Source organism: Rhodococcus sp. NPDC055024, from assembly GCF_053608585.1.
The window spans coordinates 1-57,671 of the sequence record NZ_JBSGVT010000001.1; the positions used below are offsets into that span (position 1 = coordinate 1).

52 protein-coding genes, 1 tRNA gene and 2 pseudogenes (1 of these 55 running past the window's edge) are annotated in these 57,671 nt (G+C 61.5%); 26 read left to right on the forward strand and 29 right to left on the reverse strand.

Translation table 11 applies throughout. The features are described 5' to 3' along the window. Nucleotides 1-50: 50 nt before the first annotated feature. Nucleotides 51-527, reverse strand: coding sequence for a GatB/YqeY domain-containing protein (locus tag ACWF6P_RS00005; protein ID WP_230816530.1), 477 nt, complete (start codon nucleotides 525-527; stop codon nucleotides 51-53). Between the two features lie 132 nt (nucleotides 528-659). Between ACWF6P_RS00005 and ACWF6P_RS00010 the strand changes: the two genes are divergently transcribed. Further along, nucleotides 660-1,628: a metallophosphoesterase gene (locus ACWF6P_RS00010; RefSeq protein WP_200312921.1), complete on the forward strand. Its 969-nt coding sequence runs from the start codon at nucleotides 660-662 to the stop codon at nucleotides 1,626-1,628. Nucleotides 1,629-1,682: 54 nt separating this feature from the next. Then, nucleotides 1,683-1,756: transfer RNA gene (locus ACWF6P_RS00015), tRNA-Pro, on the forward strand. A gap of 247 nt (nucleotides 1,757-2,003) precedes the next feature. Here ACWF6P_RS00015 and ACWF6P_RS00020 read toward each other — a convergent pair. From ACWF6P_RS00020 to ACWF6P_RS00035, 4 genes are read right to left on the reverse strand one after another with little or no spacing between them, the layout of a single operon-like run. Beyond that, the gene (locus ACWF6P_RS00020) at nucleotides 2,004-2,462 is read right to left on the reverse strand and encodes a YbaB/EbfC family nucleoid-associated protein (protein ID WP_452619507.1); all 459 of its coding nucleotides are present in this window, start codon (nucleotides 2,460-2,462) and stop codon (nucleotides 2,004-2,006) included. Continuing rightward, nucleotides 2,459-3,028 carry a hypothetical protein gene (locus tag ACWF6P_RS00025; RefSeq protein WP_452619508.1) on the reverse strand — a complete coding sequence of 190 codons (570 nt, stop codon included), beginning with the start codon at nucleotides 3,026-3,028 and terminating at the stop codon, nucleotides 2,459-2,461. Before ACWF6P_RS00025 ends, ACWF6P_RS00020 begins: the two co-directional genes overlap by 4 nt. Next, nucleotides 3,025-4,773, reverse strand: coding sequence for an alpha/beta hydrolase (locus ACWF6P_RS00030; protein ID WP_452619509.1), 1,749 nt, complete (start codon nucleotides 4,771-4,773; stop codon nucleotides 3,025-3,027). Before ACWF6P_RS00030 ends, ACWF6P_RS00025 begins: the two co-directional genes overlap by 4 nt. Then, on the reverse strand, nucleotides 4,774-5,082 hold the full coding sequence (locus tag ACWF6P_RS00035) for a hypothetical protein (RefSeq protein ID WP_452619510.1): 309 nt from the start codon (nucleotides 5,080-5,082) through the stop codon (nucleotides 4,774-4,776). Nucleotides 5,083-5,314: 232 nt separating this feature from the next. On the opposite strand from ACWF6P_RS00035, the gene ACWF6P_RS00040 reads away from it, so the two are divergent. After that, nucleotides 5,315-5,638, forward strand: coding sequence for a hypothetical protein (locus ACWF6P_RS00040; RefSeq protein ID WP_452619511.1), 324 nt, complete (start codon nucleotides 5,315-5,317; stop codon nucleotides 5,636-5,638). 33 nt (nucleotides 5,639-5,671) lie between these two features. On the opposite strand, the gene ACWF6P_RS00045 is transcribed toward ACWF6P_RS00040, so the two are convergent. Both ACWF6P_RS00045 and ACWF6P_RS00050 read right to left on the reverse strand, forming a co-directional pair. Continuing rightward, nucleotides 5,672-6,883 carry an SIR2 family protein gene (locus tag ACWF6P_RS00045; protein WP_452619512.1) on the reverse strand — a complete coding sequence of 404 codons (1,212 nt, stop codon included), beginning with the start codon at nucleotides 6,881-6,883 and terminating at the stop codon, nucleotides 5,672-5,674. A 404-nt stretch (nucleotides 6,884-7,287) separates the two neighbouring features. Next, nucleotides 7,288-8,844 carry an acyl-CoA synthetase gene (locus ACWF6P_RS00050; protein ID WP_452619513.1) on the reverse strand — a complete coding sequence of 519 codons (1,557 nt, stop codon included), beginning with the start codon at nucleotides 8,842-8,844 and terminating at the stop codon, nucleotides 7,288-7,290. Between the two features lie 189 nt (nucleotides 8,845-9,033). Between ACWF6P_RS00050 and ACWF6P_RS00055 the strand changes: the two genes are divergently transcribed. Then, the gene (locus ACWF6P_RS00055; RefSeq protein WP_452619514.1) at nucleotides 9,034-10,065 is read left to right on the forward strand and encodes an ABC transporter substrate-binding protein; all 1,032 of its coding nucleotides are present in this window, start codon (nucleotides 9,034-9,036) and stop codon (nucleotides 10,063-10,065) included. A 57-nt stretch (nucleotides 10,066-10,122) separates the two neighbouring features. On the opposite strand, the gene ACWF6P_RS00060 is transcribed toward ACWF6P_RS00055, so the two are convergent. Continuing rightward, nucleotides 10,123-10,557 (reverse strand): MarR family winged helix-turn-helix transcriptional regulator, encoded by a 435-nt coding sequence (locus ACWF6P_RS00060; RefSeq protein WP_378445719.1) that lies wholly within the window; start codon nucleotides 10,555-10,557, stop codon nucleotides 10,123-10,125. 162 nt (nucleotides 10,558-10,719) lie between these two features. Here ACWF6P_RS00060 and ACWF6P_RS00065 point away from each other — a divergent pair, with 162 nt between their 5' ends. Together ACWF6P_RS00065 and ACWF6P_RS00070 are read left to right on the forward strand one after the other, a co-directional pair. Further along, a complete protein-coding gene (locus tag ACWF6P_RS00065) occupies nucleotides 10,720-12,336 on the forward strand; it encodes a DHA2 family efflux MFS transporter permease subunit (RefSeq protein WP_378445718.1) in 1,617 nt (538 codons plus the stop codon). Between the two features lie 104 nt (nucleotides 12,337-12,440). Further along, on the forward strand, nucleotides 12,441-13,109 hold the full coding sequence (locus ACWF6P_RS00070; protein WP_452619515.1) for a DUF6891 domain-containing protein: 669 nt from the start codon (nucleotides 12,441-12,443) through the stop codon (nucleotides 13,107-13,109). Nucleotides 13,110-13,114: 5 nt separating this feature from the next. Here the strand turns inward: ACWF6P_RS00070 and ACWF6P_RS00075 are convergent, their stop codons facing one another. The 3 genes from ACWF6P_RS00075 to ACWF6P_RS00085 all read right to left on the reverse strand — a co-directional run bounded on the left by ACWF6P_RS00075 (nucleotide 13,115) and on the right by ACWF6P_RS00085 (nucleotide 16,467). Beyond that, on the reverse strand, nucleotides 13,115-14,881 hold the full coding sequence (locus tag ACWF6P_RS00075) for a cholesterol oxidase substrate-binding domain-containing protein (protein ID WP_452619516.1): 1,767 nt from the start codon (nucleotides 14,879-14,881) through the stop codon (nucleotides 13,115-13,117). Between the two features lie 97 nt (nucleotides 14,882-14,978). Continuing rightward, entirely contained in the window at nucleotides 14,979-15,782 is an 804-nt protein-coding gene (locus tag ACWF6P_RS00080; protein WP_007732353.1) for a metal-dependent hydrolase, read from the reverse strand. A gap of 220 nt (nucleotides 15,783-16,002) precedes the next feature. After that, nucleotides 16,003-16,467: a hypothetical protein gene (locus ACWF6P_RS00085; RefSeq protein WP_003943487.1), complete on the reverse strand. Its 465-nt coding sequence runs from the start codon at nucleotides 16,465-16,467 to the stop codon at nucleotides 16,003-16,005. 167 nt (nucleotides 16,468-16,634) lie between these two features. Between ACWF6P_RS00085 and ACWF6P_RS00090 the strand changes: the two genes are divergently transcribed. Continuing rightward, complete coding sequence (locus ACWF6P_RS00090) at nucleotides 16,635-17,339, forward strand: response regulator transcription factor (protein WP_452619517.1); 705 nt, start codon at nucleotides 16,635-16,637, stop codon at nucleotides 17,337-17,339. Continuing rightward, on the forward strand, nucleotides 17,336-18,715 hold the full coding sequence (locus ACWF6P_RS00095) for a sensor histidine kinase (protein WP_452619518.1): 1,380 nt from the start codon (nucleotides 17,336-17,338) through the stop codon (nucleotides 18,713-18,715). Before ACWF6P_RS00090 ends, ACWF6P_RS00095 begins: the two co-directional genes overlap by 4 nt. Here the strand turns inward: ACWF6P_RS00095 and ACWF6P_RS00100 are convergent. The 7 genes from ACWF6P_RS00100 to ACWF6P_RS00130 form a co-directional block, all read right to left on the reverse strand. Next, nucleotides 18,612-19,601, reverse strand: coding sequence for an LLM class F420-dependent oxidoreductase (locus ACWF6P_RS00100; protein ID WP_007732341.1), 990 nt, complete (start codon nucleotides 19,599-19,601; stop codon nucleotides 18,612-18,614). The genes ACWF6P_RS00095 and ACWF6P_RS00100 overlap by 104 nt on opposite strands. A gap of 6 nt (nucleotides 19,602-19,607) precedes the next feature. Further along, nucleotides 19,608-20,294 carry an HAD family hydrolase gene (locus tag ACWF6P_RS00105; protein ID WP_452619519.1) on the reverse strand — a complete coding sequence of 229 codons (687 nt, stop codon included), beginning with the start codon at nucleotides 20,292-20,294 and terminating at the stop codon, nucleotides 19,608-19,610. Between the two features lie 269 nt (nucleotides 20,295-20,563). Next, nucleotides 20,564-22,015, reverse strand: coding sequence for a catalase (locus tag ACWF6P_RS00110; RefSeq protein WP_452619520.1), 1,452 nt, complete (start codon nucleotides 22,013-22,015; stop codon nucleotides 20,564-20,566). Between the two features lie 31 nt (nucleotides 22,016-22,046). Next, nucleotides 22,047-22,601 carry a Fur family transcriptional regulator gene (locus ACWF6P_RS00115; protein WP_452619521.1) on the reverse strand — a complete coding sequence of 185 codons (555 nt, stop codon included), beginning with the start codon at nucleotides 22,599-22,601 and terminating at the stop codon, nucleotides 22,047-22,049. 112 nt (nucleotides 22,602-22,713) lie between these two features. Next, nucleotides 22,714-23,472 (reverse strand): cupin domain-containing protein, encoded by a 759-nt coding sequence (locus tag ACWF6P_RS00120; RefSeq protein WP_452619522.1) that lies wholly within the window; start codon nucleotides 23,470-23,472, stop codon nucleotides 22,714-22,716. After that, nucleotides 23,441-25,060: an AMP-binding protein gene (locus tag ACWF6P_RS00125; RefSeq protein ID WP_452619523.1), complete on the reverse strand. Its 1,620-nt coding sequence runs from the start codon at nucleotides 25,058-25,060 to the stop codon at nucleotides 23,441-23,443. The genes ACWF6P_RS00120 and ACWF6P_RS00125 overlap by 32 nt, the downstream gene beginning before the upstream one ends. Continuing rightward, on the reverse strand, nucleotides 25,054-27,024 hold the full coding sequence (locus ACWF6P_RS00130; protein ID WP_452619524.1) for an alpha-ketoacid dehydrogenase subunit alpha/beta: 1,971 nt from the start codon (nucleotides 27,022-27,024) through the stop codon (nucleotides 25,054-25,056). The genes ACWF6P_RS00125 and ACWF6P_RS00130 overlap by 7 nt, the downstream gene beginning before the upstream one ends. A gap of 279 nt (nucleotides 27,025-27,303) precedes the next feature. Between ACWF6P_RS00130 and ACWF6P_RS00135 the strand changes: the two genes are divergently transcribed. The 9 genes and pseudogenes from ACWF6P_RS00135 (at nucleotide 27,304) to ACWF6P_RS00175 (ending at nucleotide 37,464) form a co-directional block, all read left to right on the forward strand. Further along, complete coding sequence (locus tag ACWF6P_RS00135) at nucleotides 27,304-28,221, forward strand: alpha/beta hydrolase (RefSeq protein ID WP_452619525.1); 918 nt, start codon at nucleotides 27,304-27,306, stop codon at nucleotides 28,219-28,221. A 72-nt stretch (nucleotides 28,222-28,293) separates the two neighbouring features. After that, nucleotides 28,294-29,592, forward strand: a complete 1,299-nt coding sequence (locus ACWF6P_RS00140) for a sugar ABC transporter substrate-binding protein (RefSeq protein ID WP_452619526.1) — start codon at nucleotides 28,294-28,296, stop codon at nucleotides 29,590-29,592. A 17-nt stretch (nucleotides 29,593-29,609) separates the two neighbouring features. Further along, nucleotides 29,610-31,139 (forward strand): sugar ABC transporter ATP-binding protein, encoded by a 1,530-nt coding sequence (locus tag ACWF6P_RS00145; RefSeq protein WP_378445706.1) that lies wholly within the window; start codon nucleotides 29,610-29,612, stop codon nucleotides 31,137-31,139. An 8-nt stretch (nucleotides 31,140-31,147) separates the two neighbouring features. Beyond that, the gene (locus ACWF6P_RS00150) at nucleotides 31,148-32,161 is read left to right on the forward strand and encodes an ABC transporter permease (RefSeq protein WP_452619527.1); all 1,014 of its coding nucleotides are present in this window, start codon (nucleotides 31,148-31,150) and stop codon (nucleotides 32,159-32,161) included. Then, nucleotides 32,158-33,009 carry a mycofactocin-coupled SDR family oxidoreductase gene (locus ACWF6P_RS00155; RefSeq protein ID WP_452619528.1) on the forward strand — a complete coding sequence of 284 codons (852 nt, stop codon included), beginning with the start codon at nucleotides 32,158-32,160 and terminating at the stop codon, nucleotides 33,007-33,009. Before ACWF6P_RS00150 ends, ACWF6P_RS00155 begins: the two co-directional genes overlap by 4 nt. A gap of 49 nt (nucleotides 33,010-33,058) precedes the next feature. Continuing rightward, nucleotides 33,059-33,892 (forward strand): mycofactocin-coupled SDR family oxidoreductase, encoded by an 834-nt coding sequence (locus tag ACWF6P_RS00160; RefSeq protein ID WP_020905939.1) that lies wholly within the window; start codon nucleotides 33,059-33,061, stop codon nucleotides 33,890-33,892. A 26-nt stretch (nucleotides 33,893-33,918) separates the two neighbouring features. Continuing rightward, on the forward strand, nucleotides 33,919-34,221 hold the full coding sequence (locus ACWF6P_RS00165) for a hypothetical protein (protein ID WP_452619529.1): 303 nt from the start codon (nucleotides 33,919-33,921) through the stop codon (nucleotides 34,219-34,221). 696 nt (nucleotides 34,222-34,917) lie between these two features. Beyond that, nucleotides 34,918-35,964, forward strand: a pseudogene (locus tag ACWF6P_RS00170) (RCC1 domain-containing protein); the annotation flags it as partial. A 318-nt stretch (nucleotides 35,965-36,282) separates the two neighbouring features. Then, entirely contained in the window at nucleotides 36,283-37,464 is a 1,182-nt protein-coding gene (locus ACWF6P_RS00175) for a cutinase family protein (protein WP_452620419.1), read from the forward strand. 311 nt (nucleotides 37,465-37,775) lie between these two features. Here the strand turns inward: ACWF6P_RS00175 and ACWF6P_RS00180 are convergent, their stop codons facing one another. From ACWF6P_RS00180 to ACWF6P_RS00195, 4 genes are read right to left on the reverse strand one after another with little or no spacing between them, the layout of a single operon-like run. After that, a complete protein-coding gene (locus tag ACWF6P_RS00180; RefSeq protein WP_452619530.1) occupies nucleotides 37,776-38,423 on the reverse strand; it encodes a hypothetical protein in 648 nt (215 codons plus the stop codon). Then, nucleotides 38,407-40,122: a GMC oxidoreductase gene (locus ACWF6P_RS00185; protein WP_452619531.1), complete on the reverse strand. Its 1,716-nt coding sequence runs from the start codon at nucleotides 40,120-40,122 to the stop codon at nucleotides 38,407-38,409. Before ACWF6P_RS00185 ends, ACWF6P_RS00180 begins: the two co-directional genes overlap by 17 nt. Further along, nucleotides 40,119-41,603 (reverse strand): flavin-containing monooxygenase, encoded by a 1,485-nt coding sequence (locus tag ACWF6P_RS00190; protein ID WP_452619532.1) that lies wholly within the window; start codon nucleotides 41,601-41,603, stop codon nucleotides 40,119-40,121. Before ACWF6P_RS00190 ends, ACWF6P_RS00185 begins: the two co-directional genes overlap by 4 nt. Further along, complete coding sequence (locus ACWF6P_RS00195; RefSeq protein WP_452620420.1) at nucleotides 41,600-42,124, reverse strand: TetR/AcrR family transcriptional regulator; 525 nt, start codon at nucleotides 42,122-42,124, stop codon at nucleotides 41,600-41,602. Before ACWF6P_RS00195 ends, ACWF6P_RS00190 begins: the two co-directional genes overlap by 4 nt. A gap of 192 nt (nucleotides 42,125-42,316) precedes the next feature. Between ACWF6P_RS00195 and ACWF6P_RS00200 the strand changes: the two genes are divergently transcribed. The 5 genes from ACWF6P_RS00200 to ACWF6P_RS00220 all read left to right on the forward strand — a co-directional run bounded on the left by ACWF6P_RS00200 (nucleotide 42,317) and on the right by ACWF6P_RS00220 (nucleotide 46,098). Beyond that, entirely contained in the window at nucleotides 42,317-43,021 is a 705-nt protein-coding gene (locus tag ACWF6P_RS00200) for a response regulator transcription factor (protein ID WP_452619533.1), read from the forward strand. A 168-nt stretch (nucleotides 43,022-43,189) separates the two neighbouring features. Then, complete coding sequence (locus ACWF6P_RS00205; RefSeq protein WP_452619534.1) at nucleotides 43,190-43,456, forward strand: response regulator transcription factor; 267 nt, start codon at nucleotides 43,190-43,192, stop codon at nucleotides 43,454-43,456. Between the two features lie 152 nt (nucleotides 43,457-43,608). Next, complete coding sequence (locus ACWF6P_RS00210) at nucleotides 43,609-44,652, forward strand: sensor histidine kinase (protein ID WP_452619535.1); 1,044 nt, start codon at nucleotides 43,609-43,611, stop codon at nucleotides 44,650-44,652. Further along, the gene (locus ACWF6P_RS00215) at nucleotides 44,649-45,680 is read left to right on the forward strand and encodes a hypothetical protein (RefSeq protein ID WP_378537028.1); all 1,032 of its coding nucleotides are present in this window, start codon (nucleotides 44,649-44,651) and stop codon (nucleotides 45,678-45,680) included. The genes ACWF6P_RS00210 and ACWF6P_RS00215 overlap by 4 nt, the downstream gene beginning before the upstream one ends. 112 nt (nucleotides 45,681-45,792) lie before the next feature. Then, nucleotides 45,793-46,098 (forward strand): hypothetical protein, encoded by a 306-nt coding sequence (locus tag ACWF6P_RS00220; RefSeq protein WP_452619536.1) that lies wholly within the window; start codon nucleotides 45,793-45,795, stop codon nucleotides 46,096-46,098. Between the two features lie 6 nt (nucleotides 46,099-46,104). Here ACWF6P_RS00220 and ACWF6P_RS00225 read toward each other — a convergent pair whose 3' ends face one another. The 4 genes from ACWF6P_RS00225 to ACWF6P_RS00240 are packed head-to-tail and all read right to left on the reverse strand — an operon-like array spanning nucleotide 46,105 to nucleotide 50,943. Further along, nucleotides 46,105-47,016 (reverse strand): hydroxymethylglutaryl-CoA lyase, encoded by a 912-nt coding sequence (locus ACWF6P_RS00225; RefSeq protein WP_452619537.1) that lies wholly within the window; start codon nucleotides 47,014-47,016, stop codon nucleotides 46,105-46,107. A gap of 1 nt (nucleotide 47,017) precedes the next feature. Then, nucleotides 47,018-48,232: a CaiB/BaiF CoA transferase family protein gene (locus ACWF6P_RS00230; RefSeq protein WP_452619538.1), complete on the reverse strand. Its 1,215-nt coding sequence runs from the start codon at nucleotides 48,230-48,232 to the stop codon at nucleotides 47,018-47,020. 36 nt (nucleotides 48,233-48,268) lie between these two features. Beyond that, nucleotides 48,269-50,035, reverse strand: coding sequence for a multicopper oxidase family protein (locus ACWF6P_RS00235; RefSeq protein ID WP_452619539.1), 1,767 nt, complete (start codon nucleotides 50,033-50,035; stop codon nucleotides 48,269-48,271). A 56-nt stretch (nucleotides 50,036-50,091) separates the two neighbouring features. Next, the gene (locus ACWF6P_RS00240; RefSeq protein ID WP_452619540.1) at nucleotides 50,092-50,943 is read right to left on the reverse strand and encodes an alpha/beta fold hydrolase; all 852 of its coding nucleotides are present in this window, start codon (nucleotides 50,941-50,943) and stop codon (nucleotides 50,092-50,094) included. A gap of 67 nt (nucleotides 50,944-51,010) precedes the next feature. On the opposite strand from ACWF6P_RS00240, the gene ACWF6P_RS00245 reads away from it, so the two are divergent. Both ACWF6P_RS00245 and ACWF6P_RS00250 read left to right on the forward strand, forming a co-directional pair. Then, nucleotides 51,011-51,787, forward strand: coding sequence for a TetR/AcrR family transcriptional regulator (locus ACWF6P_RS00245; protein ID WP_452619541.1), 777 nt, complete (start codon nucleotides 51,011-51,013; stop codon nucleotides 51,785-51,787). 48 nt (nucleotides 51,788-51,835) lie between these two features. Then, nucleotides 51,836-53,134 carry a DUF222 domain-containing protein gene (locus tag ACWF6P_RS00250; RefSeq protein WP_452619542.1) on the forward strand — a complete coding sequence of 433 codons (1,299 nt, stop codon included), beginning with the start codon at nucleotides 51,836-51,838 and terminating at the stop codon, nucleotides 53,132-53,134. A gap of 89 nt (nucleotides 53,135-53,223) precedes the next feature. Here ACWF6P_RS00250 and ACWF6P_RS00255 read toward each other — a convergent pair whose 3' ends face one another. Together ACWF6P_RS00255 and ACWF6P_RS00260 are read right to left on the reverse strand one after the other, a co-directional pair. Next, nucleotides 53,224-54,156 (reverse strand): oxygenase MpaB family protein, encoded by a 933-nt coding sequence (locus ACWF6P_RS00255; protein ID WP_452619543.1) that lies wholly within the window; start codon nucleotides 54,154-54,156, stop codon nucleotides 53,224-53,226. Further along, nucleotides 54,149-55,946: pseudogene (locus ACWF6P_RS00260) on the reverse strand (acyl-CoA dehydrogenase). The gene ACWF6P_RS00255 and the pseudogene ACWF6P_RS00260 overlap by 8 nt, the downstream one beginning before the upstream one ends. Nucleotides 55,947-56,084: 138 nt before the next feature. On the opposite strand from ACWF6P_RS00260, the gene ACWF6P_RS00265 reads away from it, so the two are divergent. Both ACWF6P_RS00265 and ACWF6P_RS00270 read left to right on the forward strand, forming a co-directional pair. Further along, nucleotides 56,085-56,726: a TetR/AcrR family transcriptional regulator gene (locus ACWF6P_RS00265; RefSeq protein WP_378445687.1), complete on the forward strand. Its 642-nt coding sequence runs from the start codon at nucleotides 56,085-56,087 to the stop codon at nucleotides 56,724-56,726. A gap of 43 nt (nucleotides 56,727-56,769) precedes the next feature. Further along, complete coding sequence (locus tag ACWF6P_RS00270) at nucleotides 56,770-57,111, forward strand: Imm51 family immunity protein (protein ID WP_138871542.1); 342 nt, start codon at nucleotides 56,770-56,772, stop codon at nucleotides 57,109-57,111. 62 nt (nucleotides 57,112-57,173) lie between these two features. On the opposite strand, the gene ACWF6P_RS00275 is transcribed toward ACWF6P_RS00270, so the two are convergent. After that, nucleotides 57,174-57,671: the 3' end of an aspartate-semialdehyde dehydrogenase gene (locus ACWF6P_RS00275; protein ID WP_283306612.1), read on the reverse strand. It continues 537 nt past the right edge of the window; only the last 498 of its 1,035 coding nucleotides appear in the window; its start codon lies off the right edge, out of view — the gene reads right to left on this strand; the stop codon is at nucleotides 57,174-57,176.

Below are 57,671 nucleotides of genomic sequence, written 5' to 3' on the forward strand. Positions count from 1 at the left end.
ATCTCCGAGTGATTCGGAGATCGCGGCCGTTTTCGGTTCTGGAAGCGCTTCTACAGGCGGGACTTCACTGCTGCAGAGATACGTGCGCCGTCGGCCTTGCCCTTGGCCAGAGCGTTGGCGGCCTTGATGACCTGGCCCATCTGACGCATACCGGGACGCTCACCGAGCTCCTCGGAAACCTGAGCAAGGGCGGTGTCGACGACATCGACAAGCTCGGCGTCGGTCAACGGCGTCGGCAGGTACTCGTCGATAATCTGAGCTTCTGCGCGCTCTTTCGCGGCAAGCTCACCGCGACCGTTCTCGGTGTAGATCTCGGCTGATTCGCCGCGTTTCTTCGATTCCTTTGCAAGGACTTTGATGATCTCTTCGTCGGTGAGGACTCGTGCTTCCTTACCGGCAACCTCTTCGGTCTGGACGGCTGCCATGAGCATCCGAAGGGTGGCTGTACGTAGCGGATCCTTCGCCTTCATGGATGCAACCATGTCGGTTCGGAGGGTGGCTTTGAGCGATGGTGTCGTGTCGGACATGGTGGAAACGCTACGCGCTCGGCGTTTCGATCGTGCCGATAGTTACCTCCGCCCGGACACAATTCTCTGTGAAATAGCTGTAAAAGGCGGCGAGAGCGACGCAGAAGAACGCCACACCCGTATCCTTGAGAGGTGTCTTCCCAGTTCCGCACCAATCTGACCCGCACCGCACTTGGTGCCGCGGGCGCCGCTGCACTAGGGATCGGGTACGCATCCGGCATCGAACGCAATGCATTTGCACTGCGTGAGGTGACGATGCCAGTCCTGGCGCCCGGTTCGTCGTCGCTGCGGGTCCTCCATCTCAGCGACTTGCACATGATGCCGAACCAACGGTTGAAACAGAATTGGTTGCGTGAGCTCGAAGGCCTCGACCCCGACCTCGTGGTCAACACCGGCGACAACTTGTCGCACCAGCGCAGCGTTCCGGCAGTGGTCCAGGCGCTCGGAGATCTGTTGGCTCGACCGGGTCTGTTCGTCTTCGGCAGTAACGACTACTTCGCCCCGAAACCGAAGAACCCACTGAGCTACATCTTCAACAAGGACAAGCGCATCACCGGGGATCCTCTCCCCTGGGGCGACCTGCGTGCTGCGTTCACCGAACGTGGATGGCTGGACATGACCCACGTGCGCCGCGAACTCGAAGTGGCCGGTATTCGCATCGCGGCCGCCGGCGTCGACGATCCGCACCTGAAGCGCGATCGCTACGACACCGTCGCCGGAACACCCAATCCCGTCGCCCAACTCAAGCTCGGTCTGACGCACTCGCCCGAACCGCGAGTTCTGGACCGGTTCGCCGACGACGGCTACGACCTCGTGCTCGCCGGCCACACGCATGGTGGTCAGCTGTGCCTTCCGTTCTACGGCGCACTGGTCACGAACTGCCAGATCGACCGATCCCGGGTAAAGGGGCCGTCCAAGTGGGGCGCGCACACCCAGTTGCACGTCTCCGCGGGCATCGGCACTTCGCCCTGGGCGCCGGCACGCTTCTGCTGCCGCCCCGAGGCAACTCTGCTCACCCTGGTTCCGGCTACCAGGCGCGAACCCGAGCATGTCTCCGCGCACAGTTCCACAGAGTCTCCAGCGTCGGTTCTACGCAACTGACCTGCGGATTTAATGTCGGTCGACTCGGTAATGTAAGCTAACCGAGGTTCGACACGGGGTGTGGCGCAGCTTGGTAGCGCGCTTCGTTCGGGACGAAGAGGTCGTGGGTTCAAATCCCGCCACCCCGACAGAACTAGAAGGCCCTTGACCCGCCGATACGGTGGTCAAGGGCCTTCTTTTTGTTCATGCAGCAGGATATGCAATAGCGACGTACTGCACGAGGGCAGCGCCCCTGGCCGCAGCCTCGCGTTGCATCGTCGGACTCACGCGCCAGCAGATGTCCACCGTCGTCGTGATCGTCAAACCAAAGATCGGGCACCCCCGGCTCCTCCAGTACTGCTTTGCGGTTCGCGGTGCGGTGCCCAGGTTCTAGGTTCAGGCACGTCGCATGAACGAACCGCCGTCGAAGGGTAGGTCGCAAGCACGCGGAGCGTGCGGTAGGTCGTCGTCGACCGGTGCGCGGTCAGCTCGCCGCAGCACGTGAGCTTCGGGTACGGCAGGTGGCTGATCGAACGCATCCACTGCATTGAACGCATTCATTGCCCCGGCGACGCGAGGATCGCGGAAGAGTGGGGCGCGCAGTTCTTGCGCCGCCTCCGCTGCTGCCGCCGAAGCCGTTCGGTGGGCCGCTGCGATCGCGGTGGAAAGTGCAGCCGCCCCGCCCCTGAGGCAACTCTCGGTCAGGTGCAGGTCGGTAATCGCGCCGTACGCATCAACCTCGACGCTGACGGCCCCGCCTCCACCATCTGCGCGGGCGCGCACCTTCCCGACCTCGACGTCGACTTGGCGAGCGAGGACGGTCAACTCCGGAAACGAGGATGCGGGCCCGCTCAAGGCTGATCGATCTGCACGGGCGCGTCCGGATGATCCGACGCGGCAGGTCGGGGGAAACACGGCGACGACCCGCTCAGGCCCGCTCCGCGTGGATGCTCGTCGAAGACCATCCGATATCCATCCGGCAAAACAGTTTCGGTGCTCGTCGTGCCCCCGGCGGAGTCGTACGTTCGAAACTTCCAGCCGCGCTCAGTCCACAGACGGCGGATCGTATCGCCGAAACCTGGAATGCTCGCGGCGTCAGAAGACTCGAGGAAATACATCACGCCGTAGTCCACGGATGTGTCCGTGGACAGATTGCTGTCGTTGCATGGGACGGTGCCACCCGGATCGAGGACGACGCGCCCATCCAAGTCGGAATACCTGGTCAGATATGCCCCGGCAGGCAGGGCCGCGATGGTTTCGGTCAGGTATTCGATCACCTTGGCCTGTGCCTGCGGGCGGGTCAGATTCACGTTGGCTTCCATCACTTTTCCGTTCTCCGTCGTCGTGCACGCAGACAGCAGCACTGCCACCGCGATACTGCTCGCGCCGAGTGCTTTACGGCGTCGAGTTGCGTTGGTCATGGCGCTCCTAGTCCGGCGATCACGTGGCCCATACCGGCAAGAGCCGGATTGTTGTTTTCCCAGTACTCACTGTGCGCGGCTGGGCTGGGGAGCTCACCGAGCAGACCCGCGTCGATCCCGGTCCCGGGTGCGGCTTCGACGATGGTGGCACCGAATCCGATCAATGGAAGATCGTTCGCGGGATTCGCGCCGTGCGAGAGACCGCCGAACACGTCCCCGATCATCGGAACCGGATCGTTGGCCGCGGCGGTGGCGTATACGTGGCCACCGACATGTCCGGGATCGATGCCGTCGAGGGAAAGTCCCTCGACCCGGTCCATCCCCACTCCGGGACTACCTACGAAAAACAGATCGTTCGCGTCGATTGATCGTCCGCCCGAGGCCGCAGCACCGATCACGGTCGATCCGTAACTGTGTCCGATAACCGTGTTGTGCGAAGGCACACCATCGTGGGACGCGCGAAGTCCGTCTTGGAACCGGCCGAGCGATCCGGCGCCGCCGTCGGCATACCCGTCGAGTCCTGCTTGTGGGATCGTTTGCGGCGCATCGTATCCGTACCAGGTCGTCACGGAGGTCGATCCCTCGATCCCCGCGAACCGTCGCTGGTTTTCCGCCGAGTTCAACATCATTTGGGAGCGGTCGATGTCGCCGCCGATTGTTCCCAGGTGGCTGCCGGTACCAGGTACGAATGTTGCGACGTTCGTCGCGGTATCGGGATTGTTCAGTGCCACGATGGCGCGGCCTTTGCCGTCGACGCCGAGCAGGTACTTCTCCGAATCACCCTCCTGGGCGAGAGCGGGGTCGATCTGGTCGGCGAGGACGCCGTATCCGTCGAGACGCTGCTGAAGGTCCACGCGTTGCTGCTGCCACTGCTCGTAGTCGCGGCGCGCCTGCTGGTCCGCCTCGTCCACGTTGCCTGCATCTGACGGAATGTTGCGCCCCTGGACCCAATCGGGGTGCTCACCGTCGAGGACGGAGAGTTCGGTCGACGTCGACGATTGCAGTTTGCCGAGGTTGATCCGGTTGAAATGATCGCGATCTGCGGCCGGCATCCCGTCCCGGTTCCCGATTCCCGGATCGAACGACGCGAGAGCATCTTTGTCGCTCGGGGACAGTGATTCCCAGAATTCGTTGAACTCCCTCGCGCCGTCCGGAGGGAACGCGTTGCCGTCCAGGATCGCGGCCACCTCCGCGCTCATCGTCGGCTGGACGCCTAGTGGCTGTACGAGATCGGTGAGGTCTCCTGCTGCCTTCGACAAGGCCGCGGCAGCATCCTCGTCGAGGCTTCCCGCCGTGTGCAAGGCAGGAATCAGTCGGGCCTCGAAGCTGCGTGCCCTCTCGTCGAACGCAGCCTGCCCCAAGATGTCGAGGGCGGTGTTACCGCTTCCGTATCGAGGTGCGCTCACCCGGCCGTCGTCGGCGACAGCCATCCCCTCCGCGATCGCATCGTCGGCGATCTCGATCACCGCCGCTCGCGCCGGCCCCAACGCGGCAGCGGCTTCACTCAGCGCGTCGGCTTCGGCGAATACTCCGGTGGTGATCTGTGTCGCGGCGATACTGTCAGCAAGGGATCGCGCCGACGCCGCGGCCGAGGCTTCGCCTGTCCAGTGATCGAGCGCGGAGTCAACCGCGCGGTGCGCTGATTCCACAGCGTGCATGAAGTCGCGGTTCTTTTGCTCCAATGCTGTTGCAGCGGTGGCGAAAACAGTCGGATCCCAGGCGCGGACCTGGGAGATCGTCGCCATCTACACAGCCGCCTGGTAGGCGGCCAGCCGGTTCCGGAAGGCGTCCTCGACAGCGTCGTAGCTGCTCGCGCTGGATTGCGCGGCGTCAGCCATCGACGTCAACATCGCCGAGGTAGCGCGGTATCCGGCGGTAATCGGGTCACCGGCCCGCGCGGCGGCCGGGCCGCTAGCCGAATCCGGCATCGCCGCAGCCGCGTCAGCGAAAATTCCGGACACGTCGATGCCCGCAATCACGACACTTTGGTCTCGCACGGCTTCGGCCAACGCTCGTAGCAACTCGGCATCTGCTTGCAGTACTTCGTTCCCCACCCAAGCCCCCCGGCTTCGAATCGACATGCGAAAAAGCAGCGTAGCAGCGCATTGCCTGGAACCCTTGCCAGTTGCCGCACTGCCGAACATGGCGGACCCCTGCAGCCAATCCAGCGACGCCACTCCGACACCGGAGTAACTCGCTCGACGCAGCGACGAGTAGAGCCGTTCGGCCAGCGCGAGACGTTCACTATCCTGACGTCAGCAACTCCCCCGACGATAAGGTGAAGCCGTGGCATCCGAACCAGACTTTGCGCACAATGACATGGCGAGCCGTAGCCGACGCGAGAAAGCTGTCGGCCTTGCCAAGTTCGCTTGGGACCGCGATATCAGCAGTGCAGAATTGCTCGACATGCCCGACGATCGGCTGCGCAAACTCGCGCGGGCGGCCGGCGCCAATCCGCCGAGCACGCGGGAGACTTGGACTATCGCCGCCAGGCTGCTCGACGAGAAATCCTTGTGGTCAGCCGCTAACCCAGACCGTCCCGAGGCTCAGCGCGAGCATCCGGACGAGAAGATCATGTGGGTGAAGAAGCCGATCGAGCCCTGGCTGTGACAGCCGAATTCAGCGCAGCTGTGACAGCCGAATTCAACGTCGCCGTGACCGCGATTGAGAAACTCGCTGATCCTCCTTTATCGATTGCGACCAAGGAGTAGCACCGAGTTCGTCGAAAACTGCTTCCAAGCTGCTCCACCGCTCACGGTGCTCGTGCGGCAAGGATCTGATGACGTCCGCGGCCGCCCTCAGATTTTCTGCCAAACCGATTTCTCCCTCTTCGAGCAACCCCTTGTAATTCGTATCCAACAGGTACGGAGCGTCGACGCTCGTCAAAATCGCGAGCTTGTCCAGGAATATCTCGAGGTCACGTGCAGCCACTTGCTGATCCAAGGAATCCGAAACAGCAACGTAGTCGAAGTCGTTCTTCCACAAAGCAGTTCGAATTTCGTCCCGCTGCAGTGTGATTACGGTGCCCAAAGTTCGTGGGCGCTTGTTCCGTGCATCGAGTGCCAATACTTCATGTGCTAGCCGGAGCACATTGTCATCGGTCATAGATGCTCCGACAACTATGAGATGTCCGGTTGCCATGAGCGACTGAACGATCGAGCCCAACGGACGTCGTTCTGCGTCGTATCTGACGAAGTCTCGGCGACTCAAGACGATGCTGGCCGCGTCAGCCACATCGCCGTGCAATTTCAGTACCCACGGAACTCCCGCGCGGGCTTCTTCTCTCGGAAGTACAGAGACCGAGTTTTCGCCGTGCGCAGATTCAAATGCGCGTTCGTACAACGCATCGTAGTTGGTCGTAACCACTTTTTTGACTCGCAGAGACGCCAGAAGACAATGCGACAGTGTTGGTTTGATATCAACGCCAGTCAGCTGAACAACGCGTTCGCCCAGGTCGTTAGATCCGTCGTCCTCCGTTTGCAACTCCTTCGACAGAAGTTGCGCACGGTCGAGGACATTGAGCTCAGCAAATTCCGCGCTGCTCACACCCGGCAGCTCCTGGTGACGAATTGCCTCGAGCAGATTGTCCCACGACGGCAATCCGGCGGGAATGCTGACTCCTGCACCCAACAACAAGGAGGCTTCACCCGCGTGCAACCTATCGGCCAATTGCTGGACCTGCGGAGGGATGCCAGCACTCAACAAGTGTCCCCGCCGAATCGATTGATACGCGGCGTAATCGGCAGCATTGGCAACTACAAAGGCGATGTCGAAGTCGTATTTGTCAGCACATTCCACCGCAGTCTCGATCAACGCTTTGATGACATGGCCCCGAACCATCGCCTGCCCGCCCAAACCCACCCCGAAGGTCGGCAAAGCAATGAGTGGTTTGACTCGACGACCTCCGGGCTGAATATCAGCAGATGCAATCGCGTCGAGGACCTCGTGAACGCCGTCCACCAGCCGGGGCACCGATCCCCGAGAAGCGACGTTCAACAGCCACGCCGGCCGCCCTTCCTTCGGGAATGCGCGGACCCTGTTGCCCCCTGCCGGTGCGCTTTCCACTGGACTCGTGAGGCCGAGCACCGGCCACCAATGCTCACGAGGCACGAAGTTGCCGCTCGTCGACACGACCGCCGCATCCCAGTCCACTGATTCGAGACGTCCTCGGACGACAAAAACATGACCAGCACCTGCATCATTCCCAGTCACACATACTCCCCACTTGTACCAATTACAGGTTCCGGGACACTACATGCTCATACTCCCGCTACGGTTTCGCGAGCCCAACGGTAGTCGGCCTTACCGCTGGGTGAGCGGAGGATGCTGGGTACCAGCACGATCGACCGGGGAATCTTGTACCCAGCCACATGGGTGCGGCAATGCTCCGACAATGATTCCGTCGCAACATCTTCGAACCCCGGTCGAACCTGCACCACAGCTGCGACCTTCTCGCCGAATCGCGTGTCGGGCGCGCCCGCTACCAAGGCGTCGAAAACTGCCGGGTGAGTTTTGAGTGCCTGCTCGACTTCTTCGGGATAAACCTTCTCGCCTCCGGAGTTTATGCACATCGAACCGCGCCCGAGCAGCACTATGGTTCCGTCGGCTTCCATCGTGCCCATATCCCCGAGTACCGCCAGACGCACCCCGTCGACGACGGGAAAAGTTGCAGCAGTCTTCGCGGGGTCGTCGAAGTAGGCCACGGGAACATGGCCTGCCCTGGCGATGAATCCGACTTTGTTCGAGCCTGGTTCGATGCGACGGAATTCGTCGTCGACAAGAATCATGTTGGGGTTGGAGCGAATTCGCTTGGAACCGTCTTCTCCGAATTCGACGACGCCGTCGTTGCCGGATTCCGAAGCACCGAATGCATCCTTGATCACCAGCCCTGGCAATCGGGTTGTCAGTTCTGCCTTGAGGTTCGGGGAGAACAATGCGCCACCCGAGCCGATCAGTTGGAGAGTCGAAAGGTCGTAGCGCCCTTCGCTTGCGGCGATGGCGTCGGCAATCGGTCGAGCAATCGCGTCGCCGACGACGGTGATTCCGGTGATCTTCTCGGCCTCGACCAGTCGCAGCACTTCCATCGGATCGAAGCTGCGGGTCAGCACTCGGGGAGCTCCCATGAGAAATGCCGTGAGCAGTGAATAGATCGCGGCTCCATGCATGAGCGGCGGGATGAGTAGCAGCACAGTCGGATCGGTGTTCGCTACAGCCGCATCCACAACCTCTTCGAGACTTCGACGCGGCGGCCCGCTGAGGTTCGCTCCGGACAGCGCGGCGAAGAAGAAGTCCTCGTGCCGCCACACCACACCCTTGGGCATTCCGGTTGTACCGCCGGTGTAGATGATGAAATGGTCGTCGTTGCTGCGAGGGCCGAAGTCGCGGGTATCGGACTGCGCCGCAAGGGCGTTCTCGTAGTCGTCGCCGACGATCAGCACGTGGGTGATCTCCGGACACTGCGGAACCACGGCCAGTGCCGTCGGCGCGAATTCTGCCTCGACCAGCAGTGCCACCATCTGGGAGTTGGTGTAGATATACGACAGCTCGGCATCCGTGTAGCGAAAGTTGACGTTGATCGGTACCGCTCTGATCTTCAAGCAGGCAAGGAGCGATTCGACGTACTCGACGCAGTTCCGCATGTGAATACCGACATGCTGGCCCGGTTCGACGCCCACCGACTGCAGATGATGTGCGAGCCGGTTCGATCGCAGTTCGAGTTCGGCGTAGCTCAACCGCACGTCTTCCAGAATCAAGGGAACCCGATCGGGGATCGCATCGGCAACGGCCTCGAACAGATCGGCAATGTTCAGGGTCATCGAAATCCTCACTACACGCGTCTTCGCTTACCAGTACAGGTCTTTCGCGAAGCTAACACGTTGCTCGCACCCTGTTGTCCGAATTGCGTGGAGGTCCCGCTGAGCGAGACCTGACGCGCCCTTCACCTGGTGTCGGCAGTGCGGATACCTCCCTGACCAAGCCATATGGACAGAAGGTAGGGTAGCCTAATGCACTCACGCACCACTCTCCGTAGCCGCACGTCGGTCCGGGTCGCCATGGTTGCCCTGGCGACTGTTTTTGCCGCTACGGCCTGCGGCTCTTCCGACGCCGGCGGCAACGCAAACGGCAACACCGATGTCGCGACCGGCGGCAAGCTGTTCAGCACCGCCGACACGGAAACCGCGAAGCTCGGCAGCGATGCCGCGCCCGGCGAGTTCCCACGCACCATCACCCATGCTCTGGGCGAGACAACCCTCGAGGCCAAGCCCACCCGTGTCGTCGTCCTCGACAGCGGCGAACTCGACGAGGTCCTCTCGCTCGGGATCACCCCGGTCGGCATCGCCAGCCCGGAAAGTGCCGCCGGTCAGCCGTCGTACCTGGCCGACAAACTCGTCGGAGTCCCCGACGTGGGCACGACCAACAACCTCAACCTCGAGGCGATCACCGCGCTGCAGCCCGATCTGATCCTCGGCAGCAAGCTGCGTCAGGACAAGCTGTACCCACAGCTGTCTGCGATCGCACCGACGGTCTTCAGCATCCGCCCCGGCTTCCCGTGGAAGGAGAACTTCCTCCTTGCCGGTGACGCACTCGGCGAGGAGACCAAGGCTGAGCAGGTTCTCAACGACTACCAGGAGCACGCCGACAAGGTCCGTGAGTCGATCGACGGTTCCCCGACAATCTCACTGGTTCGCTTCATGTCCGGGAAGCTGCGCTTGTACGGCAATCTGTCGTTCATCGGCGTCATCTTGAAGGACGTCGGTCTGCCCCGCCCGGCGATCCAGGACATCAACGAACTGGCCGTCGAGGTCAGCCCGGAAACGATCACCGAGGCAGAAGGAGACCGAATCTTCTACTCCAGCTACGGAAATCCCGCCGACACCGGCCAGACCACCGTTGTGGCCGGACCGCTGTGGGCCAGCATGGACGCAGTCAAGGAAGGCCGCGCCACCGAGGTGAGCGACGAGACCTGGTTCCTGGGCCTCGGCCCGACAGGTGCCGGCCTGGTTCTCAACGATCTGCAGGCCAAGCTCGGCAAGTAGCCGTCACCCAAGCCAAGACCGCCGCTCGACTCTCCGGAGTCGAGCGGCGTTTTTTGTTCAGCGGTTGTCCTGCTCGAGGTGTTCGTTCATCGTGGAGTGCAGGTCGACGAGAAATTCCTCGAATCGACTGAGAAGTTCGGGCGGGTACTTCGCCATCATGGCGTCGAGTCGCACGGCAAGGGGCCCGAAGAACTCGTCCGCCAGATCCTGCACGTGCGCACTGCTGTGCAGCGTGACCACGCGGCGGTCTGCATTCTCGCGGGTCCGGACGATATGCCCTGCCTTTTCCAGGCGATTGAGCAACGCGGTGGTTGCGCCCGACGTCAGCGAGATCCGCTCGCCGAGGCGGGCAGGCGAGAGCGGCGCGCCTTTCTCCTCGGCCGCCGTGATTTCCATCAGTGCAGTTGCGTCGGTGGAATGGAGGCCGAGCCACGACGCGAATCGATGGCTGAATTCGGTGAACGTCCCACCGTACGCACGGAATTCATCCATCAGCCGCTCCCGCTCCACGGAGATGTCGCGCGGTGCCTCCACCTCGGTGATCCCACCTTTCCTGTGCCAGACGGCGGCCGGTCGAGCCCAGCGCGCACGTTGACAACTTACCGCCTCAAATATACCTTCATTATGAAGTTACTTCACAATGGAGGTTTATTCGTGAACATCTCACCCACCACCCGCAAGTGGTTGGGCCTGATCGCCATCGCACTCGGCGTGGCACTGATCGTCGTCGACACCACCATCGTCAACGTCATAGTCCCCTCGATCATCGAAGATCTCGGGATCAATTCCGTTCAGGCTCAATGGATCCAAGAGTCCTACGCAATCGTCTTCGCGGCGCTCCTGCTATTGGTCGGCAGAGTTGCCGACCTGGTCGGCGCCCGTCGCATCTTCATCGCCGGTGTCGTCGTGTTCGGCGCAACGAGCCTGCTGGCCGGACTGGCACCGAACGGCGGCCTGCTCATCCTGGCGCGATTCCTGCAGGGCGTCGGCGCGGCCATGATCCTGCCCACCTCACTGTCACTTCTGAACGCGATGTTCACCGGCAAAGCGCGCGGTCAGGCCTTCGCGGTCTGGGGTTCCACCATCGGCGCTGCATCCGCCCTCGGCCCACTGCTCGGCGGCTGGCTTGCCGAACATGCCTCATGGCGTTGGGCATTCGGGATCAACATTCCGCTTGCTGCGCTCATTCTCATCGGCGCAGTGCTGTTCATCGCCCCCTCGCCGCGCACCGCAGGGCGCATCGACGCCACCGGAGCGGCGCTGTCCATCGCCGGGCTCGGACTGCTGGCCTTCGGCCTCGTCGAGGGACGGACGTACGGGTGGCTGACCACGAAGGAACCCTTCGATCTGTTCGGACTTTCATGGTCCAGCGGACCGTCACCGGTTCTGGTCGCGTTGGTTCTCGCCGTCATCTCGCTCGGTGCGTTCGCCTACCGTCAAACCATGCTCACCCGCAGCGACGATCCGTCGCGGGCGCTGATGGACGTGCGGTTGTTCTCCATCTCGTCGTTCCGCAACGGCAACATCGCGACGCTGATCATCGGACTCGGCGAGTTCGGAATCGTTGCAGTGCTTCCTCTCTGGCTTCAGTTCACGCTCGGATACAGCGCACTCCAGGCCGGACTCGCGCTGGTTCCCATCGCCATCGGCAGCTTTGTCGCCAGTGGTGCGAGCTTCGGGCTGGCATCGAAGGTCTCGCCGTTGGGCTTGGTCCGTATCGGTCTGGCTCTCGAAGCGCTCGGTCTCGCCGGTCTCGGATTCATCGCTGCAACAGACAGCCCCTGGTGGACTATCGCCGCAGTGCTGTTCTTCTACGGCATCGGTGTAGGTTTCGCGACGGCGCAGGTTACCAACGTCGTGCTCGAGGAGATTCCCGAGCAGAGCGCCGGTCAAGGCTCCGGCATTCAGAGTGCGTTCCGCCAACTCGGATCGGCACTGGGTATCGCCGTCCTCACCACGGTGTTCTTCAGCACTCTCAATTCCACGCTGAACAGCGACCTCACCGAATCCGGTGTCGACCAAGCTCAGGCTGATCAGTTGACGCGGGCAGTCACCGACAGCGCAGGCGCCGCCATCGACTCACTGGCCGGCTCACCGAGCACTGCTTTCGTTGCCGACGCCGCCCAGTCTGCGATGACTCACGGCATCACACTCGGCGGATACCTTGCGGCCGGATTTGTCGTGGTGGGCCTGATCGCCACGGCGCTCATCCCGAACAAGCCGGCCCCGTCGACCGAGGAGGAAACGAAAGCAGCAGCTGACGTCGCCTGACGGTCGGATCGGTGCAGTACGGTGCCGGTATGCGATTGCCCTGGTCACGGTCAGCACAGTCACGGTCAGCACAGTCACGGTCTGCACAGTCACGGTCAGCACCGGTGCTCAGTGAGGCTGACATCGTCGCCGTACGTGGGCAAGCACGCGAACTGGTACTCCCAGGTTTCGCGACGTTCGAAGAAATCTGCGAAGCCGCCCGAGACTGTGTCGAGGGCGGCTTCGAGAACGACGAACTCGGCAGACAGATCGATGCGGTAGTGCGTGCGGTCTGGGACCACAGACTGGTGGAGCAGACGCAATGGACAGCTCCCGGCGACTTCGAGCGCGTATCCGCGGCCTTCGCTGATCTCGAGCGCAACGGCGTCGTGGCCCGGATGAACTTCACCTGCTGCATGCAGTGCGGCACTACCGAAATCGACGACGAACGCACGCCGTCCGAACCTGACGAGAACGGGTATCCCTTTGCTCAGTGGGCGTACACGTTCTTCCACATGCAAGATGCGGAGCGTCTCGGCGACGAGCCGTCCGATCTCTACTTGTCCTACAGTGCGTTTCGTCCGGCCCATGATCTCGATCCCGCGCTGATCGCCGCTGCCTTCGGCGGCGACGAAACCGCCAAGGCACACATGATCGCGCACACCGATCAGACCGTCGGGCACCAGGTAACCGACGCACTCCGAGCCCAGGGACTGAGCGTCGACTGGAATGGTGACAACAATCAGCGTATCCGCGTCACCGACGTAATTTGGCGCAAACCGCTCCCGCAGTAACAGATTCAGCTGGGTGGCAATACGCGGTCGAGAAACGTATTGCTGAATACACGGTGCGGGTCGTGTTCGTCGAGAGTGGCGAGAGCGAAGCCCCAATTCCCGTCGCCACCGGCACGGAAGGTGGCAGGCACTGTGCTGGTGAGGAATTCGTCGTCCTGGTATGCCGCCTGATCGGTGAATGCCCACCCCTTGGACCACTCCGGACGGAAGGTCGCGTAATCGCCGGAGTAGTTCGCGACCATCCACCGTTCCATTTCGCGAAGGAACGCAGGCAATCCCGCGGTGCCGGGAATCGAGACTACGTTCATCCAGATCGCTGTGTCCCAGTCCTGACGATCCGCCCGCGGCCGCACCGCTGACAGGTCCGGCACTCCGGCGCTGTCGACCAACACCTCGCCGTCATCGTCGACACCGCAGAGACGCACTTCGAACGGCATGTTGACGGGATACTGCCCCAGCGACGCGTAGTGCGTCATTCGTTCGTTCAGCCAACTCGTCATCTCGTGGACGACTCGGCCGATGTTGGACCGCTTGGTGATCACGGCCCCGCCCCCGGCTACGACGCGCAAGGTCGTGTGCCGGAGGTAGAACAGAACGTCTTTCGACCAACCCCAGAGATCGTCGGTGTCGGTCAGCACCAATCCTGCTGCTACAGCTCCGAACTGGGAGGCACCGAACAGTGGTGTCGCAGCTTGAAGACCCTGCGCCACCATCCCCAACGGGGTGGTGACTTCTTCGGGAATCGCGTCGGAGAAGAAGTAGTTGTACGGCCCGCTCACTTCTCGAGACTCCGGCGGTTTGACCGCGGTCGGTGTCCAGACCTTGAGCCACGGTGTTGGCGTGAACGGGAACCAGATCGCTTCCACCCGCCCGGATTTCTCGACGAAACTCTCGTAGGTACGTCCTGGCGAACCGGGAGCAGCAAAGAGTTCTTGCCACGGAATGTCGGTGAAACTCTGGCAACGCAGCCGATAATTCTCCCCGGCTTGCAGCGTCACGGAGGTGACGAAGGTTCGGCCCAGGTGGGTCAGGAAAGCCGTGATCTTGTCATCTGATCGGTGAAAAGTCTTCAGCGCGTAGCGATTGCTGCCTTCGTCCCACGCCACCACCGTGATCTCGGCGATCAGGTTGCTCAGCGATCCGTACGACTGACCAGGGGTGATCGTCTCCCCCGCCGCCGGATAGGTTGCCCCGTGGGCGCCGATCGCCAGCGCCCCGGCGATGGACAGCTCACCGATCGCCGGAGAGTTGGCCCAGCCGAGCCCCTCCCGCTCGAGCGCTGTCAAAATCGCTTCGATGCTGGCCCCGGCGCCCGCCGTGACTGTTGCGGGCGTGCCGTGCTGCACCACAACCGAATTCAAGTTCGTCATCGTGTCGACCAGCAGAACTCGATCCGAAGGCGCGCCAGGCACCACCGTCAACGGACTCCACCCGTGCATCGTTCCGCGCGCACGCACCGTGTAGCCGTTGTCGAACGCCCAGTTGGCGAGGGTGACGACGTCGTCGCTGTGACGCGCCGTCGCCGTCCACACGCTGTCGAGCATGATTTCTCGCGACCAGTTGACGTATGCCTGCTGTGACAGCGGAATGTCCGACGGAAATCCGGGCGGTGGCGCGATGGTCGATGCCGAGCCCCAGGGAACTGCTCCCGCCGGCGCCCAAGCAAGACCCGTAAGCGCGGCAGCACCGGCACTTGCTGCGAGAAATCCGCGTCGGCTCACACCGCCTTCTCCGGAGCTGTGCTCTGCCTTGCGTTCTGTTTGATGCACCACTGCCCACTCCGTCAGCCGACTCGGTTCATGTCAGGGACGAACGTAGAACAAATATGATTACGATGCCAGTGGTTCCGTAATAAAAGTTTTCCGACGCCTACTGCACCATCGGAGCGAACACGGCGTAGATCGCTTCCGGGGCGCCGTCGAACGCACTGATGATCAACCAGGCAGTCAGAACCGTGAGAGCCGGCCCAATCAAGATCTTCTCGAGGTTCCCACCTGCACGGATGGACAGAAATGATGGCAGCCGTTGTTCCCACCATCGCTTGCCGCCGAGCGGGATCAGGGGTGCAAGAAACGGCACTCCCTCCTTGGTGATCGCATCGCCGAGACAGTGCGTGGCGCAGCCCAGTGCCACCGCAACACCTAGCCCGGTGGATCCGGCCTCGCTGGGATACCACTGCCAGGTGAGGGCGGAGAGCACCAACGCAACGGCAGAAACCGCGAGCCATCCCTTCTCCTTCGCCAATTCACCCGCCAATCCTCGGATCGCCAACCCGAGGCAGAAGAACAGCGTGATGATGATGGCGGGCTTCCCGAACTGAACCACCAGCGCCGAGACCCCGGCACCGAGACCCGCGGCAAACAGTGCGGTGTGTGTGAGAGTCCGATGCCCACCACGACGCTTGCCGTCCTTCTTGCCTTTCGTAATGCGGTAGAAGGTCACCGAAATTGCGTCGATGCCCTTGGCCAGAGCCTTGCTGAGCGGACCGAATGATCGGGAAACCGTGGACTGACCGGTATCGAGGTCGGGAAGCAGGGCGGCTCCGGCGCACACCCCGGCAAAGGTCAAAGTTTCCGCAGTGGATGTGGGCCCTCCCCAGTCGAGAGGCAACAACTCTGCAACCACCAACCCCACAGCAGCACCGGACATCGCGTGGGTGGGGCCCATGACCATGAAACACAACACCTTTCGAAACGCGCCCCGCGCCAGGCCGTACCGCACCCGTAGCAAGACACCACACACATGACGCCATCGGCGACGGTCCCGGCATGCTCGCCGAGACCGCCCCGAACGTAGCAAGTGCTACCGACAGGCTTGACGAACCTCCAGACCCGGTTGAGTACGGGCGTACCGTTCCAGGTCAAAGCGGTTCATGCGGAGCTTTTTTCGCTCGTCAGCCCGCGGCAACCGTGCATGACAGGGCAACGCCTTCCTCCAGCGGAGCGACGCCGGCCATGTCGAGCACCTCTGCCGGAACACCCTCGGTCGTCGGAGCCCACTCGACGGTCGGCAACGCCGGCACACCTTCACGCGCAACGAATGTCGCAGCTTCGCTCGGCACTTCGATAGTGACTGCGGCCGTACCGGCCTCCTCCGCGCGCACAACCTTGCCCTCGTCGATGAGCTTCTGCAGCTCCTCGTCGGAAATCGGCGCCGCGACACCACACGCTACTTCGGGAGCCACACCCAACTCGGCCGGAGCGGTCGCGATCGATCGCACCGCCACCGGCGACCCGTCGGAAATGGGGTTGGAAGCCCAGGCGATTCCCGGTGCCACGGCCATACCGAGGACCGCCACGGACGCCACCACCACACCGGTCCGGCGGGCCCGCTTGCCGTTCACTTTCAATCGCGTCATCGTTGTTCTCCTTGATCGAACGTTCTCGAATTCTCGGCGCGGTCGCATCCGAGAAACCCGAGGTTATGAAGCCAACACTGCAGATCTGTTGTCGGTTTCTTAGGAGTTGATGAGAATGCGGCGGCCCCCGCTCCGAGCGGGGCCCCAGGCCTTGATCCGATGGCACCATGGCTGGGGTGAGTACACGCGAGCGCATCCTGATCGTTGACGACGACGCGAAGGTTCTGAATTCGCTCGAACGTGGACTTCGATTGTCGGGCTTCGACACGGCAACTGCTGTCGACGGACGGTCAGCTTTGTCGTCGGTGAACAAGCAATGCCCGGCTGCGCTGGTACTCGACGTCAACATGCCCGGTCTCGACGGCGTCGGGGTCGTGACGGCATTGCGCGCGATCGGCAACGAGGTTCCGATCTGCGTACTCAGCGCCCGAAGTTCCGTGGGCGACCGCATCGCGGGGCTGGAAGCGGGCGCCGACGACTACCTCACCAAACCCTTCGAGTTGGCAGAACTGGTCGCCAGACTGCGCGCTTTGCTTCGACGCACGACGCGGGCCACCCCTACCCTCGATCACCCGATCACCGTCGGCCCTCTCACCGTTGATCTTCGTGGGCACCGAGCACACATCGACGGTAAGCGAATCGAACTCACCAAAAGAGAATTCGATCTGTTGTCCGTGCTCGCCGAGCACGCCGGCATCGTACTGAGCCGGGCACAGCTCCTGCGCCTCGTCTGGGGTTACGACTTCGCTGCCGATACCAATGTCGTCGACGTCTTTGTCACCTATCTACGCAAGAAACTCGAGGTCGACGGGGCGCCTCGCGTGATCCACACCGTGCGCGGAGTCGGCTTCGTCCTGAGGGCCGAGCGATGAAGCGGCCGCTGTCACTACAGACCCGAGTAGCCATCGCCTCGGGCCTGGCCGCTGGAATCGTGATTGCCGCGATCGGAATTGCATTCGCGGTCTTCCTGCGTGTCAACGGATCCGAACAACTGGAACGCACACTCGATTCCGTCACTCTGGGAGTTGCGGCAAGTGCACCGAGCCCGGTGTTCATCGAAACACCCACCGCCACAACACAACCACTTGTCGTCGACCCCGGCTTCAATGCCACGACCATCAGTGCGTTGGCTACCACCGACGTCCGCAGTCGGGATGTTCTGCTGCCCGGTGACAGCGGCGCCGCACTGGCCGTCAGCATCCCCGAAGACCCACTGACCCAGGCAATCCGTGAGCAGCAGGTCCAGGTGGCCGCTGCGGCGGTGGTCGCCATTCTCGCCGCGGCCGGGCTCGGCTGGTTCCTCACGGGCCGCGCCGTCCGCCCCCTACAGCAATTGACCGAGACCACCAGTTCGATCGGCAACAATCTCGACGTCGAAGGACTCTCACGCCGGGCACCGTCGGTACGTGGCACGCGCGAGGCCGAAGAACTGTCCGAAGCAATCCACAGCATGCTCAGTCGCATCGAAAGCGATCGAAGCCGCACCGAGGAGGCGTTGGAGTCGGCACGAGATTTTGCTCGCGTCTCCGCCCACGAACTACGCACCCCTCTGACGTCGATGCGTACCGATCTGGAAGTTCTCGCGACACTGGATCTCACGGAAAGCCAACGGCGCGAACTGTCCAGCGAATTGTTGGAGGCGCAGCGCCAGATCGAGCGCACCTTGACCGATCTGGAGACACTCGCCCTGGGTGAGGTGGCCGATCCCGAGGACTGTGCCGACGTCGACCTGGTGGAGGTTGCCGATCGCGCCGTCGCGGACGCCGGCCGTCTGCACCCGCAGGTCGACGTTCGTTTGAAAGCACCGGAAGAGCTTTCGGTTCAGGCCTTTCCCGCGGGCATCCGTCTGGTGTTGACCAACGCCGTCACCAACTCCGTTCGGCACGGCAATGCCGACGAAGTCGAGATCACCGTCCGATCAGGGGCTGCGACCGGTTCGGCGACGGTATTCGTCGACGACAACGGCACGGTGATCGCGCCGTCGGAACGGGAAGCGATGTTCGAACGATTTGTTCGTGGTACCGGTGCGGGCGACGCCGGAAGCGGTTTGGGTTTGGCCCTCGTCGCGCAGCAGGCACGGCTGCACGGCGGTAGCGCTCGACTCGACAAGAGCCCGCTCGGCGGTACTCGATTGATCTTCTCGATCAACCCAATTCGACGTGCAGAGCCTCGAGCAGCGGCTTGGCCGCCTCGTCGAAGAATCGGTCTTGGGTATCTCCACCGATCTGTACCAGTGCCACATCGGTGAATCCGGCGTCCGTGTATGCCTTGACCGCCTCGACGATCACATCAAGATCGGGACCACACGGAATGCTTTCAGCTACATCCTCTTTACGCACGAACTGAGTTGCGCCCGAGAAGCTCGCCGGCGTCGGCAGTTCGGAGTTCACGGACCAACCTCCGCCGAACCACCGGAACTGCTGATGAGCTCGTGCAATTGCCGTGTCGCGATCAGGATCCCACGAGATCGGAATCTGACCGATGGTCCGGCCTGCGGGAGCCAATCCGTATGCCCGGCCGTGCACATGCTTCCACAGGTGCACCAGTTCCGAATCCGGTTGCACGGCAATCAAATCGTCGGCCATCGGACCGAAACGCTCGACGGACTTGTCACCGGACATGGCCAGCGCCAGGGGAACCGGGTTCTCCGGGAGATCCCAGATCCTGGCGGACTGGACGTCGAAGTACTCCCCCTTCCAGCTCACCAGATCTCCGGCGAGCAGTGCGCGAATGATGCTCACCGCCTCCTGCAGCATGTCCTGCCGAGTGTCGATGGACGGCCAACCCTCCCCGACCACATGCTCGTTCAGGCTCTCGCCACTTCCCAATCCCAGGGTGAAGCGCCCGTCCGCGAGGATCTGGATCGTCGCGGCTTTCTGAGCGACGACGGCAGGGTGGTACCTCACGGTCGGACAAGTCACGTACGTCATCAAGCCGACTCGCTCGGTGGCATGTGCGACTGCTCCCAGCACCGACCAGGCGTAGGGCGCATGCCCCTGCTCGGTCAGCCACGGCGAGTAGTGATCACTCATCACTTCGAAGTCGAAGCCGACTTCTTCGGCCCGAACTGCGTGGCGAACCAGTTCTTTCGGGCCGGCCTGTTCGGTCATCAAGGTGTAGCCGAATCGTGCCATCACTGATCAACTCCTGGTATCGAGGCCTGAAACGAGTTCGGAGACCACACTGCCGTCGAGGTGGTCGAGAAGATCGCGAGCGTCGTCGTACACGGCAGCCGCACCCGCGCCTTCGAGTTCGTCGGTCGACATGCCGCCGCTGCGCACTCCCACAGCCACAACGCCCGCCCATGTCGCCGCCTTCATGTCCCAGACGGCATCCCCGACCATGACCGCATTGCCCGCGTCGACACCTGCCTTCGCGAGCGCGACCTCGATCAGGTCCGGATCAGGCTTGGCCACGTCGACGGATTCCGAAGAAGTGGCGGCGTAAATCATTTCGTCGATGTCGAGCGTCCGGCGCAGCAACTCCAGTTCGTCGTCCGGCGCCGAAGTTGCGAGCACGACGTGCAGTCCGAGCGAGTGAACTCGGCGGATCAACTCTCGTGCTCCCGGCAGTACTCTGAGGCGGTCAGCCGACTGCCGGTAGTACTTGGTGTGAAGCTCCTTGGCCCGTGGCCCGCACCCGTCGATGTCTTCGCCGAGCAACGTCTCCAGTAGTTGGTCTCCGTCCATGCCGATGCTGCGATGCACCCGCCACGCGTCAACCGGGCGACCTACCTCGAAAAAAGCTCGCGACCACGCTTCTACGTGCAGATAGTTGGAATCGACGAGCGTTCCGTCGATGTCGAAGAGAACCGCACCTATTGCCATGGGAATTGACTGCCCAACACCTCGGTTCGCGAAACTTGTGCCCCGAGCATTCTCCGCTCGAGAAGCGGATCATGGAGGGTGCGAACAGCAGAAGTGCACGTCGAACAGGGGTGTCGTCATGGAGTCAGTCGTTGTATTCCTTCTCGCATGCTTCGTCTACTGGTTCGCGCTGCTGTAGTTGGGAAGACGGAAACGGACCGCTGCCGGGAATCGATTTCCCTTGCAGCGGCCCGCATTCCGTACACCTATTCGATTGTCAGGTCAGCGGATCACTGACCTGCGCGTACGCCTTCTTCGACGCGCTTACCCAAATCTGCGTCGACGTTCTTCCAGTACTCGAAGACACGCAGCAGAACTTCCTCGCTGACGCCGGCAAGGGCGTGGCCGACGATGTTGCTCACCAGGCGCTCACGAGCTGCGTCGTCGAGAACTTCGCGGACCAGCGTTCCGGCCTGCGTGAAGTCGCCGTCCTCGGCGTGCTCGATGTATCCGGCGCGCACAGCCTTGCCGTCGAACGCCCACAGGCCTTCGTCACCGGCAGCCGACGGATCGGCATGCGGTCCGCCGTACGAGTTCGGTGCGTACACCGGCGTCGACGGGGAATTGAAGCTGTAGCGCATGGCACCCTCCTTGGAGTAGGAGTTCACCTCGTTCTTCGGGGCGTTGACCGGCAGGTCGGCGTAGTTGGTGCCGATGCGGTAACGATGTGCGTCGGCGTAGGAGAAGACGCGGCCGAGAAGCATCTTGTCCGGGCTGAATCCGATGCCGGGCACCACGTTCGACGGCTCGAACGACGCCTGCTCGATCTGCGCGAAGAAGTTCTCAGGGTTGCGGTTCAGCGTCCACTTGCCGACCTCGATCAGCGGGTAGTCCTTCTGGGACCAAACCTTGGTGAGGTCGAACGGGTTGAAGCGGTACCCCTCGGCCTCGTCGACCGGCATGATCTGAACGTTGAGGGTCCAGCTCGGGAAATTGCCGGCCTCGATGGCGTTGTACAGATCCGCGCGGTGGTAGTCAGGATCGCTACCTGCGAGGCTGTCTGCTTCTGCCTGCGTCAGGAACTCGATGCCCTGATCGGTCTTGAAGTGGTACTTCACCCAGAAGCGTTCACCCGCAGCATTGACCCACTGGTAGGTGTGCGATCCGAAGCCGTCCATGTTGCGCCAGGTCTTCGGGATACCGCGGTCACCCATCAACCAGGTCACCTGGTGAGCGGTCTCGGGGCGCAGAGTCCAGAAGTCCCACTGCATGTCGTGGTCACGAAGACCGGAGCCGGGCAGTCGCTTCTGCGAACGAATGAAGTCGGGGAACTTGATGGCGTCCTTGATGAAGAACACCGGGGTGTTGTTGCCGACGAGGTCGTAGTTTCCCTCTTCGGTGTAGAACTTCATCGCGAAACCGCGCGGATCGCGCCAGGTGTCCGGGCTGCCCTGCTCACCGGCGACGGTGGAGAAGCGGACGAGCGACTCGGTCTTCTTACCCGGCTGCAGGAACGCGGCCTTGGTGTACTGGCTGACGTCGTGTGTGATGACGAGTTCACCGAAAGCGCCGCCGCCCTTGGCATGGACGATGCGCTCCGGGACACGCTCGCGGTTAAACTGCGCGAGCTTCTCGATCAGGTAGTGGTCGTGAAGGAGCACCGGCCCCTGAATACCCGCGGTCAGCGATTCGTCATCACTTGCGACCGCGATACCGAAATTGTTGGTGGTGGGCTTGGTCATGGCGAAGCCTCCTAGCGTTGTGGGCTGGGCGTCAGAGGAGCGGGGCTGCATCCGAGCCGAACGCATGGGCTGCATGCGAGGGGGCCGACTCGGAGGTTCTGGACGCATCAATTCGATTCTGCGAGACCGCGTCCGACTCGGTGTCGGATTCGGCAGAATTCTTCAGGCAATCTTGGCAACGGCCCCAGAACACGACCTCGGCTTCGTCGATTTCGAAGCCGTGATTATCGGAAGGTTCGAGGCAGGGAGCTTGGCCGACAACACAATCGACGTCGACGACCTTGCCGCAGCCGCGACAGACGAGGTGATGGTGGTTGTCACCAGTCCTCGTCTCGAACCGTGCGGGCGAACCCGCCGGCTCGATGCGTCGCAGCAATCCTGCGTTCACGCATGCCTTCAGCACGTCGTAAACGGCCTGTGTGGATACCGATCCGAGCTGCTGCCGCACGAGTGCTGCAACAGAATCGGCGTCTGAATGCGGTTGGGCTGTAACCGCATCCAGCACGGCGAGGCGCGGAGCAGTGACCCTCAACCCGACGGCGCGCAGTTGCGCTCGGGGGTCGAAGTCATGCTCTCCGTTTCGCATGTTTCCCAGTATGCCGCTTTTCTGGAATTAGTCAAGAAAAGGATTGCCTAAGTTGAATCGAGACCGGCGTCACACCCAGTGGCGTCACACCCAGTGCACCGCCCCCGGTTACTCAGCCCAGGACGAACCAGATCGCCTTGACCGTCTCGTCCGTCTCGTTGCGCAACCGGTGGGGAACGTTCCCGACCAGGTGTATCGCTTCACCCGCCTTGAGCAGCCGACGCATTCCGTCGATGTCGATCGTCAAAGTCCCTTCCAGCACGTACCCGTAGTCGTCACCCGAATGGGTCTGCGGTGCATCGCCCGGCGCAGAGTCGGCGCCGGGCTCGTACTCCGTGAGGAGGAACTGGACGTGATGGTTCGCGGGAGTATTCGCCAACCGTTGCCAGCGAACACCCGACCGAAAGGTGAGGCAGTCGGAGATCCGCGGTTCGTGAGTCTTCGTTTCGGATGCGGATTCACGTTCCGGATCGACGCTGTTGCCGAGCAGCACGTCCAACGACAGGTTGAGTTCGGTCGCGATTGCAAAAAGCGTGTTCACCGCGGCCTGACTCTGCCCCAGTTCGAACTGCGACAGGAAGGACGGCGATACGCCGAGCCGCCTCGCCAATTCACGAACCGGGATTCCCTGTCTCGTGCGTTCGGCACGAACCGTCTTGCCTACCGACGTCCCCAAACCGTTGTCCTCCGCCTTCTGTTTGCGCGCCGCCACCTTGGCCGGCGCCGACTTCTGCTGTGCCGACTTCTTCTGCGCCGACTTCTTCTGCGCCGTCGTCTTTTGGGGAGTCGTCTTGCGCGGTTGCGATTTCTTCGATGCAGCCGCTGTCGACTCAGCCGCCTTACGAGGTGGCTTTGCGCCGGTTGCCGTCATGTCCGAACTCGCTTCCGTAGGTCTCGGGGACCGCCTGTGCGGAGCCCAAGCCTAACGCTCGACGCAGGAGAAACTTCTGAACCTTCCCACTCTCCGTCCGAGGAAGCGACGCAACGGTCTCGACTCTCTCCGGAGCTTTCTGAACGGCAAATCCTTCGGACAGCAGGAAGATCCGCAGATCTCGAACGCTTGGCGGATCACCGTCCGGAACAACGAAGGCGCACGCGCGCTCCCCCAGTTCCTCGTCCGGATACCCGACCACTGCCACCTCTCCCACATTGGGATGAGCCTCGAGGGCCCACTCGATGTCGGCAGCGCTGAATTTCTCTCCGCCCCGGTTGATGATGTCCTTGATCCGTGACGTGATCCGGATCTGACCTGACTCGTCCACGGCGGCTACGTCGCCGGTCCGGAAAAAGCCGTCCTCGGTGAACGATTCCGCGTTGATCGAGCTGTCGACGTAGCCGACGAACAGTTCCGGACCCCGCACCAACAGCTCGTCGTCTTCGCCGAGCCGGAATTCGTTTCCGCCGATCACCGCTCCTTCGTCCTCTGCCTGCAGGGCGATGTCACCGAAAGGATCACCCATGACGAGGGTCGGAAGCTCCGTCGATCCGTAGGTACGAACAACCGCCGTCCCCATCACGCGATGGGCTCGACGCACCAGCTCCGGTGGAATCCCGGCCCCACCACACACGAATCGGGTCAGCTGGGATCGTCGATATCCGCCCTTCTCGTAGGCGTCGGCAAGACCACGGAGAAACGGTGTCGCGCTCACGGTGAACGTGCATTGCTCGCGTTCGATCAACGCAACTGCCTCTTCGGGAACCCAGCGTTGCATCAGAACTGTCGAGCAGGCTGCCGCTGCCGGCAGAACTACCGCATACGAAATCCCCGTGATGTGGGGTAGAGGCGAAGGCATGAAGATTCGGTCCTGCGAATCCACGCCGCAATGCGCGATCATGCTCGAACTCTCGGCCATCAGAGTCCGATGAGTGTGCAGCACGCCTTTCGGAGCGGAAGTGGTACCCGACGTGTAGAGAACGAGGGCGACATCGTCGGGATCCGCGCAGTGGTCGGGCCCGTTCGACTCCATCCCGAAGTCCAGGAAGTCGTCGAACGTAGTGCGCCGCAACCCACCTTCGCCTCGAGCCTCCACCAGAAGAACCTCTCGGCCCAGATCACGGAGCGCCGTCCCGAGCTCCTCGACGTGACGATATCCGCGGTATTCCTGCGGGGCGACGATCACCGACGGCTCAGCTTGCTCGATGATGAAGGACAGCTCGTGTGCGCGGTAAATCGGGACCACCGGAAGGAGAATGCCGCCGGCAAGCCACGTGCCCCAGGCCGCAACGACGGATTCCCACCAGTTCGGCAGTTGAACGAGTACCACTTCTCCGGGCTCGAATCCTGATTTATGCAGTGCGCCTGCAAATCTCGTCGACGCGTCCACCAATTCCTGGTAAGTCCACCGCACACTCTCGTCGACAAGGGCCAGTGCTTCGGGATCTCGACGCAGAGCGTCGAGAAGCATCTCAGGCAGCACCCCGCCGCCGGTCATTGCCCGCGGGCGGGTAGCGCTCAGCACGACATCACCCGCCGAACGGCTGCAACGATGTCGTCAGGTCCGACTTCCCACTCACGTTCGAGCACCGGCGCATAGGGCGCAGGCGCGTACCGTGCTCCCACCCGCACTACCGGCGCGTCCAGTGAATAGAACCCGGAATCTACTGCTATAGCTGCGATCTCGGCTCCGACGCCGAAGTCCACGACGGCTTCCTGGGCAATGACCATCCGGTTCGTCCGACTGAATGATTCGAGAATCGTCTCCCGATCGAGCGGAGCAATCGTTCGTAGATCGATGACCTCGGCATCGATCCCTTCCTCTGCCAACGTCTGTGCCGCGACCAAGGCGTGCATCGCCATACGCGACCACGAGACAATAGTGACGTCCGAACCAGGTCTCGTCACCGCCGCCTTTCCGATCGGAACCCGAAAATCCTTGCTCGGCAACAAACTTTTCTTCTCGTACAGCAGACGGTGTTCGATGAACATCACCGGATTGTCGTCCTCGATCGCCGCCCGCAGCAGACCGTACGCATCAGCGCCCGAACTGGGCATGAGAACAGTCAGTCCCGGGATGTGCGCCAACAGTGCCTCGAGACTCTGCGAATGCTGCCCACCCGATGATCTGCCGGAACCGAACTGCGTCCGCACCACCAACGGCAGGCTCACCGCACCGCCCGTCATGAACCGGAGCTTTGCCGCCTGATTCATCAGTTGATCCAGGCATACCCCGAGGAAGTCGAGGTACATCAGTTCCACGACGGGTCTACGGCCTGCCATCGCCGAGCCGACGGCGAGACCCATGATCGCCGATTCAGAGATCGGCGTATCGAGCACTTGCCCCGGATACTTCGCGGCTAATCCCCTGGTAAGACCGAAAACGTTCCCGCCGGCTACATCGATACCGGCAAGAAACACATCCGGATCGGCCGCCAGAGAGTCGTCGAGCGCCGCCTTGAGGATCTTGGACTGCGACACGGCCGCGCCGCCCGCGCCGACACCCACGTCGAGGCGGTCCGGCGGGTAGATGCGACGTGGCGAAAAGATGTACTCCATCACGCTCGACGCCTCCGGTTGCGGCGACGACCGCGCGAAACGCTCCGCCTCGTCGACCACCGCCCTCACTCGCTTGTCCACCAGATCGAGTACTTCGTCCCCGATGCCGAGCTCTCGGAGTCGGCCACGCGTCAGCGTCAGTGGATCGGCCGCGAGAATGTCTCGCGCCATCTCATCCTTGTCGCGGTACACCTGCGGATCGCCCTCGTAGTGCCCGTGCACCCGCAGGGTCGTGACCTCCACGAACACCGGACCACCGCCGCCTCGCACCTGCTCGTACACCGGCCGAATACCGTCGGCGACCGCCTCGACGTCGTTGCCTGCCAGCGTGATCGATTCCATCCCGTATCCCGCTGCGCGCGCAGAGATCGGGACAGGATGCTGATCCACCGTCGAGGAAAACTCCGAGAATCCGTTGTTCTCGCACAGGAAGATGATCGGCAGTTTCCACAGCGCAGCCATGTTCATCGCCTCGTGGAACGCACCGGTCGCAATCGCCCCGTCACCGAAGAACGCCACCACCAGATCGCCCTCACCGCGATCCTTGGCAGCGAAAGCCGCACCGACGGCAATCGGCAACCCCGCGCCCACGATCCCGTTCGCACCGAAGATCCCCAAGCGGGGATCCGCCACGTGCATCGAGCCACCCCGGCCGTTGTTGGCTCCGGTGACCTTGCCCATCAACTCCGCCATCATCCGGTCGGGTTCCAGGCCTTTTGCCAGAACATGGCCGTGCCCGCGGTGCGTCGAGGTGATGACGTCACTGACCCGCGCATGAGTGAGAGCCCCCACGGCGCACGCCTCTTGACCTATCGAAGTGTGAACGAACCCGGGAATGGTGTCGCCCTTGTAGAGCGCCGAGATGCGCTCCTCCATCACCCGGATCAACAACATCTTTTCGTAGGCACACAGAACTTCTTCGCCGTTCACGAGCCGGAACACCTCCAATAATGCTGCGCTCGTTACGAATACATGCGCAGTGGGTGAGCAGGACTATACCGACGGATTTTCCTTGCTGTCCAGTGACACTTGACAAAGGCTGTGAGGTGACTCACGATTACGGAGTACTTCGGATCCGCGACGATCCGCTCGGGGCAGTTGGCACGAGCGAACCGCGTCGATGCCGTAATACGCACGGCGACAGGACCGTCCGTTTTCTTTCGTACCTACTTCCGTTCAGCTTTCACTCGTTACATGAGGAGTCGCGCAATGCGCCGTGAAGATGTCGAATTCTCCAGCGACGGAGTCACCGTTCGCGGGTGGCTGTACCGACCCGACACCGACGACGACGTTCCGGCCGTCGTACTGGCAGGCGGTTGGTGCTACGTCCGCGAATTGGTCATGCCCTATTACGCCGAGGCCTTCGTGACGGCCGGTATGGCTGCGCTGGTCTTCGACTACCGCAGCCTGGGCGTCTCGGACGGTGAGCCCCGCCAACATCTGGACCCGAAGCAACAGATTCGTGACTATCAGAACGCGCTCAGCTTTCTCGAGCGCACTCCCGGCATCGACAACGACCGTCTCGGCGCCTGGGGAATTTCCTACTCCGGCGGCCACGTGATGATTCTCGCCGCGACCGATCCCCGGGTGAAGGCCATCGTGTCTCAGATTCCGGTGATCGACGGGTACCGCAACATGCGTCGGATCCACGGGACCATGGGTTATCGAAAGCTATGGGACGCAATTCTCGAAGATCGCCGACTCCGCTTCGACGATCCGAATCAGCGACTGCACATCGCGCATGCGAGCGAGAACCCCGAGGAAGAACTGTCGTCCTGGCCGTTCCCCGAGACGAAGACGACCTTCGCGGCACTTCAAGCCACCGAAGCTCCTCTCTACCAGAACAGTTCGACCATGGAATCCGTCGATCTCCTGCTCGACTACGACGTCAACTACTTCGTACCCCGGATTCTCGACACGCCGTCGATGATGATCGTGGCCGAAGGCGACGACCTCACGTTATGGGACTTGGAGATCGAGAGTTTCAACAACATCCCGACTCCGAAGAAAGAACTTGTCGTCCTACCGCACACGTCGCACATGACGCTCTACAGCGATCAGTCCAAGCTCGCAGTAGCGGCCGAACACGCTTCCCGTTGGTTCACAACGCATCTGCTGGCGAAGTAGCGAAATCTCCCGTTTCCTCCACACCTCGAGACAACCTCTCGAGCCCCCTCTTGTGAGACCAAGGATGTGATCATGCCTTCGATCGAATCGAAGATCGTGGACGTCGCACGAAACGCGACGTTCTCTCATCCACTGACCCGACGTTCCTTCTTCGCCGCAATGGGCGCAGCAGGCATCACCCTCGGCGCAGTGGCCTGCGGAGCAGGCGGCAGTTCCACCAGTACCGCCGCCGGCGGTGGCGCCGGCGCGGGCAAAGTCCAGGAAAAGACCCTCTGCCAGGTCACAACTCTCTCCAACGACTACTTCGTCGCGTTCTCGGACGGCGGCAAGCAGGCGATGGACGCGCTGGGCGTGGGCATGTCCTCGGTGGAGGACCAGGGCAACGTCAACACTGCGCTGGGACAGGTAGGCAACGTCCGCGCTTCGGGCGGCAAGTCGATCTTCGGTACTCCCGCCACTGAAGCTCAAGCGGCAGCTGTCACGAAAGCCTGCCAGGCAGCCGGGATTCTGTATGCCAGCTCGTACACGGCGCCCGCCTGGTATACACCGGCCGATGCGGACAAGTGGGTCCGCTTCATCACACCGCCGTCCACCAAGATCGCCGTCGCAACCGCCAAGGCTCTGTTCGACAAGGTCGGCGGCAACGGAACTATCATTCATGTTCCGGGGCAGAAGGGTTCGTCTTCCGACGATCAACGGACAGCTGGCCTGAATGCCGCGGCCAAGGACTACCCGGGAATCAAGATCGTCACCGCGTCACCGGGCAACTGGACTTCGGAAGACGCGAGAAAGGCGTTCACGAACATCTTGCCCTCGGTGCCGGACTTCGTCGGGGTGTTCGCGCAGAACGACAGTCAAGCTGCAGGAGTCATCGCGGCACTGGACGCTGCGAAGATCACGGGCAAGATCGTGGTCGGATTCGACGGTAACAAGCAGAACGTCGAGTACATCGCGCAGGGAAAGCAATACCTGACCAGTGCGACGGTCGGCGGACTCACGGCAGGAATTCTCGGTGTCACCATCTTCGATCAACTCAACGGCGTCGACCTGTCTCTGCCGGAGCGATTCCTTTCACAGGGAGCACTCCTGGTGACTCCGGAGATCGCCGACGACGTACTGAAAACCGTGTATGCACCCACACTTCCGTTCGACTGGGCAAAAATGAGCAAGGCCCTGCATCCTGACGACTGGGACCCGCAGACCCTACTCAACCCGATCGATCCGCGGGAGTACTACGCCGGCGTATCGCAGGACCAATACACGCTGAACAGCGCTTGGAACTCTGCAGATATCACCGGAGTACGCACCGAGTACGCGGCTGCATTCCGCTCGGGCCCGTTGCTGCAGTACAAAGACCAACTCGTGGCCTGAGAATGAGTGATACGAAGGTGAGCGACACAGCAACCATCAGCTTGCGTGGGGTCTGCAAGAGTTACGGACCCGTTCACGCCCTCCAGGACGTCTCACTCGACGTCAGCCGAGGTGACGTTCTCGGCTTGATCGGTGAGAACGGCGCCGGAAAGTCAACGCTGATCGGCGTTTTGACGGGAACGGTGCGTCCCGACGCCGGCAGCCTCGATGTCAACGGGACACACGTGGAACTCGGCGACTCGCGTACTCTACGCGAACTCGGAATCTCCGTGGTGGTCCAGGAGCAGTCATTGGTCGATGCACTGCGGGTGTACGAGAACATCTATCTCGGACGTGAGGGCGAGATAGGTGGTTGGGGACCCGGCCGGCGTCGGAGAATGCGCGACGCCGCCCAGTCGCTACTCGACACACTCGGCATCGAGGGGTTGCGCGCCGACGCCGTCGTCGCCGAATTGACCTACCCGCAAAGGCAACTGGTCGAGATCGCACGTGCCTTCTCGCGGATCACCGACGCCACCGAAGCGCCGGTGATCCTGCTCGACGAGCCGACAAGCGCGTTGACCGAGACCGAGGTGGAAATCCTCTTCGCGTTGATCGAAGGGTGGCGCGATCGGGTGTCGTTCATCTTCGTCTCCCACATCCTGCAAGACGTCCTGCGGATCAGCACACGGCTACTCGTACTTCGCGACGGGCGGTCCATCGAAACGCTCTCCGCTGACGGCGTCACGGCCGAGCGACTGCACGAATTGATGGTGGGTAGCGAGCGCAGCGCCGACTACTACCGCGAAGGCGAACAGACCGGAGCACTGTCGACGAAGCCGTTGATCGAACTCCGAGATGCAAGCAGCGCAGGCGAGTTCGAGTCGGTCGATCTTGTTGTGCGACCGGGCGAGGTAGTGGGACTGGCTGGAGTCATCGGTTCGGGGAAAGCGTCGGTGGCTGCAGCAGTCGCGGGTGCGGAGTCGTTGTCGACGGGTTCAATTCACGTCGAAGGTACTGCGCACGAGCACTGGTCGGTTCCCGCCGCCGTGGCAGCTGGAGTCCTGTACGTCCCACCGGAGCGCGCCCAGGACTCCCTGTTCCGCAGCGCATCGATCAGAAACAACATCTCGATCGGCTTCCTCGATCTCCTCCGGCACCCGTGGACGCGGCTACTGCGTCTGCGCACCGAAAGGGAACGGACGACGCAGCTGGCCCGCGCGCTGCAGGTCAAGGCCCCGTCGTTGTCGACGCCCATCGGGGAACTCAGTGGCGGAAACCAACAGAAGGCGATCTTCGCTCGGTGGCAAGGTCGCGAATGCAAAGTGCTGGTCCTCAGCGATCCGACGCGTGGAATCGACGTCGGAACGCGAGAGGAGATCTACGGTTTGGTCCGGTCGATGGCTGCGTCGGGGGTCGGTGTGCTGCTGTGCGCCGAATCCCTCGAAGAAGTGATCGGAATGTCCGACCGAATCGTGGTCATGAAGGACGGAGTCATCAGCGCAGAGCTGGCGGCCCCTGCAGAGCACAAGCCCGCCGAAGTCGACGTGATCAAGCACATGATGTGAGGAATGCAGTGACCCAGACACTCTCGAAGCAATCGCCGGCCAGCGATGCCGCAGCGCCGTCAGGCGCGCGCGGTCTGCTGAGTCGACTCGATCAGCACCGCAACATAGTTGTTCCGACGGTTGCAGTGCTGGTCCTGATCATCTATTTCCATTGGCGCACGGAAAGTTTCATCACTGCGACGTCCGCGCAGAACATTCTCAACCAGATGGCTTTCCTGACCGTGCTCGCGCTTGCCGGCACGTTTGTCATCCTGATCGGTGGTATCGATCTTTCGGTCGCGGCGACTGCCACTCTCGCCGGAATTCTGATCGCCACGTGGATCGACAAGTTCGGTGGCCCGTTGGCAATAGTCATGGTGATCGTCGCCGGGGCCGTGGTCGGACTGGTCAACGGACTGATCACGACAATGCTCAAGGTTCCGTCGTTTCTGGTGACGCTGGGAATGATGTCCGTACTCGACGGAATTTCCAACACCGTCTCCAAAGGCGGTCCTGTTTCCTACAATTCGAATCTTCTCCAGAGCCTGGTGAACGAGTCGATGATTCCCAACGTCCCCAACGGGGCACTGATTGCAATCCTGCTGACCATCGGCGCGACAGTCCTGGCATTCGGTACGTCATTCGGTCGCCACATGTATGCGGTCGGCGGCAACGAACGCGCCGCGGCACTCGTCGGTGTTCGCGTACGACGCACCAAACTTGCGGTCTTCGCGGTCGCCGGAGCCGTCGCCGCGATTGCCGGAATCATCTTCACCGGCCAGGCCAGCACCGGCGTCCCGATGGGTGCAGGCCCCAGCCTGCTCAATTCCATCGCAGCCGTGGTGGTGGGCGGCACCGCACTGTCCGGTGGCGTCGGCGGCCCACATCGAACGATCCTCGGCGCTCTCGTGATCGTGTTGCTGAGCGCCGGAATGGACCTGACCTCCGTCGACCCCTACACACAACTCGTCATCAAGGGCATCGTGGTGATTGCCGCAGTTGCCCTCACCATCGACCGACGCCGATACGGAGTGATCAAGTGACCACCAGAGCACGCACCACCGGAAGAGTTTCGGGCAAGGTCGCGTTCGTCACCGGCGCAGCACGCGGCCAGGGCCGGGCACATGCGATCCGCTTGGCCGAGGAAGGCGCAGACATCATCGCGCTCGACATCTGCTCCGACGTCGAAGGCGTTCCGTACTCGCTGGCAAGCGAAGCCGACCTCGCCGAGACCGTCCGGTCGGTCGAGGCCGTCGGTGGACGAATTCTGGCCGAGGTGGCCGATGTTCGCGACTTCACGGCGATCAAGGGTGTCCTCATCCGCGGAGTCGACCAGTTCGGTCACGTCGACATCGTCTGTGCCAATGTCGGTATCAACATCCCCTCGCCTACACACGAACTCACCGAAAGCCAGTGGGGCACTGTCGTCGACATCGATCTCAGCGGCACGTGGCGAACCGCCAAGGCAGCAATCCCCTACCTGATCGAACAGGGCGTCGGGGGCGCGATCATCCTGACCAGCTCGGCGGCCGGGCTCAAGGGATACGGCAACATCGCGCACTACACAGCCGCAAAACATGGCGTCAACGGATTGATGAAAACTCTCGCGCAGGAACTGGCTCCCCACCGAATCCGAGTGAACACCGTCAACCCCACCCAGGTCGACACTCCGATGATCATGAACGACGCCATGTACAAGTTGTTCTGTCCGGACATCGACGAGCCGACCCGGGAGGATTTCGCCCCGTTGTCGCAAGCGATGAATGCGCTGCCCATCCCGTGGGTCGAATCCGTCGACGTCAGCAATGCCGTGCTTTTCCTCGCGTCCGACGAAGCCAGGTACATCACCGGCGTCGCACTGCCCGTCGACGCAGGCGTACTCGTCAAATAGCTCTCCGATCACCCACGTACACAACAATTTCAGCAACAGGAGGATCCCCATGACCGGACGATTCGAAGGCAAGGTCGCATTCATCACGGGTGCTGCTCGCGGGCAAGGGCGTAATCACGCATTGCGGCTGGCGCAGGAGGGCGCGAACATCATCGCTCTCGACTCCGTCAAGGACAACGACACCGTGCCGTACCCCTTGGCCACGGAGGACGACGTCCAGGAAACAATCCGTCTCGTCGAAGAAGCAGGCGGCAAAATCATCTTCTCGCACGCCGACGTGCGCAACTTCGACTCGGTCAAGCTGGCTCTTGAAGCCGGGCTCGATCGCTTCGGTCACGTCGACATCGTCATCGCCAACGCAGGCATCCTCTCCTTCGGGAACGCGCACGAGTTGGACGAGGAGAAGTGGGGCGAAATGATCGACGTCAACCTCAGCGGTGTGTGGCGCACCGTCAAGGCCGCGATCCCCCACATGATCGAACAGGGCACCGGCGGCGCGATCGTTCTCACTGCCTCCGTTGCCGGGCTACGCGCGTACACGGGCGTCGGACACTATGTTTCGGCCAAGCACGGCGTCGTGGGATTGATGAAGACCCTCGCCCAGGAACTCGCTCCGCATCGTATTCGCGTCAATACCGTGAACCCGACGCAGGTCGACACCGAGATGGTGCAGAACCAGGCGATGTACAACCAATTCGTTCCCGGCACCGACAATCCGGGTCGCGACGACTTCGCCAAGGCCTCCGGCGACATGATCCTCTACCCGATCCCGTGGGTCGAGAACGACGATGTCACCAACGCCGTCAAATTCCTCGCCTCCGACGAAGCGCGTTACATCACCGGCGTCGCGTTGCCCGTGGACGGCGGCGTGCTGGTCATGTGAGTGACCGACCAGTTCAGGAGACTCTCGTGAACCGAATGACGAAGATGCCACCTCAGCTCTGTGGAGGGACGAGCGTCGCAAACACCCACGAATGCCAGGTTCGACGTGCCAAACGCTCGCGAAACCGTGGATCGTATGCGGACGACCTCATCGACTTCGCAATCCTGTGGCGCCCGTGGAACGGCGCCGCTGCCGAGGACATCTTCGTCACCTTCGGCCTGTCGCCGCGGACGTATTACAACCGACTGCGATCAGCTCTGAGTGGGCCGGCCGGATCGGACCTGTGCACGGCACTGAAAATGGAACTCGCCCAGCTCGGCCCTGCCTGAACTTCGCCGAGTCTGAAAATTCGACCGCCCTCGCACGCCGGGTGACGCCCGTGGGGCAACATCGAAACCGCGATTGCCACACAGAAACTCACCGATACCTGCACAATATCAACTCGAATTGAACTAAAAACTGTACTGCCGGAAAGCGTCCTCCGCTGCCGCGACTCTGGTGAAAAGTCGACCCCGTTACCCGCGCCACCGACGCCGATGTACGCACCTGAGCAACGCAATCGACTCCTCTATGGTGCTGTTCAAGAAGGGCGAGCATGCAATTCGCTGATGCCGTACGCGTCGGCGCCTGCCTTCGCGTACGGCATCAGCCCTGTTTCGAATGTTTCGGCCGCATAGCAGGGTCGCGCCCGGCTAAGGGTCCGCGTGCCTCCCTGAAATATCAACTCAGCGCTGGTGACGGTCAAGGAGAGCCGCGACCGAACTGCCAACAAAGGGTACCGCCCAACAAACCGTCTTCGAGAACGCTGACCGTTTTTGGCAATGCGCTGCATCGGCTTTGTCCTCTGAACGATGGACGGTGAAATTCAGTTCCCACACCTACCATCAGGGTCTAGTCTGTTGATTCTCGTCTGAGCGCCACGAGGAAGTGTTCGATTGAAAAGAACTGGTCGCCGAAACCCGTTCCGGTGGGTCCCCATCGGAATAGCAACCCTGACAGTCGTTGTCCTTGGCGTTGTCACGAGCATGACTCTCGAAACATCCGCTACAGCCGAACCCAATTCGGCTGTAGCGCTCGGCAATGTGAAACAAGTTACGGCAGGTACGTCGTCGACCTGCGCATTGTCCGATGGTGGAACGGTCAAATGCTGGGGAGCGAACGATCGAGGCCAGCTCGGTGACGATACCGTGAAGAACCGCGTTCGGGCAGGCGTTGACGTTCCAGGGCTGAGTGACGTAACCGCCCTTGTTGCAGCGAGGCGTGGAACTACGATTCCTTCGGACCATGTCTGTGCCCTCGTGGTCGATGGGACAGTGAAGTGCTGGGGCGCAAACAGCAAAGGGCAGCTTGGTGACGGCACCACCACCGATCGGTCGCGTCCTGTGGACGTCATCGGTTTGAGCGGCGCGACTGCGATCTTCTCAGGTGCAGAGAACACTTGTGCCCTAGTTGAAGGCGGTGAGCTTCGCTGCTGGGGCGCAAACCTAAACGGCATATTGGGCGATGGAACAGATATCGATCGTCGTTCACCTACACCGGTTGTAGGGCTGCAGAACGTAACCGATTTGGTGATTGGATCTTATGATGCATGCGCGGTTGTATCTAACGGCGCTGTTAAGTGTTGGGGAGGCATCGTGCCATCACATTTTGGAACCGGTACACCAGATCCCTCAATAATGTTCGAAGGCACTTACATCAGAAAACCCACTGAGGTGCCCCTAGTCTCATCTGTCCGAAAATTGTCTGTGTCCTCGACGGGTGCATACTGCGCACTCCTGGACGATGAGACTGTTCATTGTTGGGGTTCCAGCGACTGGGGCCAACTCGGCAATGGCGATGACAGTGGCACTTCGCCGTCAAATGTTCCCTTTGAAGTCATTGGGTTGACTGGAGTGAAGGCACTAACTGCAGGCGCACAAACTACGTGCGCGTTGCTCACAGATCGGACCGTTAGATGCTGGGGTAGCAACAGCACCGGATCTTTGGGGAACGGAACCTGGGTGTCGACAGCTGTACCGCGAGATGTCGTCGATCTTAATGGGGCAGTAGGGATTAGCCTCGGCGCATGGCACGGATGTGCAGTCACCACAGTTGGCGGAGTGAAGTGTTGGGGTAGCAACATCCCTGAGTCGGGCCTTTCGGGCATGCTTGGATCTGATTTTCGTGGTGGGGCGGCTTCTGCGGTGCCCATTGCAGTCACCTTGGCTGGTGGTGGAACGAGCGTACCGCCGACTGTCATATCTTCGTCTGCCGAACCCGAGCCGACTACGAAGTTCGGATGCGACGACACCACATACTTTCTCGGCGTGCGCGGTTCGGGGGAAGCCCCCCAGTACGGTTCGCTTCGCGATGGCAAATACGGCGATTCGTCTGACCCATATCCTGCCGGAATGATTGCGGAACTGAAATATCAAGCATCCAGCGCCATCTATAACAATGATCGCTCAGCTGCGGGGATGGGCCCGACGGTTCACGCGATTTCAAGAATTATCGCGCGCAATGCTAAGACACGCTTGGTTTCGCTCGGAATTGCGTACCCGGCTGTTCCGGTCCAAATTGGAACCACAAGCTATCCGAACGACTACCGCGAGTCAGTTGAAATTGGATCTGAAAACCTCCTCGACGTATTGCGGACCATCAACGACGAGTGCGATCAGGTCAAGCCCACGATCATAGTTTCCGGATACTCACAGGGGGCGCATGTCATCGAGGACGGACTGGCCAGGATCCAGACTGGCGAACCGGCATTGGGGGGTCTGTTAACCAAGGTCGTACTTATCGGATCGCCAATCCACCGTGCCATCGGAATTGAGAACATCGGGGGCGGGCGAACATCCGGCGCACTGTTTAAAACACGCATGTCTGCCACCGACAGGTTTGTAGATTCGCATCCAAACGTAGTCACGTCGATTTGTCGAATCGGTGATATCGTCTGCGATTCCGCGTTCGCGGACGGACTCGCCGATCCGACTAGTTTCTTCGGCATAGATCCGAACAATAGCCTTGGAAAACGAATTCATACCTCCTACCCCCTAAGCGATATTCGCTGCCCATTCACCAGCCTCCAACAAATGACAACGATATGTGCAGCAAACTCCGCTCTGAAAGCATTGCAGCTACCGTTGGATAGGCGAACTGTGAGCACTGACCCAGGCCCCTCCGTTGACCTTGACCTACAGTACTCAACCCGCCCAGGACAACGGTTCGATTTCATGTACTCCACAAGCGCGGGCATATCGGGACAAGTATCCAAATGGATCAACTGGTTCATGTACTCGACGCCAACAAAACTAGGCATATTCGAGACGACATCCGACGGATTCGCAACAGGAAGTTTCACGATCCCGGGGGATGCTGATCCTGGACCACATACTCTTGTTCTCCGCCGTGAGGATGGAAGCACATTCTCGATCAGAGTAAACGTCGAGCAGCCTGGCCCCTTGTCAGCTTCCCCCATTTTGTTGTCCATTGACGGGGATTACCCTGACATGGAACCATACCCGACCGATCCCGCCGTTCCTGAACAGTCGGGTACCGGTTCGCTTGGCACCGGATCCGTGGGCGGGAATTGATCCCCTGCATGAAAGGAACGCCGATGTCGGCTTGATTCGTCGAAATCACAAAGGGCCGCGTGAATAAACTGCACGCGAAGCAAGACGAGGTTGAGTTGGCGATCCCCGGGAACAAATCCGGGCAGACCACCGTTGAACACCCTGTCGGCGTCCGAACAAGCCCCGGGCCCCACCCCTTTGTCGCTGCGAGCGACCACCCGCCGAGAGGCGCCTGTGGGACGTCGACACCTAACTTTCACACCACACGACCAAGGCCGCCCCGTCACTGACAGGGGCGGCCTTGGTCGCTTTTCCGCGGGTCAAACCAACTACTACCTGTGCTTGGCTGCTCCCGTAGTCATTTTTCCGCCCAGAATCACGACACCGTGATGGGTGCCCGCCGCCAACCAGTCCGGCAGAGTCGGCCCCTCTGCCTCGACGCTCACGCGCGCGTAGCGGAACGATCCCGTCAGCCTTGCCGACGCGATCGCCAGACCTCCACCGGACTCCGGCTGCGCAAATCCCAACGCCCCGGCAATCGGCAGACGCGGCCCGAGCATCCGCGTATCCGAACGCACCCGCCATCCGTCGCCGGTTGCAGTGAATTTCTTCTGCACGTCTCCCTCGAACTCGGCCAGAACCTTGGGTAGTCGCCAGTGGACTCGCCCACCGTGCACCGACGGTTCCGAATCCACCGCGATGAAAGGGACCGCCATCCGCGGCATCGGCCCGATCCGTTTTCCGGGCGCATGCAAGACGGGGCTGGCGAGGATCTCGCGATACGGACCGACCGGAGAATCGAGGTAGTCCACCATCATGGCCACCGTCATCGGAATCGTTCGACCATCCGGGCCGAGCTCGCGTGCCGCCGACTTACTGCGGTGCCACCACAGTGTCGCGTGAACGCGAGCCGGCCACGGTGGCGTATCACTCACCGGCCAGTCGACGCGGTCACTTGTCGATTCAGGCACGCTCCACATCGGACACCTTCTCAGCTCGAATGGTCAGGGGAAGCCGCAAAGCGCCTGGTGCATGCGTCGGCACCACCGGATCGGACGGCAAAGTCGGATCGATACGTACGTATGGCTCGCCGGCCTCCGGGCGGGCGTCCGCCCCACCTTTGTTCGGCCACATCGCGCACGCTCGTTCCGCCTGCGCCGTGATGGTCAGGGAAGGATTCACTCCGAGATTCGCGCTCACCACCGAACCGTCCATGACATGCAGTCCCTCGTGACCGTATGCACGCAGATACGGGTCCACGACGCCACTGGACGCGTCGTCACCGATCGCGCAGCCGCCCAGAAAGTGCGCCGTCATCGGGATGTTCACGATCTCGGCGATGGAACCGCCCGGATCGCCGTCGATCTTCGCGGCCACCTTACGAATAGCTTTATGGCCCTGCGGAATCCACTGAGGAGGCGGATCACCCGGCCCCGGCCTGCTGGTGAGTGAACGTCCGAATCGTTTGGTGTTCTTGGAGAGTTCGAGGGAGTTGTCGTCGGTCTGCATCACCAGCGCGATGACGGTTCGCTCGGACCAGTTCCGCACCGACAACGATCGCAAGAACGCCCCTGGGTGCCGGGCCGCGACAGCCAGGGTCTTCAGCACCCGGGGAGTTCGCCCACCCCCGTCGCTCAGGACGGTCTGCAGAAGCCCTATTGCATTGCTGCCCTTGCCGTATCGCACCGGTTCGATGTGAGTGTGATCGTCGGGGTGAAATGACGATGTGATCGCGACACCCTGCGTAAAGTTCTGTCGACGCGACTTCGACGTTGCGGCCAGTACGGCTTCGGAATTGGTACGTACGACGGCGCCCAGAGTGTCCGACAGGCCCGGCAAGGCACCGGATTCCTTCATACCGAGCAGCAGTCTCGCCGTTCCGTACGTTCCGGCGGCAACCACCACCTGGTCGGCGGTGAACCGAACTTCTCGGCGGCGGACGCCATCCGTTCGCCTCGCCAGCAGGTGGTACCCACCGCTTGCCGCCGGCCACAGGTCGGTGACGGTCGTGAGCGGATGCACTCTGGCGCCCGCTTGCTCGGCAAGATGGAGGTAGTTCTTGACCAGCGTGTTCTTCGCCCCGACGCGGCACCCGGTCATGCATCCCCCACATTCGGTGCAGCCGGTGCGCTCGGGTCCCTTCCCGCCGAAGAACGGGTCCGGCACGGAAACTCCTGCCTCCCCGAAGAAAACACCGACGGGTGTGGACGTGAAGGTCTCCCCCACACCCATTTCTTCCGCTACCTCCTTCATCACCGCATCGGCGGGAGTGAAGGACGGATTGGTGCGAACACCCAACATCCGCTTGGCCTGGTCGTAGTACGGCGCCAGCTCGTCGTGCCAGTCCGTGATGTGCGCCCACTGACGGTCTTCGAAGAACCGCTTGGGTGGCTGATACAACGTGTTGGCGTAGTTCAACGATCCTCCGCCCACTCCGGATCCCGCCATCACCAGCACATCCGGAAGCAGATGGATTCGCTGCACGCCGTAGCACCCAATCCACGGCGCCCACAGATACTTTCGCAGTCGCCAACTGGTTTCGGGTAGCTCGTCGTCGGAAAACCGTCGACCGGCTTCAAGCACCCCGACGCGGTAACCCTTCTCCGTCAGGCGAAGAGCGGCGACACTGCCACCGAATCCCGATCCGACCACCACCACGTCGTAGTGCGTCGTGGTCATGCCTCTACGCTCTCGATCTTGCGAGCCGAGTAGTTCTCACGATCGAAATGCTCAAGCAGCGACCGGAATTTGAAAGTGAATGTCGGCCACTGCACCGAGTTGCGTCCCTCCGGATCGATGTACCAACTCGAGCATCCGCCCTTGTTCCACACGGTGTGCTGCAACTCGTGCTGAATTCCCTTGTTGTAGTGCACCTGCACCGACTCGTTGACATCGAGAGCGTCCAGTCGCTCACGCTTCATAGTGTTCAACGCATCGTTGACGTACTCGGCCTGGGACTCGAGCATGTACACGATCGAACTGTGACCGAGGTTGGTGTTCGGACCGTACATGAGGAACAGATTCGGGAACCCGCTCACCGCAGTGCCTTTGTACGCATTGGGGCTTCCGTTCCAATGCGCGGCAAGCGTCTCTCCACGCTTTCCTGTGATCAGATGCGCTACAGGAGGTTCCGTCGGCGTGAACCCCGTGGCGAAGATGATGGTGTCGACCTTGTGCTCGGCGCCGCTTCCGTCGACCACTCCATTTTCGGTGACCGAGACGAGCCCACTGTCGACCAGGCTCACGTCCGCGCGGTCGAGTGTGCGCAACCAGTCGTTGGACAGAAGCATGCGCTTGCAACCGATCGTGAAATCGGGAGTCAGTTTCCGGCGCAACTCCGGATCTTTCACCTGTCTGCGCAGATGGACGCGCGCGGCCGCCTCGAAGGCAGGCAGCACCCACGTCGCGTGCGACATCGCGGCACCGAGTAGCTCACGGAAGCCGTAAACCCATCCTCGAACCACCTTCTGCGTAGCGGGAATCCGCGAGTACACGGCCTTCTGTGCGGCGGGTAGGGTGCGATCCATTCGCGGGATCACCCAGGCCGGAGTTCTCTGGAACACGGTGACGTGCGCCGCCGGATCGGCAATTTCGGGAACGAACTGAACCGCCGACGCTCCCGTTCCGATCACGGCTACGCGCTCACCACGCAGTTCGTGTTCGTGGTTCCACGTCGCCGAATGGAAAGTGGTACCGGAGAATTGGTCGAGACCGGGAAAGTCCGGAATCTTGGGTGTCGACAACGCCCCTGTTGCGGCGACCAACGTCTTGGCCGTCAAGGACCCTCGAGATGTCCGGACACGCCACAACGCCGCATCCTCGTCCCACACTGCAGCCTCGAGTTCGCAGTTCAGGACTACGCGATCCCCGATGCCGGTGTCTGCAGCCACCTTCTTCAGGTAGGCGTAAATCTCGGGCTGACGAGCGAACGTGTGACTCCAATCTGCGCTCGGCGCAAACGAATACGAGTACAACGCCGTCGGCACGTCACAGGCACAACCGGGGTAGGTGTTATCTCGCCAGGTGCCACCGATATCAGCTCCACGCTCGATCAACACGACGTCCGCTGCTCGGTTGTCGCGAAGCATTCTGGCCGCCAAGCCCATACCCGCGAATCCGGCACCGACGATCAACGTTTCGACATGTTCGGGAAGCTTCACTTCTTCTCCACTCGGGATTGCCAGGCCGGCAACAGTCGCGCTCTGAGCGCGTCGTCGGCTTCGGATGTACGGAAAAGGGCTGAGACGGCAAGCCCACGAACGAGTTCGATGGTGAGTTCGACCGACTCGGAATCGAACCGATCACCGAACAACTCCGCGCTACCGAACTCGAGCGCCTCACTCACCTTGCGTTCGAGGGGCACCGTCGCCGCATGCAGAACGGGATCGGTTCGCGCCGCGACCCACAATTCGAGGGCGGCATAGAACAGCGGCCCGGAAAACGCGTCCGACAGGACCTCGAGGCCTCGACCGCGATCCACTTCAGCGGTGAGGATTTCTTCCAGTCGCTTGTCGACCAGATACTCGACGGCCGCAACGACCAGCGATTCCTTTGTCGGAAAATGATGCAGTTGCGTACCCCGCGAAACGCCTGCGCGGCGGGCGATCTCTTGCGTACTGGTCCGTGCGTAGCCCAGTTCGACCAGCGAGTCGACGGCGGCGTCGAGCAGGCGCCCACGCATCGCGGCAGTTCGTTCGGCCTGCGTACGGCTTACTTTCGCGTCAGAAGTGGTCTCGGTCACAAGACAACTGTAGAGCCGAAACGCAAAACAGTCCAGGCTGACTTCAAAACTTAGCCAGCCGATAACGCCATCCAGACCAACCGGTCAGCTTCCCTGATAACGTCTTCGCATCGAGAGGAGGGGATCGTTCGTATGTCAGAGCAAACTGCATTTCCACATCGCCGCGTAGGGCTGGTCGAAGACCACGAGTCGGTTGCTATCGGCTTGTCCGTGATGCTGAAGGACGAACCAGATCTCGAGTTGGTGTGCATCGCGACCACCGTGTCCGAGCTGCTCGCTCAGAAGGTCGCCTTGGATCTGGCAATTCTCGACCTCCGGCTGGCTGACGGGTCATCACCCAAGAGCAACGTCGAGCAACTGCGGGCAGCCGGGCTCGAGACATTGATCTTCACCGGAGCAGAGAACCCGTTTCTCGTTCGCTCGGCCGCCCGTGCCGGTGTGCTGGGTGTTGTACGCAAATCCGAGCCGACTGCCGTCGTGGTTGATGCGATACGTTCCGCCGCGTCGGGAGGGCAGGTGGTGACGACGGAGTGGGCCGCCGCCATTGACGGGGATCCAGGTCTAGGTGAGGTGGGTCTGAGTCCTCGACAACTCGAGGTACTCGAACTTTACGCATCCGGAGAGAAGGCGGATCGCGTTGCGCGGCTCACCGGATTGTCGCCGCAAACGGTCAACGACTACCTCCAGCGCATCAGGCAGAAATATGCGGCCGCCGGACGGCCGGCCCCCACAAAGACTGATCTGTACAAACGCGCGGTCGAGGACGGGGTGTTGCCGATTCCGGAACGGACGAATTTCGGGAGCAATCTGACATTGACAAACAATGACCTTCAGTAATGAAGCTGTTTCGCTGACAATTACTTTCGCTAAGGCTGCCCCTGGAAATATGGGCATAGGAATTGATGTCTGGGACAAAGGGTCAACTTCGACTTACATTTCTCCTGGTAAGAAGACGGCGCTGTCGGGGAGTCTGTCATTCCGCTATTCGAAAGAAAGACGAAACTCATGAGCGTCACTGTGGAAAACTGCACGGCACAAGAACCTGTCGGACCACACCTTTCGGAGCGCGAAGTCGAGGTTCTCAGGGCGTGGCTACTCAGTGATTCGAAGTCACGCGTCGCTCAAAACCTCTACATAAGCGTGGGAACAGTGGGAACCCACCTGTCCCGCATTCGCGAGAAGTATGCCTACGTTGGAAGGAACGCACCGACGAAATGCGAACTACTCGTGCGAGCGATACAAGATCAGATAGTCACGATCGACGAACTCTGACCCGAGCCACCGACAGCGAACCCGCTACCGCTTCTGACAATATTCTGAGGCTCTTCGGCCGTTTCATCGGCGCCGGCTATGTCTGTTATCTGATATTGCTTGCCCCTGCCATTTCAGACGCCACTGCTCTGTCCGAGTCATGGTGGACGCCCGTGGCTGTGGTCGCGACTTTCGGTAGTGGGTTGGCACTGGGAGCATCGACGTTTCACGCGGACACAAAGTGGGTGAAACGAGCCGCGAGTACCAATGCGCTTCTCTACATTGTGGTCATCTTGCTGTGGTGGCCCGCCTGGAATGGTGAGCACGTCACGGATTTCACCTTGTGGATTACCAATTTCCCCGGTGTAGCCAGCCTTGCCGCAGCTGCCGCTTGGCGGCCGGCCGCTGCCGTCGTGCACCTATTCGTGGCGGCAACACTCGCGCAATTGACCAATCACATAATCCGCACCAGTCCCACCACACACCTGCTTGTTCCCGACCTCGCCTTCGCCTGGACATTTTGCGCGGTATTCGTCGCAGCGGCAGTCATGGCCTTGCGCACCGGCCGAGTACTGGATGCAACCATCGCCACCACTCATGCCGCCGCGGCCGGCGCCGCCGCGGCCGAGGCCAAGTCCGTCGAGCGCGAAAGATTCGACGCACTCATCCACGACACCGTGATGTCCACCCTGCTCGCTGCTTCGAGAAACGATGCCGATCCCTCGGTCGTCGCTCAGGCGCGAAGAACGGTGGCGAGCCTGGACGAACTCCGCTCCGGAACCGACCACGAGACGATCTTCGACTTCGACGGAATTCTCGCTCAGTTACGTTCAGCCGCTTCGGAAGTAGACGAAGGTATCGCCTTCGACCACGCCATCTCCGGTGGAGCTGATCCGAGCGGATATGCACCCGATTCGATTCGAGCGATGGCCGGCGCGATGGCCGAGGCGCTGCGCAACAGCGTCAAGCACGCCGGAAGCAGTGCACGACGGTCGGTCACGGTCACGGCAACCGCGACGGGCCTCGAGGTAGTCGTCGCGGACGACGGCGTCGGCTTCGATCCGAGCTCCGTCGAGACACATCGACTCGGAATCACTGTCAGCATTCGCGGGAGAATGCGTCAACTCGACGGCGGATCGGCAGTCGTTCGATCGTCTCCCGGTCGCGGCACTTCTGTGACGCTCACCTTGAGCGCGCCCGCAACGGTGATGACGTGACCAGACCAGACGGGCGAGATATTCGCGATCTCCTCGGCATGCACAGCCGTGCCGCTCGATTCATGGCTGCATGCTTCGCCCTCACCTGCGTGATCTCGGTCGCCTACACGTCCTCCGACGTCCGAGCCGTCTGGCCGATGGTTCTGGCAATTGTCGTGTGCTCGACTGCGGCATTCACACTCGTTCTGAGCAAGGGCGACCCGATGCCGCTGGGGCAGAGCATTCTGGTGTCTTTGACCGGCGCCGTCACGAGTGGCTTGGTGTTGTCGGTAGTTCCAGTCCCCGTCAACGACATGACTCAACTGTGGATGTTCGGGATGTCGACGGCTGTCTTCACCTTCATGTGCGTTCGTGGGCGTACTGCTTTCGCATGGATTGGGCTTGGGCTCATGGTGTCGGTAACCGCCATCTGGTCCTCCACTACCGGCCAGGGGGCCATGTACGGAGTCTCGTTGACGGTTATCAACGCGGGTCCTGTTCTGATGGCGACCTTCTTCGCGTACACCATCCGCCCCCAGGCCAGGGTGATCTACGAACTCAGGGAGCAGTCCACCCGACGAATTGCCTCCGCATCCGCTAACGCTGCGATTCTCGAGGAACGCGACGCGCAACTCGACAGGCTCGATCTCCTTGCACGCCCGCTTCTCGAACGGATCGGTTCCGGGGTTCCGCTGACATCCGCCGAGCGACAAGAATGCGAACTCCTCGAGGCACAACTCCGAGATTCACTGAGGGCACCTGCCTTACAAGAGACAGATGTCGTCGAAGCGGTGTACTCGGCGCGGAGCCGTGGCGTTGAGGTGGTACTGCTCGACGACCACGGAATGGATGACGCGAACCCCGCTGTGCGCGACCGAATCCACTCGAGCATCGTCCGGGAACTCACCGCGATCACGCGAGGCAAAGTGACTATTCGGATCCTTCCACCACGGCGCACCGCCATGGCCACGATGCTGGTCGACACCGAAGACGTTCGACGAATCGAGTTCGATCACAACGGAATGCAACTGATACGGCAGAAGGGTTAGCGGAGCTCGGCACCGCATCCGTGTCCGTCGATCCGACTACAGACAGCACCGTCGATCCCTAATAGCTTTCGAGGAGAATGAGATTCACCGGGTCGATCACCAGGAGAAAAGAATGATCTTCGAACTGCGTCCAGCACATATCGCTCGCGCCCTCGCCGCGCTGTGCGCACTTCCGATTCTGTGGACCTTCGCAGTCGAGGGAATCACCACGACAACGGAATACGACTACAGCACAGGCGAAGCGTCCTCGTCGAGCGACCTGGGCTCCCAGATCGGAAGTGTCGCGATCTGGATCGTCCTAGCGCTCATTTTTGCCGCCGGTGCATGGTATCTGGAGAAGCAGCGCATCGGTTGGCCGCCGGCGGCACACGAACAGTTGGTCAAACTGCAGCTCGCGTCACCCAGCCGAGACGGGTAAGGCGCCCTATCGCTTCCGATCGCCCGCGCGGAGGAGATTACTGGGAACTGCATGGCCCACAATCTCTTCCGCAACGGCAGCGGCACGAATGCTCGCGTCCAGGTCGATACCTGTCGCAATGCCCATGTCTTCGAGCATGTAGACCAGTTCCTCGGTCGCAATATTGCCACTGGCACCTGGAGCGAACGGACAACCGCCCAGACCGCCGGTGGACGCGTCCAGGTTTCGAACACCGTGCTGCACAGCCGCCAACGCGCAGGCAAGACCAGCCCCGCGAGTGTTGTGGAAGTGCACACCCAAGCCGAAGTCGCCCACTCTTTCGCCCACAGCGTCGATCAACCGTCCGACACGCCCCGGCGTGGCAGTGCCGATGGTGTCCGCGATCGAGAACTGATCAGCGCCGAACTCTTTGGCCTGCTCCGCAATCCGCAGAACACGATCCGGATCGGTGGGACCGTCGAACGGGCAGTCCCAGGCTGTGGCCACGATGACCTCTACCCGCCCACCGACGTCGTGGACGATCTGGACGACCTCTCCGATACGTTCGGTTGCTTGCTCGGTGGTCGACCGGGTGTTGGCTTCGCTGTGTCCATTCGATGCCGACACAACGTATTCGACGGTTTTCGTTCCTGCGGCGACGGCCCGTTTCGCTCCTCCGATTCCGGCGACCAATGCCGAGAACTCGATGCCCGGCCACTGGTGCAGTTCTGCGGCCAATAACTCCGCGTCCGCCAATGCCGGCACAGCGCGCGGTGAGACGAACGACGTCGCCTCGATGCGCGAAACACCCGTCGCAGCCAGAGCTTCGACAAGTCGAAGTTTCTCCGCCAGCGACACCGGGTCTTCGATCTGCAACCCGTCCCGTGGCCCGACTTCACGAATACTGACTGCTGGAATACCCGCGTCAGGGACCGACATGTCAGATCACGCCCTTCGTTTTCAGTTCTGCCTGCTCGTCGTCCGAGAGTCCGAGGAGCCCGCCCCAGACCGAGGAGTTGTCGTGACCCGGCGCCGACGCTCCCGCGTTGCGCACGGATCCAGGGGTCTCACTGAAGGTAGGCACGACACCCAAGCCAAGGACGTTTTCCCCGATCCGCTCGTCGTAGTGGTCGACAAGCATTCCCCGTGCGATCAACTGAGGATCCTTGACGACGTCTTCAACCGTATTGATCGGTCCGGCAACAACTCCCACCTCGGTCAGCCGTTCCACCAGCGTCGCGGGATCCTGTGCCACAACCCATTCGGCGATCAGTTCGTCGAGTTCATCCTGGTGCTTTCCCCGCGCAACGTGATCCGCGAAACGCTTGTCCTGAGCAAGTTCCGGTGAACCCATGATGCTGCACAGCCGAGCGAACAACGTGTCCTGATTGGCCGCGATCACCACCCAGTTTCCTTCAGAGGTCTGATAGATGTTGGACGGCGCGATACCCTCCAACCTCGTTCCCGAGGGCTGTCGGATGATGCCGCCGCGGTCGTAATCCGGAATCGTGGATTCCTGCACCGCCAGACAGGATTCCGTGAGAGCAACGTCGACGACCTGACCGCGGCCGGTCCGCTCTCGCGAGAGCAACGCCGCCAACACTCCCTGAACGGCGAACATCCCGCCGAGGGAATCTCCGAGCGAAAGGGCAATACGCGGAGGTGCCTGCCCTGGATAACCGTTCAGATGCCGAAATCCGCTGACTGCCTCAGCCACCGAGGCGTAGCCGGCACTCTTCGCCTGCGGTCCGCTCTGCCCGTACCCGGATACCCTGGCCAACACCAACTTCGGGTTGCGTGCGCTGAGCACGTCGAATCCCAGACCCCACTTTTCGAGGGTGCCCGGCCGGAAGTTCTCGACCACCACGTCCGCATGTTCGACCAGATTCAAAAACAGGTCTCGCCCCGCGTCGACGCGAAGATCCAACGTCACACACCGCTTGTTGCGGGCGTGAACCGTCCAGAAGAATCGATGACCGTCCTGCTCAGCCTGACCCCAGGTACGAAGCGGGTCTGGGCGGTCCGGCGATTCGATCTTGATCACGTCGGCTCCCATGTCGCCGAGCAATTTCCCGGCGAAGGGCCCGGCGATCAAGGTTCCGAGTTCAATCACCCGATATCCGTCCAGGGGCCCCGTGGGCGCACCTTCCGACACAGCTGCCTCCTCTGGGAACTTTTCTCCCTTTGAAGGCTACGTCACCACCCGATATCGCAACATCATGTCGTGGTCTTCGTGATCGAGCATGTGGCAGTGCCAGACGTACCCCTGCAGGTCCTCCATGCCGGCCTCACCGTGTGCCGAGTGATCCGCCATGGAACCTCTCGCGAATGTTGCATCCGGATCGAAGCCCAGCTCGTCCGCCGTCGGAAAGCGAACGATCACGCGGGTAATCGAGTTGGCATCCACGATGACAGTGTCTTTCTCCCCCGTTTCCCACACTTCGGGAGGCCGCAGCGGGGAGGTCACGAACTCCTCGGCCGACGGCGTCCACCGGACCCCCAGGTCAGGTACCGGATACCGCTGCATCAGCGCTGCAGTGTCGATGTTCTGGCGTCCCACAACGCGGAACGCCACCAGATGCAGATGAATCGGATGCGGTTCCGTGGTGACGTTGATCAGATTCCATTGTTCGACGGTCCCCTGGCGCGGTAGTTCGATATCCGAATCGGTGAACCGCAAATTGTTGAGCGACATGGTGATCGAGGGATAATCCGAGGGACGCGACAGCTGCATGATCGTAAGATTTCGCACCACATCCGGGGACGCAGGCTCGGCGGCAACGGAATTCAACTTCTGGGGGATCGTGCCGGTGAACCCTGCTGCACTGCCCACGTCGAACCGGCAGAAGACCGGCATCACCTGCGTGCCGCGTTGAGCCACCGCAAGAGGTACCGGTTCGTCGTTGCGCAATTCCACCGTCGTACCCGGCTCGAGCATGCTGAAGTCGACCAGCAAATCAGCGCGTTCACCTGGACTCAACCGGACGTGATCCGTCGGCGCAGGAGCGGCCAGTAACCCACCCTCGGACCCGATCACCCAGAACCGCATACGATTTGCGAAGTGCAGATTCCACACCGAATAGGTTGCGGCATTGAGCAGTCGCAATCGATACAGTCCGCGAGCCACCTCCACTTTCGGCCATACGACGCCGTTCACCACGCCCACGTCACCGGGAGTCGCCGGATCCCATGAACCTTGCGGAGTGAGCCACGTGGAACGGACACTCTGCTGACCGTCGGAGGTGAATACCTTGTCCTGCAGAATCATCGGAAGCTCGAACTCACCGGACGGCAAGCCGAGAGAGTTCCCGGCTGTGCCTGTATCAGCGTCGTCACGGAGAAAATACATCCCGACCAGCCCCGCGTAGACGTTGAGGCGAGTCATCCCCATGGCGTGATCGTGGTACCAGAGATTACCGGCCGCACGACCATTCGTGTATTCGTGGACCAAACCTTCGCCCGGCCGTTGAATCAACTCCGGATGTCCGTCGAACTGTGGTGCAGTAACTCCTCCATGCAGGTGAAGCGAGGTGGGGACCTGCGTGCGGTCGAGGTCGCTCACACCGTGCAGACCCGGATCGACATCGGCGGCAAGCGGATACGCAGCAATGTCATTGGCGTATCGCACTGTCACGAGCTGATCGACGTGCGCCTCGATGGTGGGGCCCAGATAGTCCAACCCGCCGTATCCCAGCGACGGCGACGACGGTAGGTCCGGATGGAACCGGTGCATCGACGACGCCGCGCGAAGTTCCAGATTGCCACCCGAAATGCCCGGCAGGACAGGAAGGGGCTCCCGGAACGGTTCCAGCCGGGGTGACGGAAGTTGGAACGGGCGCAGTGGATCGACATCAGGAGGTCGAGCCGTCGCAGATCCGGCGGACAATGCACTCAGTCCAGCGAGCAGGCCAAGCCCTTGAACAAACGATCGGCGACGGATCTTGTGTGACTCGTCCACTCACGGCCCCCTCACGCTGATGGCATCCGGAGCGGGTTACCCGTGTGCTCACGCGGTCAAACACCGACTGCATTCTCCAACCAGGGTTTGAGAATTGGCAGAACATTAGCCGGTTGCATTGCCCGCGTGTGATTGAGACCGTCGAGCACCTCGACATGCCACCCTGCCAACCGAGTCGCGTCGACGTCGAGATCGCCAGGCGCGACTCGTACTCCACCCCACCGGTCACCGTATTCGATGACGTCTTCCGCCCCGACGAAACACATTCGCGGACAACGGATGCGCTCTTGAGCCTTCCGGTCGTCGAAATCACTCAGCGCGCGGTACAACGTCACGAACTGCCGGGTCTGCGCTTCGGTCAATGCAATGTCGATGGAGTTCCAATCGAAGTCGTCCGGTGATGCCGGCTGTGACGCAGTGGGTTGCGATGTGCGCCGGGGCGGTTCGCTCGCCATGCGGTGTGTAGCTTCGGTTACCTGGAGCATCGCTCTGTAGGGCCCATTCAGTGGCGGGAAACCACCCATGGCCAGGGCAGCCAGACGATCAGTGCGCAGCACCAACTGCAATCCACACACAGCCAGCCAGGAGTATCCGTAATAGGCGAACTGGTCAATCCCGGCCGAATCTGCCACGGACAGAAAGTCCGACGCGATGTTGACGGGAGTGAGCGTGTCCGGGGCGGGCGATGCCATCCGGTGACCTTCGTAATCGAAGGCAACCACCGTGAATTTCGATGCCAGTTCTTCCATGATCGTTCGGCCCAGCGAAGGGTCGACGCCCCAGGCGCGCAATTCTTCCGCATTGCTTCCGGTTGCCGGAACCGGGTTCACGGGCATCAAAAGGGCCGGGCCATGCCCGAGGATCTCGACGTCGATAGTTGTCCCGTCGTGAAGTCTTGCTTCCGCCATATTGACTCCTCGAAATATTTACACTGTAAAGTAATTAAGAATAGCGCGACACAACGAAAGCGGCAAGATGTGCAAACAGACAGGCCAACGCGATATCGCACGCACGATTTCGCTTCTGTGGCGTCAACCCATAGCGACTTCCGGACGCCGAGGACCGAAGCCTGCACTGTCCACGGCCACGGTCGTTGACGCCGCAATCGAGGTTGCCGACGCCAACCCCACGACCCCACTCTCGATGCGCATGATCGGCGACCACCTCGGTCGCACAGCGATGTCGCTGTACACCTACATACCGGGAAAGGACGAGTTACTGGACCTGATGTACGACCGGGTCCATGCCGAGTTACCGACGATCGAAGTCATCAACGACTGGCGTATCGCATTGTCTGCCTGGGCGGCCGAACTCTTCGCACTACACACGCGCCATCCGTGGACATTGGACGTCTCGTTGGCGCGCCCTGTCCTGGGTCCGCACGAGCAAGCGGGACTCGAATCGCTTCTGTCCATCCTCTACTCCACAGGTCTCGATGCACCGACCATCCGCAGATCGGTGAGCATGCTTTTCCATTTCATCCGGGGGTCCGCCCGGACTCTTGTGGACATCCGGAGAGCGTCGACCATCGGCGATTCCGAATCTCATTGGTGGGCAGAGTCTTCTGCTGCACTCGCCGACGCTGCACCGGACTTCGCGGACCACTTCCCGCACACAATGCAGTTGGGTAGGGAGGCCCCACCAACACCGGGCGGCGACTTCTATCTCGAACGAGAAGCTGAGGAGTCATTTACTCAGGGACTCCAGATCCTCCTCGACGGGATCGAATCGGGGATTCGAAAACACTCTTGACTCGAACGCATGTTCGAGTATTGTTGGGGGTGGGGATCGGGGGATTCAATGAGTGTCTTGTCGTCGGACGTGGTGTCTGGTTCTGCGGTGGGGTTACGCGGACGCCTGTGGCGGTTGTCTGCTGCCGAGTTGCGTGAGGCTGCGGTGTCGTCGAGTGCGGAGATTCTGCGCTTGGAAGCGGTGCGGGTGGCGGTAGTCGACGAACTGTCGATGCGTCCGGATGATCAGGTGATTGCCAGCCGTGGAGTTGGGCCGTGGTTGGCGGCGAACACGATGCTGCAGGTCCGGGACGGGAAGAAGATCGCCGCCCTGGGCGCCGCGCTGCGCCCGTTTCCGGCGGTGGCGGCAGGCTTCGATGATGGGGATTGCTCGTTCGATCACGCCGTCTTGATCGTGACGTTCTGCGAGTCCCCGCCGAAGGGGATGCCGGAGGAAGCGCTACCGAAGTGCATCGACCTGCTGCTCGCTGCTGCGTCGGGGGTGGAAGCGACAACAACGAAGGTGCGGCACGTCATCGCAACCTTGGAGCGGGTGTTCGAGTCCGATGAGATTCCGCCCGCCGAAGATATCGACCGGAACGAGCTCCGGATCGCCTCGACACTCAATGGCCGGGTGGTGGTGCGCGGTGATTTCGACGCTCTTACCGGTGAAATGTTGTTGTCGGCGTTGTCGAATCTGACGATGCCGACCCCGGCACCCGATGGAACTCCTGACTCTCGGTCGGCGGCGAAGCGGACCGCGGACGGGTTCACCGAACTGATCCGCCGCTACCTCGACTGCGCCAAGACCGGCACCGATGGTGGGCAACGTCCGCATGTGAACGTGCACATCAACGCCCGCGACCTTGCCGAGCACCGGGACTGCGCCGCCGCGCCCTCGAATGGTGAAGAGTCCCCGTCGGATCTTGATGTCGGGCACATGCCATGGCTCGGGCCACTCTCGGTCTCACAGACCAGACTCCTCGGGTGCGACTGCTTCCTGTCCACCGTCCTACTCGACGATCACGGCGCACCGTTGGACGCGAAACCCGGAAAACGGTTGGTCACTGCCGAACAGCGCGTCGCGCTGATTGCCCGAGACAAAGGCTGCGCGTTCCCCGGCTGCACATGCGTACCGGCGTGGACCGACGCACACCATATCCGGCACTGGGCCAACGGCGGTCCGACAGTGATGAACAACCTTGTCCTACTGTGCCGTTCACATCACCGGCTGATGCACCGGAAATCCGGATTCGTCGGCAAATGGGAAATCCGGATCGGTGTCGACAACAAACCGTGGTTCATTCCGCCGCCGTCGATCGACCCGCAGCGGCACCCGCGTCCGGCGAACACCACCTTCAAAACCTGAGGTAGTACCCCTCAGACACAACAGAACATGGCCGAGCACCGCATCGAAGGGATCCTTCGATGCGGTGCCAACAGGCCGTGGCGAACCCGTCAGACTGCCTGCGGAACCTTGGCGGCTCGCGGGAATCGCTCCCGAATCTCTGCTGGGGTGACAACCCTCGGGTCGAGGGGTTGCTCGTCACGCAAGTGGCGCTCCAACACCTTGCCCGTCATCGGCGCAATGACTTTCAGCGCCGTGGTCATGTTCTTCGGTGAACTGCCCACCCGGACTGCAGTTCGCACCGCGGGCGCAATTGCCCTGTCCAACAACGCGGGCTGATCGAACCCACCCATCGTTCGCATCCAGCCGGGCAAAGTCGCGATAGTGGCCGGTGCGACCAATCGGCTGAATGTCGCGAACTTCGTCTTCCCCTGCGCTCTCGGAGTTCTCAACAAGTAGTGCATCGCCCGGTTGGCACGCTCGGAGGTACACAATCTGGGCCTGACTTCTGCGAAGTACTCACGTACCTCGTCTCGGGAGCGTGGAACGTCGGAGGTCTTGCATGTCTGTAGTTCGGCAGCGATCACACATTCTTCCCAGTACCGCTGCTCTTCGACGGCGGAGAGTGGTCCCGGCCCGTACATCTCGTAGCACTTGAGCACCGAATGCCAACCGGTCACGTGGATCCACAGTTGTGACGCCGGATTGTTTGCACTGTAACGAGTTCCGGTGATCGGTTCGATGCCCGTGGCCTGAGAGTGAACCGTCATGAGATGGTCGGACAAGGCCAGTGCCGTCCGCCCGTCGGCAGTGGCGACGGTCAGGAAGTAGGCCAAGGTTCGGTCGAGTCGGCCGGCCGGATCGCTGTAGATCCCGCTCATGTCTGCCACTGCGGCAGCAAGGAAGGGGTCGAAGTGCTCGAGCACCACTGAGCGCTGGAAACCGATCAATGCTGTCGGAGCCGCCCATATTTTCCAGCTGGGTGATCCTGGGCCGAAGAAGCCGTAATCCTCACGCGGTCGATTCATCGCCAGTTCAGACATTTCGATTCTCCCTGTTCGTTTCGCCAGCACCGTTCATTTCGTATGCACCAGACAGAGCCACAACCTGCTGCCAGACGTACTCGAATCGCTCGGTTGCAAACGCGGGGCGCCGAATGGATGCGAGAGCCAACCGTTGCTGATCTTCACTGGCGCTGGGCTTGCCGTACAACTCCACTGCCGCAGCACTGAAGTCGCGAACCAAAACATCGAAAACCTGATCCAGGACCCCGCCGTCGCGCTGCCCCTCGTCCAATCCCAAGATCTCGGCTTGTTCGAGGATCAGCTGGCCGTAGACGACGAGGGTGAAGAGTTCGGTGATCGCCAAGCCGAAGTCCAAGTCGACCTGTTGCGCCGCATCCGGTGCAGCTTCGGCCAGAAGGGTCACGAGTGCTTCTGCCTGCTCGACGAACAGCGCGACGTTGGGAACATCCGCGAACTTCGCGTACACCGCTCGCCAGTCATCGAATCGAACCTTCGACAGCCCCCGTGTCGGGCCCTGACGGAACAGGAACTCGTCGTCTGCGGCGTCATTGCGCGTCGAAATCGCCGGAAATGACTCGGGGGCAAAGAGGTACGCCGGCATGAATTTGGCGATAAGGGCAAGATTGACGGCGACGGTCCCTTCGAGCTTGGGCAACCCGTCGACATCCATCTTGGCCACCGCGAGGTAGCTGTCTTTCTCGAAACCCTTTGCCGCAGCGATGTCGGAGAGCAGTCCGATCACTTTCTGCGCTTCGGTTGTCACCTTCATCTTGGTGACGGGGTTGAACAAGAGATAGCGGCGGTCTTCGGGCGATGCAGTACGGAAATAATCCACCGCTCGATCCGAGAAAAGCCTCATTGCCAGCAGGCGCGCGTACGCGTCTACGAATTCACGTCGCACGTGAGGGAAGGCGGTGACTGGATTGCTGAACAGAATTCGATTGTGCGCGTGGGTGATCGTCTCGTACAACGCATGTGTCGACATACCGATTCCACCGAAGCACAGGTTGAACTTTCCGATGTTCACCGTGTTGAGTGCGGCACTGAATGCTGCCTCACCGGTATGCAGAATATCTTCTGCCGCAACGGGATAGTCGGCGAGCGAGAACTCCGCTACGTACATCTGCGCCGGAACGATGTTCTTCACCACGGTGAATGCCGGATGGTCCGAGTCCGCATAGAAGAAGACGTACTGATCGGCACCCTCCACTCCGTCGACGCGACCGAAGACGGAAACAGTGTTGGCACAGTTGCCATTTCCGATGTAGTACTTCGAACCGCTGGCCAGGTAGCCACCACTGCCGTTCGGCGTCAAGACCATGTCGGTGGAATAGACGTCGGCGCCGTGCTCTTTCTCGGACAATCCGAATGCCGCAACACCTCCGGAACTCAACGCGGAAGCTGCTCGCGCCCTTGCTGTCTCGTTGGCGCTCTGCCACACCGGCCCGAGACCGAGAATGGTCACCTGCCACGGGTACCAGTAGTTGAGTCCGTAGAAGCCGAGGATCTCGGACAGCGCGGCGATACGACTGGTATCCCAGCGCTTGTCGGAGTCGCCGCCGCTGTCGCGGGCGGGCGTCAGAAATGTGACGGGACCGGACCGCGTTCGCCGCGAAATCGAGGAAATCGGAGTAGAAGGTCTTGTCGTGATAGTCGGCCAGGAGCCGACTCTTTCCACGCGCTTCGAACCAGTCGACGGTCGCGCCCAGCAGTCTCCGCGTGGTCGCGTCGAACTCCGGCCGATCGTAAGTGGAGGGATGGAGCAACAGATCATTCGGCGCTGTCATAGCGGTTGTTCTCCTCGAGATCTCGGCAGAGGCGCCTCACTGAGCGCCCCTTCGAATGCAACGCCACCGTAACAATTGCAGACGTCGAATACAACGGTTGCGTATGATTCATGGAGAAGTGGCTGGCAGATTAGGGTGGGAGCGGAGGTGAGGCACACGATGACCAGGTCACAGGCAGACACAACGGACACACCGCGTCGAAAGTACGCTCCGCGCATGGCGCCCGAGCAACGTCGCGAACAGCTCCTCGACGCAGCATTCGAGGTCACCGGCCGCGTTGGCCTGCACAACCTCAGCATGGAATCAGTCGCCGCCGAAGCCGGCGTCGGCAAGCCCGTCCTCTACACAATTTTTGACACGAGAACCGATCTCGTTGCCGCACTGCTGCGCCGCGAGCACGAGCGAGCCATCGCTCAGGTGCTCGAAACCATGCCGACAGATCTGAGCGAACTCGGCCCAGCCGCGTCGTACACCGGAACCGTTGGAGCCTTCGTCGACGCCGTACTCGCGAACCCGACGCGCTGGCGCCTGATTCTCACGTCTGTCGAGAACGCACCCAGTGAGTATCACGGTTTGTTGAAGCTCTCTCGTGGAGCTGTTTTCGCTCGCGCCGAAGAACTGGCCCGCGCCGGAATTGCCATCGAACCGAAACTCGAAGGACTGGATCCGGTTCTCCTCGCCCACACGATGATGTCGTTTGCCGAAATGCTCGGACGGTTGGCCGTCAGCGACCCCGAAAGCTATACCCGAGAACGACTTTCCAGCTTCGCTGTAGCTCTCGCCCAGTCGGTAGGTCGCTAGAAGACGACTGAAACCTGTCGGTCGGATCTGCTTCAATACTCACATGACATCACCATCGATCGAACCGCTGCAGCTTTTCGAAACGTCTCCGGGCAACTGGTCGCTGATGCTCACCGACCAGCATTTCGGCAAGGTGGCAGCGGTATTCGAGCAGGTAGAGGGTTTCGAAGGCTCCGGCTACGACTGGGCTTCGGTAGCCCACGCAGTGGTTGGCCGCGACGCACCGCATTTGGAAGGCCGGTTCGGCACCGATCCTGAGGCCGGCATGTTTGTTGCCTACGGCGGCGACAACGAAGCTCTCGGTGAACTCGGAGTGCTTCTCGCCAAAGCGTATTCGGATGCCGACTACCTCGGTGGCCTGGTCGCGATCTCCGAACTCGACTAGAACTCTCGACAAACGACAGTGACCCCGCACTGGAAAGCGCGGGGTCACTGACAAAAAGATGCTTAGCCGACCAACAGCTCGGCAATCTGAATCGTGTTGAGAGCGGCGCCCTTACGCAGGTTGTCACCCGAGACGAAGAGCGCGAGTCCGCGACCCTCCGGAACACCCTCGTCCTGACGGATGCGACCGACCAGCGACGCGTTGCCACCGGCAGCGGCCAGCGGCGTCGGAACCTCTACCAGCTCCACACCGGGAGCGTCGGCGAGGATTTCCTTCGCACGAGCGACCGAGAGCGGGTTCGCGAACTCTGCATTGATCGCGAGCGAGTGCCCGGTCACGACGGGAACGCGCACGCAGGTGCCCGAAACCAACAGATCGGGAAGTCCGAGGATCTTGCGGCTCTCGTTGCGGAGCTTCTGATCTTCGTCGGTCTCGCCGCTTCCGTCGTCGACCAGCGAACCTGCGAGAGGCAGGACGTTGAACGCGATGGGAGCGACGTAGTTGTTCGGGGCCGGGAAGTCGACAGCGCTGCCGTCGTGAACCAGCTTCTCGGCGTCGCC

Coding starts and splice junctions, on each gene's coding strand:
- ACWF6P_RS00100 (WP_007732341.1), bottom strand. CDS start 19,601: ATGGCACGATTCGGCTACACCTTGATGACCGAACAGGCCGGCCCGAAA.
- ACWF6P_RS00200 (WP_452619533.1), top strand. CDS start 42,317: ATGTCAGAGCAAACTGCATTTCCACATCGCCGCGTAGGGCTGGTCGAA.
- ACWF6P_RS00180 (WP_452619530.1), bottom strand. CDS start 38,423: ATGTGGAGCGTGCCTGAATCGACAAGTGACCGCGTCGACTGGCCGGTG.
- ACWF6P_RS00005 (WP_230816530.1), bottom strand. CDS start 527: ATGTCCGACACGACACCATCGCTCAAAGCCACCCTCCGAACCGACATG.
- ACWF6P_RS00255 (WP_452619543.1), bottom strand. CDS start 54,156: ATGTCTGAACTGGCGATGAATCGACCGCGTGAGGATTACGGCTTCTTC.
- ACWF6P_RS00080 (WP_007732353.1), bottom strand. CDS start 15,782: ATGGTCATGGGCCCCACCCACGCGATGTCCGGTGCTGCTGTGGGGTTG.
- ACWF6P_RS00175 (WP_452620419.1), top strand. CDS start 36,283: ATGATTGCGGAACTGAAATATCAAGCATCCAGCGCCATCTATAACAAT.
- ACWF6P_RS00140 (WP_452619526.1), top strand. CDS start 28,294: ATGCCTTCGATCGAATCGAAGATCGTGGACGTCGCACGAAACGCGACG.
- ACWF6P_RS00085 (WP_003943487.1), bottom strand. CDS start 16,467: ATGACGCGATTGAAAGTGAACGGCAAGCGGGCCCGCCGGACCGGTGTG.
- ACWF6P_RS00025 (WP_452619508.1), bottom strand. CDS start 3,028: ATGACCAACGCAACTCGACGCCGTAAAGCACTCGGCGCGAGCAGTATC.
- ACWF6P_RS00265 (WP_378445687.1), top strand. CDS start 56,085: ATGACCAGGTCACAGGCAGACACAACGGACACACCGCGTCGAAAGTAC.
- ACWF6P_RS00135 (WP_452619525.1), top strand. CDS start 27,304: ATGCGCCGTGAAGATGTCGAATTCTCCAGCGACGGAGTCACCGTTCGC.
- ACWF6P_RS00055 (WP_452619514.1), top strand. CDS start 9,034: ATGCACTCACGCACCACTCTCCGTAGCCGCACGTCGGTCCGGGTCGCC.
- ACWF6P_RS00250 (WP_452619542.1), top strand. CDS start 51,836: ATGAGTGTCTTGTCGTCGGACGTGGTGTCTGGTTCTGCGGTGGGGTTA.
- ACWF6P_RS00105 (WP_452619519.1), bottom strand. CDS start 20,294: ATGGCAATAGGTGCGGTTCTCTTCGACATCGACGGAACGCTCGTCGAT.
- ACWF6P_RS00160 (WP_020905939.1), top strand. CDS start 33,059: ATGACCGGACGATTCGAAGGCAAGGTCGCATTCATCACGGGTGCTGCT.
- ACWF6P_RS00220 (WP_452619536.1), top strand. CDS start 45,793: ATGATCTTCGAACTGCGTCCAGCACATATCGCTCGCGCCCTCGCCGCG.
- ACWF6P_RS00060 (WP_378445719.1), bottom strand. CDS start 10,557: ATGGATGAATTCCGTGCGTACGGTGGGACGTTCACCGAATTCAGCCAT.
- ACWF6P_RS00225 (WP_452619537.1), bottom strand. CDS start 47,016: ATGTCGGTCCCTGACGCGGGTATTCCAGCAGTCAGTATTCGTGAAGTC.
- ACWF6P_RS00115 (WP_452619521.1), bottom strand. CDS start 22,601: ATGCGAAACGGAGAGCATGACTTCGACCCCCGAGCGCAACTGCGCGCC.
- ACWF6P_RS00270 (WP_138871542.1), top strand. CDS start 56,770: ATGACATCACCATCGATCGAACCGCTGCAGCTTTTCGAAACGTCTCCG.
- ACWF6P_RS00195 (WP_452620420.1), bottom strand. CDS start 42,124: ATGCGTGGGCGCCTGCTCGACGCCGCCGTCGACTCGCTGGTCGAACTG.
- ACWF6P_RS00095 (WP_452619518.1), top strand. CDS start 17,336: ATGAAGCGGCCGCTGTCACTACAGACCCGAGTAGCCATCGCCTCGGGC.
- ACWF6P_RS00030 (WP_452619509.1), bottom strand. CDS start 4,773: ATGGCGACGATCTCCCAGGTCCGCGCCTGGGATCCGACTGTTTTCGCC.
- ACWF6P_RS00050 (WP_452619513.1), bottom strand. CDS start 8,844: ATGACCCTGAACATTGCCGATCTGTTCGAGGCCGTTGCCGATGCGATC.
- ACWF6P_RS00185 (WP_452619531.1), bottom strand. CDS start 40,122: ATGACCACGACGCACTACGACGTGGTGGTGGTCGGATCGGGATTCGGT.
- ACWF6P_RS00245 (WP_452619541.1), top strand. CDS start 51,011: ATGTGCAAACAGACAGGCCAACGCGATATCGCACGCACGATTTCGCTT.
- ACWF6P_RS00240 (WP_452619540.1), bottom strand. CDS start 50,943: ATGGCGGAAGCAAGACTTCACGACGGGACAACTATCGACGTCGAGATC.
- ACWF6P_RS00205 (WP_452619534.1), top strand. CDS start 43,190: ATGAGCGTCACTGTGGAAAACTGCACGGCACAAGAACCTGTCGGACCA.
- ACWF6P_RS00120 (WP_452619522.1), bottom strand. CDS start 23,472: ATGACGGCAACCGGCGCAAAGCCACCTCGTAAGGCGGCTGAGTCGACA.
- ACWF6P_RS00110 (WP_452619520.1), bottom strand. CDS start 22,015: ATGACCAAGCCCACCACCAACAATTTCGGTATCGCGGTCGCAAGTGAT.
- ACWF6P_RS00090 (WP_452619517.1), top strand. CDS start 16,635: ATGGCTGGGGTGAGTACACGCGAGCGCATCCTGATCGTTGACGACGAC.